The sequence below is a fragment of the Streptomyces sp. NPDC048419 genome, from assembly GCF_043200415.1.
Classification (GTDB): domain Bacteria; phylum Actinomycetota; class Actinomycetes; order Streptomycetales; family Streptomycetaceae; genus Streptomyces.
Genome location: NZ_JBICXT010000004.1, coordinates 111,554 through 167,316 on the forward strand (window position 1 = coordinate 111,554; position 55,763 = coordinate 167,316).

General features: G+C 71.1%; 49 protein-coding genes and 5 pseudogenes (2 of these 54 running past the window's edge). 19 read left to right on the plus strand and 35 right to left on the minus strand.

Annotation, left to right across the window (positions count from 1 at the left end):
• Positions 1-121 (plus strand): annotated as a pseudogene (locus tag ACGFYN_RS10760) (pyridoxamine 5'-phosphate oxidase family protein); it begins 340 nt to the left of the window's first position.
• A gap of 21 nt (positions 122-142) precedes the next feature.
• Here ACGFYN_RS10760 and ACGFYN_RS10765 read toward each other — a convergent pair.
• Entirely contained in the window at positions 143-1,168 is a 1,026-nt protein-coding gene (locus ACGFYN_RS10765) for an alcohol dehydrogenase (protein ID WP_393865435.1), read from the minus strand.
• A 144-nt stretch (positions 1,169-1,312) separates the two neighbouring features.
• On the opposite strand from ACGFYN_RS10765, the gene ACGFYN_RS10770 reads away from it, so the two are divergent.
• Positions 1,313-2,119, plus strand: coding sequence for an MBL fold metallo-hydrolase (locus tag ACGFYN_RS10770; RefSeq protein WP_393865436.1), 807 nt, complete (start codon positions 1,313-1,315; stop codon positions 2,117-2,119).
• Positions 2,120-2,140: 21 nt separating this feature from the next.
• Here ACGFYN_RS10770 and ACGFYN_RS10775 read toward each other — a convergent pair whose 3' ends face one another.
• The 8 genes from ACGFYN_RS10775 to ACGFYN_RS10810 form a co-directional block, all read right to left on the minus strand.
• Complete coding sequence (locus ACGFYN_RS10775; protein ID WP_393865437.1) at positions 2,141-3,046, minus strand: aldo/keto reductase; 906 nt, start codon at positions 3,044-3,046, stop codon at positions 2,141-2,143.
• Between the two features lie 43 nt (positions 3,047-3,089).
• Positions 3,090-4,454 carry an RICIN domain-containing protein gene (locus tag ACGFYN_RS10780; RefSeq protein ID WP_393865438.1) on the minus strand — a complete coding sequence of 455 codons (1,365 nt, stop codon included), beginning with the start codon at positions 4,452-4,454 and terminating at the stop codon, positions 3,090-3,092.
• 64 nt (positions 4,455-4,518) lie between these two features.
• Positions 4,519-5,229 carry a chitinase gene (locus tag ACGFYN_RS10785; protein ID WP_393865439.1) on the minus strand — a complete coding sequence of 237 codons (711 nt, stop codon included), beginning with the start codon at positions 5,227-5,229 and terminating at the stop codon, positions 4,519-4,521.
• Between the two features lie 182 nt (positions 5,230-5,411).
• On the minus strand, positions 5,412-6,053 hold the full coding sequence (locus ACGFYN_RS10790) for an SRPBCC family protein (protein WP_393865440.1): 642 nt from the start codon (positions 6,051-6,053) through the stop codon (positions 5,412-5,414).
• Positions 6,050-6,412 (minus strand): ArsR/SmtB family transcription factor, encoded by a 363-nt coding sequence (locus tag ACGFYN_RS10795; RefSeq protein ID WP_393865441.1) that lies wholly within the window; start codon positions 6,410-6,412, stop codon positions 6,050-6,052. Before ACGFYN_RS10795 ends, ACGFYN_RS10790 begins: the two co-directional genes overlap by 4 nt.
• Before the next feature lie 67 nt (positions 6,413-6,479).
• Positions 6,480-7,802 carry an aldehyde dehydrogenase family protein gene (locus ACGFYN_RS10800; RefSeq protein ID WP_393865442.1) on the minus strand — a complete coding sequence of 441 codons (1,323 nt, stop codon included), beginning with the start codon at positions 7,800-7,802 and terminating at the stop codon, positions 6,480-6,482.
• 99 nt (positions 7,803-7,901) lie between these two features.
• Positions 7,902-9,098 carry an RNA polymerase sigma factor gene (locus ACGFYN_RS10805; protein WP_393865443.1) on the minus strand — a complete coding sequence of 399 codons (1,197 nt, stop codon included), beginning with the start codon at positions 9,096-9,098 and terminating at the stop codon, positions 7,902-7,904.
• Positions 9,098-9,448 (minus strand): YciI family protein, encoded by a 351-nt coding sequence (locus tag ACGFYN_RS10810; protein WP_393865444.1) that lies wholly within the window; start codon positions 9,446-9,448, stop codon positions 9,098-9,100. The genes ACGFYN_RS10805 and ACGFYN_RS10810 overlap by 1 nt, the downstream gene beginning before the upstream one ends.
• A 121-nt stretch (positions 9,449-9,569) precedes the next feature.
• Between ACGFYN_RS10810 and ACGFYN_RS10815 the strand changes: the two genes are divergently transcribed.
• Together ACGFYN_RS10815 and ACGFYN_RS10820 are read left to right on the plus strand one after the other, a co-directional pair.
• Positions 9,570-10,616 carry an acyl-CoA dehydrogenase family protein gene (locus ACGFYN_RS10815; RefSeq protein ID WP_393865445.1) on the plus strand — a complete coding sequence of 349 codons (1,047 nt, stop codon included), beginning with the start codon at positions 9,570-9,572 and terminating at the stop codon, positions 10,614-10,616.
• A 67-nt stretch (positions 10,617-10,683) separates the two neighbouring features.
• Positions 10,684-11,040, plus strand: coding sequence for a nuclear transport factor 2 family protein (locus ACGFYN_RS10820; protein ID WP_393865446.1), 357 nt, complete (start codon positions 10,684-10,686; stop codon positions 11,038-11,040).
• Positions 11,041-11,047: 7 nt separating this feature from the next.
• Here ACGFYN_RS10820 and ACGFYN_RS10825 read toward each other — a convergent pair whose 3' ends face one another.
• From ACGFYN_RS10825 to ACGFYN_RS10855, 7 genes and pseudogenes are all read right to left on the minus strand, one after another.
• Positions 11,048-12,193, minus strand: coding sequence for an LLM class flavin-dependent oxidoreductase (locus tag ACGFYN_RS10825; protein ID WP_393865447.1), 1,146 nt, complete (start codon positions 12,191-12,193; stop codon positions 11,048-11,050).
• Between the two features lie 25 nt (positions 12,194-12,218).
• Positions 12,219-13,403, minus strand: a complete 1,185-nt coding sequence (locus tag ACGFYN_RS10830) for an SfnB family sulfur acquisition oxidoreductase (protein WP_393865448.1) — start codon at positions 13,401-13,403, stop codon at positions 12,219-12,221.
• A 5-nt stretch (positions 13,404-13,408) separates the two neighbouring features.
• Entirely contained in the window at positions 13,409-13,963 is a 555-nt protein-coding gene (gene ssuE / locus ACGFYN_RS10835) for an NADPH-dependent FMN reductase (RefSeq protein WP_393865449.1), read from the minus strand.
• A 178-nt stretch (positions 13,964-14,141) separates the two neighbouring features.
• Complete coding sequence (gene sfnG / locus ACGFYN_RS10840; RefSeq protein ID WP_393865450.1) at positions 14,142-15,263, minus strand: dimethylsulfone monooxygenase SfnG; 1,122 nt, start codon at positions 15,261-15,263, stop codon at positions 14,142-14,144.
• A gap of 135 nt (positions 15,264-15,398) precedes the next feature.
• Positions 15,399-15,482 carry a putative leader peptide gene (locus tag ACGFYN_RS10845; RefSeq protein ID WP_393865807.1) on the minus strand — a complete coding sequence of 28 codons (84 nt, stop codon included), beginning with the start codon at positions 15,480-15,482 and terminating at the stop codon, positions 15,399-15,401.
• Positions 15,483-15,840: 358 nt separating this feature from the next.
• Positions 15,841-16,304 (minus strand): annotated as a pseudogene (locus ACGFYN_RS10850) (MMPL family transporter); the annotation flags it as partial.
• A complete protein-coding gene (locus tag ACGFYN_RS10855; protein WP_393865808.1) occupies positions 16,187-16,663 on the minus strand; it encodes a MarR family winged helix-turn-helix transcriptional regulator in 477 nt (158 codons plus the stop codon). The gene ACGFYN_RS10855 and the pseudogene ACGFYN_RS10850, both read right to left, overlap by 118 nt.
• A 195-nt stretch (positions 16,664-16,858) precedes the next feature.
• On the opposite strand from ACGFYN_RS10855, the gene ACGFYN_RS10860 reads away from it, so the two are divergent.
• Both ACGFYN_RS10860 and ACGFYN_RS10865 read left to right on the plus strand, forming a co-directional pair.
• Positions 16,859-18,388, plus strand: coding sequence for an SDR family oxidoreductase (locus tag ACGFYN_RS10860; RefSeq protein ID WP_393865451.1), 1,530 nt, complete (start codon positions 16,859-16,861; stop codon positions 18,386-18,388).
• A 75-nt stretch (positions 18,389-18,463) separates the two neighbouring features.
• A complete protein-coding gene (locus tag ACGFYN_RS10865) occupies positions 18,464-19,837 on the plus strand; it encodes a cryptochrome/photolyase family protein (protein ID WP_393865452.1) in 1,374 nt (457 codons plus the stop codon).
• 305 nt (positions 19,838-20,142) lie between these two features.
• Here ACGFYN_RS10865 and ACGFYN_RS10870 read toward each other — a convergent pair.
• The 4 genes and pseudogenes from ACGFYN_RS10870 to ACGFYN_RS10885 all read right to left on the minus strand — a co-directional run.
• Positions 20,143-20,427, minus strand: a pseudogene (locus ACGFYN_RS10870) (FAD-dependent oxidoreductase); the annotation flags it as partial.
• A 19-nt stretch (positions 20,428-20,446) separates the two neighbouring features.
• Positions 20,447-21,214: an ArsR/SmtB family transcription factor gene (locus tag ACGFYN_RS10875; protein ID WP_393865453.1), complete on the minus strand. Its 768-nt coding sequence runs from the start codon at positions 21,212-21,214 to the stop codon at positions 20,447-20,449.
• 152 nt (positions 21,215-21,366) lie between these two features.
• Positions 21,367-21,857: pseudogene (locus tag ACGFYN_RS10880) on the minus strand (GNAT family N-acetyltransferase).
• Between the two features lie 143 nt (positions 21,858-22,000).
• On the minus strand, positions 22,001-23,455 hold the full coding sequence (locus ACGFYN_RS10885) for an APC family permease (RefSeq protein ID WP_393865454.1): 1,455 nt from the start codon (positions 23,453-23,455) through the stop codon (positions 22,001-22,003).
• 125 nt (positions 23,456-23,580) lie between these two features.
• Here ACGFYN_RS10885 and ACGFYN_RS10890 point away from each other — a divergent pair, with 125 nt between their 5' ends.
• Together ACGFYN_RS10890 and ACGFYN_RS10895 are read left to right on the plus strand one after the other, a co-directional pair.
• Complete coding sequence (locus tag ACGFYN_RS10890; RefSeq protein ID WP_393865455.1) at positions 23,581-24,765, plus strand: ROK family protein; 1,185 nt, start codon at positions 23,581-23,583, stop codon at positions 24,763-24,765.
• Between the two features lie 106 nt (positions 24,766-24,871).
• A complete protein-coding gene (locus tag ACGFYN_RS10895; RefSeq protein WP_393865456.1) occupies positions 24,872-27,577 on the plus strand; it encodes an exo-beta-D-glucosaminidase in 2,706 nt (901 codons plus the stop codon).
• A gap of 37 nt (positions 27,578-27,614) precedes the next feature.
• Here the strand turns inward: ACGFYN_RS10895 and ACGFYN_RS10900 are convergent, their stop codons facing one another.
• Positions 27,615-29,063 (minus strand): hydrolase, encoded by a 1,449-nt coding sequence (locus ACGFYN_RS10900; RefSeq protein ID WP_393865457.1) that lies wholly within the window; start codon positions 29,061-29,063, stop codon positions 27,615-27,617.
• A 299-nt stretch (positions 29,064-29,362) separates the two neighbouring features.
• On the opposite strand from ACGFYN_RS10900, the gene ACGFYN_RS10905 reads away from it, so the two are divergent.
• A complete protein-coding gene (locus ACGFYN_RS10905; RefSeq protein ID WP_393865458.1) occupies positions 29,363-29,626 on the plus strand; it encodes a GlsB/YeaQ/YmgE family stress response membrane protein in 264 nt (87 codons plus the stop codon).
• A gap of 166 nt (positions 29,627-29,792) precedes the next feature.
• Here ACGFYN_RS10905 and ACGFYN_RS10910 read toward each other — a convergent pair whose 3' ends face one another.
• The gene (locus ACGFYN_RS10910) at positions 29,793-30,713 is read right to left on the minus strand and encodes an NAD-dependent epimerase/dehydratase family protein (protein ID WP_393865459.1); all 921 of its coding nucleotides are present in this window, start codon (positions 30,711-30,713) and stop codon (positions 29,793-29,795) included.
• A 57-nt stretch (positions 30,714-30,770) separates the two neighbouring features.
• Positions 30,771-31,731: pseudogene (locus ACGFYN_RS10915) on the minus strand (NAD-dependent epimerase/dehydratase family protein).
• 132 nt (positions 31,732-31,863) lie between these two features.
• Here ACGFYN_RS10915 and ACGFYN_RS10920 point away from each other — a divergent pair.
• Positions 31,864-32,565 (plus strand): TetR/AcrR family transcriptional regulator, encoded by a 702-nt coding sequence (locus tag ACGFYN_RS10920; protein WP_393865460.1) that lies wholly within the window; start codon positions 31,864-31,866, stop codon positions 32,563-32,565.
• Between the two features lie 26 nt (positions 32,566-32,591).
• Here the strand turns inward: ACGFYN_RS10920 and ACGFYN_RS10925 are convergent, their stop codons facing one another.
• Entirely contained in the window at positions 32,592-33,368 is a 777-nt protein-coding gene (locus ACGFYN_RS10925) for a GNAT family N-acetyltransferase (RefSeq protein ID WP_393865461.1), read from the minus strand.
• 125 nt (positions 33,369-33,493) lie between these two features.
• Positions 33,494-34,165: a chaplin gene (locus ACGFYN_RS10930; RefSeq protein WP_393865462.1), complete on the minus strand. Its 672-nt coding sequence runs from the start codon at positions 34,163-34,165 to the stop codon at positions 33,494-33,496.
• Positions 34,166-34,463: 298 nt separating this feature from the next.
• On the opposite strand from ACGFYN_RS10930, the gene ACGFYN_RS10935 reads away from it, so the two are divergent.
• Positions 34,464-36,044 (plus strand): alpha/beta hydrolase, encoded by a 1,581-nt coding sequence (locus tag ACGFYN_RS10935; protein WP_393865463.1) that lies wholly within the window; start codon positions 34,464-34,466, stop codon positions 36,042-36,044.
• Between the two features lie 12 nt (positions 36,045-36,056).
• Here ACGFYN_RS10935 and ACGFYN_RS10940 read toward each other — a convergent pair whose 3' ends face one another.
• On the minus strand, positions 36,057-36,482 hold the full coding sequence (locus ACGFYN_RS10940) for a MarR family winged helix-turn-helix transcriptional regulator (protein ID WP_393865464.1): 426 nt from the start codon (positions 36,480-36,482) through the stop codon (positions 36,057-36,059).
• Between the two features lie 82 nt (positions 36,483-36,564).
• Between ACGFYN_RS10940 and ACGFYN_RS10945 the strand changes: the two genes are divergently transcribed.
• A complete protein-coding gene (locus tag ACGFYN_RS10945; RefSeq protein ID WP_393865809.1) occupies positions 36,565-36,987 on the plus strand; it encodes a PaaI family thioesterase in 423 nt (140 codons plus the stop codon).
• 50 nt (positions 36,988-37,037) lie between these two features.
• Here the strand turns inward: ACGFYN_RS10945 and ACGFYN_RS10950 are convergent, their stop codons facing one another.
• Positions 37,038-38,294 (minus strand): arginine deiminase, encoded by a 1,257-nt coding sequence (locus ACGFYN_RS10950; RefSeq protein ID WP_393865465.1) that lies wholly within the window; start codon positions 38,292-38,294, stop codon positions 37,038-37,040.
• Between the two features lie 26 nt (positions 38,295-38,320).
• Positions 38,321-39,748 (minus strand): basic amino acid/polyamine antiporter, encoded by a 1,428-nt coding sequence (locus ACGFYN_RS10955; protein WP_393865466.1) that lies wholly within the window; start codon positions 39,746-39,748, stop codon positions 38,321-38,323.
• Positions 39,749-39,898: 150 nt separating this feature from the next.
• Between ACGFYN_RS10955 and ACGFYN_RS10960 the strand changes: the two genes are divergently transcribed.
• Positions 39,899-40,996 (plus strand): chemotaxis protein, encoded by a 1,098-nt coding sequence (locus ACGFYN_RS10960; RefSeq protein WP_393865467.1) that lies wholly within the window; start codon positions 39,899-39,901, stop codon positions 40,994-40,996.
• A gap of 1 nt (position 40,997) precedes the next feature.
• Here ACGFYN_RS10960 and ACGFYN_RS10965 read toward each other — a convergent pair whose 3' ends face one another.
• Positions 40,998-41,411 (minus strand): SsgA family sporulation/cell division regulator, encoded by a 414-nt coding sequence (locus tag ACGFYN_RS10965; RefSeq protein WP_393865468.1) that lies wholly within the window; start codon positions 41,409-41,411, stop codon positions 40,998-41,000.
• A 326-nt stretch (positions 41,412-41,737) separates the two neighbouring features.
• Here ACGFYN_RS10965 and ACGFYN_RS10970 point away from each other — a divergent pair, with 326 nt between their 5' ends.
• Complete coding sequence (locus ACGFYN_RS10970) at positions 41,738-43,153, plus strand: PP2C family protein-serine/threonine phosphatase (RefSeq protein WP_393865469.1); 1,416 nt, start codon at positions 41,738-41,740, stop codon at positions 43,151-43,153.
• Between the two features lie 60 nt (positions 43,154-43,213).
• On the opposite strand, the gene ACGFYN_RS10975 is transcribed toward ACGFYN_RS10970, so the two are convergent.
• Positions 43,214-44,707 carry a hypothetical protein gene (locus ACGFYN_RS10975; protein ID WP_393865470.1) on the minus strand — a complete coding sequence of 498 codons (1,494 nt, stop codon included), beginning with the start codon at positions 44,705-44,707 and terminating at the stop codon, positions 43,214-43,216.
• Between the two features lie 232 nt (positions 44,708-44,939).
• Here ACGFYN_RS10975 and ACGFYN_RS10980 point away from each other — a divergent pair, with 232 nt between their 5' ends.
• The 3 genes from ACGFYN_RS10980 to ACGFYN_RS10990 all read left to right on the plus strand — a co-directional run bounded on the left by ACGFYN_RS10980 (position 44,940) and on the right by ACGFYN_RS10990 (position 49,727).
• Positions 44,940-46,082, plus strand: a complete 1,143-nt coding sequence (locus ACGFYN_RS10980; protein ID WP_393865471.1) for an aminoglycoside phosphotransferase family protein — start codon at positions 44,940-44,942, stop codon at positions 46,080-46,082.
• Positions 46,083-46,370: 288 nt separating this feature from the next.
• Positions 46,371-48,344, plus strand: a complete 1,974-nt coding sequence (locus ACGFYN_RS10985; protein ID WP_393865472.1) for an N-acetylmuramoyl-L-alanine amidase — start codon at positions 46,371-46,373, stop codon at positions 48,342-48,344.
• 114 nt (positions 48,345-48,458) lie between these two features.
• Positions 48,459-49,727 (plus strand): NAD(P)/FAD-dependent oxidoreductase, encoded by a 1,269-nt coding sequence (locus tag ACGFYN_RS10990; RefSeq protein ID WP_393865473.1) that lies wholly within the window; start codon positions 48,459-48,461, stop codon positions 49,725-49,727.
• 61 nt (positions 49,728-49,788) lie between these two features.
• Here ACGFYN_RS10990 and ACGFYN_RS10995 read toward each other — a convergent pair whose 3' ends face one another.
• From ACGFYN_RS10995 to ACGFYN_RS11010, 4 genes are read right to left on the minus strand one after another with little or no spacing between them, the layout of a single operon-like run.
• The gene (locus tag ACGFYN_RS10995; RefSeq protein ID WP_393865474.1) at positions 49,789-50,781 is read right to left on the minus strand and encodes an ABC transporter substrate-binding protein; all 993 of its coding nucleotides are present in this window, start codon (positions 50,779-50,781) and stop codon (positions 49,789-49,791) included.
• Between the two features lie 8 nt (positions 50,782-50,789).
• Positions 50,790-51,812 (minus strand): amidohydrolase family protein, encoded by a 1,023-nt coding sequence (locus tag ACGFYN_RS11000; protein WP_393865475.1) that lies wholly within the window; start codon positions 51,810-51,812, stop codon positions 50,790-50,792.
• The gene (locus ACGFYN_RS11005) at positions 51,802-52,497 is read right to left on the minus strand and encodes a 4-carboxy-4-hydroxy-2-oxoadipate aldolase/oxaloacetate decarboxylase (protein WP_393865476.1); all 696 of its coding nucleotides are present in this window, start codon (positions 52,495-52,497) and stop codon (positions 51,802-51,804) included. Before ACGFYN_RS11005 ends, ACGFYN_RS11000 begins: the two co-directional genes overlap by 11 nt.
• Positions 52,494-53,609, minus strand: a complete 1,116-nt coding sequence (locus ACGFYN_RS11010; protein WP_393865477.1) for a zinc-binding dehydrogenase — start codon at positions 53,607-53,609, stop codon at positions 52,494-52,496. The genes ACGFYN_RS11005 and ACGFYN_RS11010 overlap by 4 nt, the downstream gene beginning before the upstream one ends.
• Before the next feature lie 84 nt (positions 53,610-53,693).
• Between ACGFYN_RS11010 and ACGFYN_RS11015 the strand changes: the two genes are divergently transcribed.
• Together ACGFYN_RS11015 and rpiB are read left to right on the plus strand one after the other, a co-directional pair.
• Complete coding sequence (locus tag ACGFYN_RS11015; protein WP_393865478.1) at positions 53,694-54,644, plus strand: ABC transporter substrate-binding protein; 951 nt, start codon at positions 53,694-53,696, stop codon at positions 54,642-54,644.
• A gap of 66 nt (positions 54,645-54,710) precedes the next feature.
• Entirely contained in the window at positions 54,711-55,163 is a 453-nt protein-coding gene (gene rpiB / locus ACGFYN_RS11020; protein WP_393865479.1) for a ribose 5-phosphate isomerase B, read from the plus strand.
• Between the two features lie 52 nt (positions 55,164-55,215).
• Here the strand turns inward: rpiB and ACGFYN_RS11025 are convergent, their stop codons facing one another.
• Positions 55,216-55,763, minus strand: partial view of an alpha/beta fold hydrolase gene (locus ACGFYN_RS11025; RefSeq protein WP_393865480.1) — the 3' portion only. Its footprint extends 301 nt past the window's final position; only the last 548 of its 849 coding nucleotides appear in the window; the start codon falls outside the window, past its right edge; the stop codon is at positions 55,216-55,218.

Below are 55,763 nucleotides of genomic sequence, written 5' to 3' on the forward strand. Positions count from 1 at the left end.
GCGGCATGACAGCCCGTCGTACGCCTTCTTCCGGGTACGCCCGCGCGCGGTGCAGGCCTGGCACGAGCAGCGCGAACTGCCCCGGCGGCACCTGATGAAGGACGGCGCCTGGCTGGGGTGAGCGGCCGCGCGCGGGGGCCGGTCAGCGGTTGGTGAGCACCATCCGGAAGCGGGCTGCGCCGGAGAGCATCTTCCGGTAGGCGGCGTCGGCCTGGTCCAGCGGCACCGTCTCCGTCATGGGCCGGATGCCGTGCAGGGCGCTGAAGGCCATGGTGTCCTGCACGTCCTGCGCCGTGCCGGACGGGTGGCCGCGAAGGATCTTGCCGCTCATCAGGAGCTGGTTGGGGTTGACCCCCAGGGGCTGGGCGTCGGCCCCGATGACGACCAGCTCGCCGCGGGGTACCAGTCCGTCGACGGTGGCGGTGATGGCCTCGGAGTTGCTGGCGGTGGCGAGGACGACCTTGGCGCCGCCGAGGGACTGCAGCGCCTCCGCGACCGGGGTGCCGGAGGTGCTGTCGACGTAGTGATGGGCGCCGAGCTGCTTGGCGAAGTCCGCCTTGTCGGCTCCACGGGCGATCCCGACGGTCTCGAAGCCCATGGCGACCGCGTACTGCACGCCGAGGTGGCCGAGTCCGCCGAGGCCGAGGACGGCGACCAGGTCGCCGGGCCGGGCGGAGCTGCGCCGCATCCCGTTGAAGACGGTGACTCCCGCACAGGCCATGGGTCCCGCGTCGGTCGCCGAGAGGGCGTCGGGGATCCGGGCGAGTGCGTCGACCGGCGCGATCATCGACTCCGCGTAGCCGCCGTCGTACGCCCACCCGGGCACCTTCAGGTTGGCGCAGACGATGAAGTCGCCCTGCCGGCACTGCCTGCAGTGGCCGCAGCTGCCGCCGAACCAGCCGACGGCCACCCGGTCGCCCACCTGCCAGCCCATGTCGCCCGCGCCGTCGCCGAGTTCCTCGATCCGCCCGGCGTTCTCGTGCCCGGGCACGACCGGGAAGCGGACCCCCGGCACGACGGCGTTGACGAAGATGGTGTCGCTGTGGCAGATCCCGCACGCCTCCACGGCGATGCGCACATGGCGGGGACCGGGCCGGGGTACTTCACGTTCGGTGATCTGGAAGGGTTCGCCTGCTGCGGTGACCTGGGCGACTCGATAGGTACTCATCTGCCTTCTCCCGGAAAGATTGCGAGATGCTCCTCATCCAGCAGACCAGTTCCGGACCTGCCGCGCGCGCCGAACGGCAGAACCGGTGGCGCGGCCCGGCGGCGTACGGCTTCCACAGCCCCAACTCACCAGCGAGGTGCGGTCATGACCGACACGATCAGTCCTGAACGCCGGCCCTGCGCCGTCTCGGTGCTCGGCGGGCCCACCACCGTCCTCGACGTGGGCGGGCTCCGGCTGGTGTGCGATCCCACGTTCGACGACGCCGGGAACCACGGCTACCTGACGAAGACCGCGGGTCCCGCCGCGACGGAGGCCGACGTCGGGGGCGTCGACGCCGTACTGGTCAGCCATGATCTGCACCCCGACAACCTCGACACCCGCGGCCGGGTGTTCGCCCTGAACGCTCCGCTGCTGCTCACCGGGCCCGTCACGGCGCAGCGGCTGGGCGGGCCGGCCCGCGGGCTCCCGGCGTGGGAGACCACCCGGATCGACCGTCCCAACGGCGGGGTGCTGGAGGTGTGCGCCGTGCCGGCCCAGCACGGCCCGGACGACGGGGACCGCGACCAGGACGGCCACGTCAACTGCGAGGTGACCGGCTTCGTGCTGAGCGGCGACGGACTGCCGACCGTGTACGTCAGCGGCGACAACGCCTCCGTCGGCATCGTCGCCGAGATCTCCCGCCGGGTGCCGCGGATCGACGTCGCCGTCCTGTTCGTGGGAGCGGCGCGGGTGCAGGCCAAGGAGCGCGGGCGTCCGCTGACGCTGACGGCACAGCGGGCGAGTGCGGCCGCCTCGGTGCTGCGTACGCCCATCGTGGTGCCGGCCCACTGCGACAGCTGGGCGCATTTCAGCGAGGGCCTGAGCGACGTGGAAGAGGCCTTCGACGAGGCCGGGCTGGCCCCGTGCCTGCGGACGGCCGAGAACGGGCGGTGGATCGACCTGCCGTTCTGACCCCCGCCGCGTGAAGGGGCCTCAGTCCTCCGCCGGGTGCAGTGCGTCCAGGCGTCGCAGCTCCTCGTCCGTCAGCCGCAGCGCGCCCGCCGCGACGTTCTCGGCCAGGTGGACGGGGTTGCCGGTGCCGGGGATGGCGAGGACGTGCGGGCCCCGGTGGAGGGTCCAGGCGAGGCGGACCTGGGTGGGGCTCGCGCCGTGGGCGCGGGCGACCGCGCGCACCGCCTCATCGTCGTTGCCGGTGGCGGCCTGCGGCCCGCGCGCGCCCGCGACGGCGTAGAACGGGACGAAGGCGATGCCCTGTTCGCCGCAGAGGCGCATGAGCTCCTCGGTGGCGGGTGCGCGGGAGTCCAGGCCGTAGCGGTTCTCCACGGACACCACCGGCGCGATCGCCTGCGCCTCGGCCAAGTGCCGCGGTTCGACGTCGGAGAGGCCGAGGTGCCGGACCAGGCCGGCCTCGCGCAGTTCGGCCAGCGCGCCGAAGTGCTCGGCCACGGACTCCTGGCGCATACGGCGCAGATAGACCAGGTCCAAGTGGTCCCGGCCGAGCTGGCGCAGGTTCTCCTCGACGTGCCCGCGCAGCTGGTCGGGGCGGGCCGAGGTGCCCCACTCGCCGTGGTAGTCGCGGTAGGGGCCGACCTTGGTGGCGATGAGGAGGTCGTCCCGGTACGGGGCCAGGGCGCTGTTGATGAGTTCGTTGGCGGACCGTGTCTGCGAGAAGTAGAAGGCCGCGGTGTCGATGTGGTTCACGCCGAGCTCGATCGCCCTGCGCAGCACGGCGATCGAGCGTTCCCGGTCGCTCGGGGTCCCGAGGTGGAAGGCGGCGGTGCCCGTCAGCCGCATCGCTCCGAAGCCGATACGGCCGACGGTGAAGTCGCCGAGTTTCCAGGTTCCCGCGGCGTCCGCGGTGATCGTTTCGGTGGTCATCGGCGGAGTCTCGCACACGGGCCGGCCTCCGCCGTACGCACTTTTACGGATAGGTGTACGTGTTCAGGCTGTTCACGGCGGAGGCCGGGTCGCCGAGGTCGTAGCGGTCCACGGCGAGGAAGTTGGGCTTCTTGCGGGCGGCCGGCTGGCAGAACCGCCGGGCCCGGTCGGCGAGTTTGGTGTTGTCGGTCTGCGCCGTGCCGGGGATGGTGACGTCGCGGAAGTGGTTCATGACGAACAGCGGGCGGAAGCCGGATTCGGTGCGGGTGAGCGGGATGTCGGTGTTCGCGTCGTACCAGCGGCTGTAGCAGGACCAGTCGGAGGAGCCGATGCCCGAGCCCATGGACCAGTAGTTCTCCACGGTCCACTCGCGCTGGTACATGACGCCGAAGCTGTCCCGGGTCAGTCCCGCCGACTCGTCCGCGGAACGGCTGTGGTCGGTGAAGATCAGCAGGCGCTGGTTCGCCGCGATCAGGTCGGCCAGCTTCGGCCAGCCGTTCTGCCGTACGCCGGTCCGGTCGGGCCGGTAGAGGACGTCCGACAGGCCGCTCACGCGGGCGAGTTCGGACCGCAGGACGCCCGGGTCGACGTAGTCCTCGAGGAAGACGGTGACGAACTGGTCGGGGTGCGCCTTGAGGAAGTCGACCATGCGCTGGAGGTCGACCCACAGTGCCACCGGCCTGCTGACCAGCGTGCAGCTGTCGTGGCAGAGGATCGCGCCGTCCGGCGTCTGGTGGAGGTCCAGCATGAACCCCCGTACCCCGTCGGCGAGTTGCTGGTCGATGCCGCGCGTCTGGTTGGGGACGAGGTTGACGAACGGCGGGGCGAAGCCGCCGTCGACCCCGTTGGCGTAGGCGTTGTGCGCGGTGAGGAAGGTGACCTGGTCCAGGGTGCGCCGGTCCTGGGAGGGCATGGGGTTCGTCGTCGGGGTGACCGGCGTGAGGTACCAGGCGGCGAGCTCGCTCGATGCGCCCACCGTGAGCTGGGCGGGGTAGTTGGCGCCGGCCGACTTGTCGGCCACGGTCAGATAGCGCTCGGCGCCGGGGACCTTCAGCGTGTACCGGTCCGCGCCGGACGGGCTGATCTCCCACGTGGCGTCCGGGCCGGCGCAGTTGACGGTGCGGGCCTGGTCGCCGGAGCGGCCGAGACAGCTGCCCGTCGCGTCGGTGCTCTCAAGGACGTACGAGGAGCCGCTCGCCGTGAGTCTCCACTGCTGGTGGTCCTCGTCGCCCTCGGGTCTGTGCTGCTCGACGGCGCCCGCGTTGTCCGCCGCGTCGAGTCCGGTCGTGGCGCTCTGGAGGTAGTAGGCGCCCGGCGCCGGGACGGCCGCGGTCGCGTCGGCCGGGGGTATGACGACCGCGGCGGCGAGCGCCGCGGTCGTGGCGAGCAGGACGTGGGGGGTGCGCATGGTGATGCCCTTCCGAGTGCGTCGGAATGATCAGGTGCATGACACCATGACGCAGAAAGCGGCGTCAGCAGTAGAGGTTGTCGCCCGGAGAGACTCCCAGGACCCCGGCGAACCGCTGGTAGGCGTCCACCCGGCTCTGCACCTGCGCCGGGTTCTTGCCGTCACACTCCAGCGAGCCGTTGATGCTCCGGATCGTCTGCCCGAAGCCGGCGCTGTTGACCATGGCGTTGTGCGGAGTCATCGTGCCGGGGCCGGACTGGGTGTTCCAGTACCACAGGCCCGTCTTCCAGGCCACGGACGCGTTGTTCTCCACCTGGTAGGGGTTGTTGAGCAGGTCGATGCCCAACGCGTCGCCCGCCGCCTTGTAGTTGAAGTTCCACGACAGCTGGATCGGGCCCCGGCCGTAGTAGGCGGCCTGTCCCGCCGGGCAGCCGTAGGGCTGGCTCGCGTCGCAGTAGTGCGGGTAGTTGGAGGTGTTCTGCTCGACGACGTACACCAGGCCGCCGGTCTCGTGGTTGACGTTGGCGAGGAAGGCGGCTGCCTCCTGCTTCTTCACCGTGTCGCTCCCGGTGTTGGCGAAACCCGGGTACGCGCTCAGCGCGTCGGTCAGACCGCTGTAGGTGTAGAAGGAATTCCTGTTCGGGAACATCTGGTTGAACTGCGATTCGCTCACGACGAAGCCGGCGGCGGAGGCCGTGGGGGCCGGCTGGAGCGCCAGGACGGCGCCACCGAGGGCGAGCGTGGACAGGACTGCGGTGATACGACGCCTCAACACGGATCAACTCCTTTACGGAGCACGGCCGCACCCGGCAAGGGGTACGGCCGTGGTGGGGGGTGTGAAGCCACACTCAACCGTGTTGGTCTGTACCAGTCAAGGGTGTAGACCAGTCAATCACTGTTCCCGATCCGAAATGTGCACAGAGGCGCTCAAGTTCTGCTCGAAACGGCTCTGTTGTGTCATTCGGCGTCGCCGGACGCCGTGTAGGCGGCGATGGTCCGGTCGGCCGACTCGCGCGCCGTCTTCTCGTCCTCGCCGCCCGCGACGTTCGCCGCGTACCAGGCCTCGCTGCTGTCCGTCATGAACCGGCGGCCCTCGTCCGAGCCCACCCAGGCCATGAACTTCTTCGGGTCGACGGTGGCGCCGCCGCTCCCGAGGTGCAGGGACAGGCCCCTGATCATCAGGTCCCAGCCGACACCGACCGCGCCCGGGCCGAACTCCGCCCATTTGGTGTCGTCGACGTGGGCGATGTGGTCCAGCTCGAAGAGCGTGCCGCCCTCGTCGGCGGACAGCCGGAGCTCGATCCAGCTGACCTCGCCGCCGTACTCCCAGGTCGCGGTGAAGCCCCTGGGCGGCTCGCAGCGCTCGACGACACCCCCGGCGTTGCCCTCCAGCTGGTAGCGCCCGCCCAGCCGCAGCTCCCCCGACACCGGCAGCAGCCAGCGCGGGATGCGCTCGGGGTTGGTGCAGGCGTCCCACACGTCGTCGAGCGCGGCGTCGTAGGACCTGCTCACGGTCACGACGCGCGCCTCGCCCGCCTTGAAGGCGCGCCTGCCGACCTGCCGGCGTACGTCGTTGATGTCATGGGTCACGTCGGTCATGGGGTTCTCCTCGGGGGGTCGTCGGCGCCGCCGAGCCGGCGCGCCCGTTTGCCGCGGGCCAACTCGGTGGCCAGCGCGTCCAGATGCGGGGTCCAGAACTGGCGGAAGCGGTCGAGCCAGGCGTCTATGTCCCGCAGCGGATCGGCGTCGACCGCGTAGAGCCGCCGGGTTCCTTCGGGGCGTACGGTCGCGAATCCGTTCTCCCGCAGCACTTTGAGGTGCTGCGACACCCCGGGCTGCGAGATCCCGAACTCCTCGCCTATGACCTCGCAGACCGCACCGGAGGTCATCTCCCCGTCGGCCAGCAGCTCCAGGATCCGCCGGCGTACCGGATCACCGAGCACATCGAAAGCGTGCATGCGCCCAATGTATCAGCTCTCACTTATATAAGCCGCGACCGGTGATGCGATCGCGGAGGAGGCGGCTTCAGTGCAGCGGCTTCTCCAGCACCGCCTTGCGGTGGCTGAACGTCTCGATCGAGTAGCGGCCGTGGTAGCTGCCCATGCCGCTCTCCCCCACACCGCCGAACGGCAGGTCGGAGACGGTGAGATGGGCCAGCGGAAGGCCGTGGCCGAGGCCGCCCGAGGAGGTCTCGGCGGCGATCCGGGCGCGCGTCTCGGCGGACTCGGCGAAGACGTAAAGGGCGAGGGGCTTGTCGCGCTCGCCGATGAACTCGATCGCGGCGTCCAGGTCCGGCACGGTGATGATCGGCAGGATCGGACCGAAGATCTCCTCCCGCATGACGGGCGACCCGGGGTCGACGTCCGCGAGGACGGTCGGCGCGATGTACTTCGCCGTACGGTCGCTTCCGCCGCCGACGACGACGCGGCCCGAGCCGAGCAGGCCGGAGAGCCGGTCGAAGTGCCGCTCGTTGATGATCCGCCCGTACTCGCCGGAGGCCGACGGGTCGGTGCCGAACAGGGCCTCGACGGCGCGCGCGAGCGCGGGTTCGAGGGCGGCGGCCGTCTCCGGGTCGGTCAGGACGTAGTCGGGTGCGACACAGGTCTGGCCGGCGTTGAGGAACTTGCCGCGGGCCAGCCGGTCGGCGACGACGTCCAGGTCGGTGCCGCGGTCGACGAACGCCGGTGACTTGCCGCCGAGTTCGAGGGTCACCGGGGTGAGGTGCTCGGCGGCGGCGCGCATGACGATACGGCCGACGGCGCCGTTGCCGGTGTAGAAGATGTGGTCGAACCGCTCGGCCAGCAGGGCCGTGGTCTCCGGGATGCCGCCCTCGACGACGGCGACCGCGTCGGTGTCCAGGTACACCGGCAGCAGACGGGCGAGCGCGGCGGAGGTGGCGGGGGCCAGCTCGCTGGGCTTGGCGACGACCGCGTTGCCCGCGGCGAGCGCGCCGACCAGCGGGGCGAGCAGCAGCTGCGCCGGGTAGTTCCAGGGCGCGATGACGAGGACGACGCCGAGTGGGTCGTACTGGGTCCAGGCGGTGGCGTCGGCGCCGAGGTGCGCCGGTACGGGCGCGGCTTCGGGGCGCAGCCATGCGGCGAGGTGGTCGAGGGTGTGGTCGATCTCGCGGACCGTGAAGTCGATCTCGGTGCGGCGGGCCTCGGTGGCGCTCTTGCCCAGGTCGGCGTGGAGCGCCGCGGCCAACTCGGGGCCGTTCTCCGTGAGCATCTCGCGCAGTCGGCGCAGCTGGCCGGTGCGCCAGGCGACGGGCTTGGTGCGGCCGGTGCGGAAGGTGGCGCGCAGCCGTGCCACGACGTCGGCGGGCTGCTCGGGGGTGGGCTGGTTCACGGTGCCTCACGTTGGGGTCGAAGGGCTGGAATCGCTGTCAGGTGTATTTGCCAACCTTTCATACACCAAAATAAATTCCCGGCGCCCTCCACCCCGGCGTCATCGGCGGACGAGTTCCCGCTTCCGGCGTTCCAGGTAGCCGCGCTCCGCCGCGCTGTCGCTGTGCGCGATGGCCTCCTCGTACGCCTGTACCGCCTCGGTGCCGCGGCCAAGGCGGCGCAGCAGGTCCGCGCGGACGGCGTGGAAGACGTGGTAGCCGCCGAGGTCCAGCGCGTCGACGAGGGCCAGAGCCGCCCGGGGCCCCTCGGTCTCGGCCACGGCGACAGCCCGGTTCAGCGCCACGACCGGGCTCGGGGCGAGGGCCGTGAGCTGGTCGTACAGCTGCCGGATCTGAGCCCATTCGGTGGCGGCGGCGGTGGGCGAGTCGCTGTGGACGGCCTGGATGGCGGCCTGGATCTGGTAGGGGCCGGGCTGGTTGCGGCGCAGGCAGCGGCGGACCAGCGCCTGGCCCTCGGCGATCAGTTCGCCGTCCCAGCGGGCGCGGTCCTGTTCGGGCAGCGGCACCAGTGCGCCGTGCTCGTCCTCGCGGGCGTCCCTGCGCGAGTCGACGAGGAGCATGAGGGCGAGCAGTCCGACGGCCTCGGGTTCGTCCGGCATCAGTTCTGCGAGCAGGCGGCCGAGCCGTACGGCTTCCGCGCTCAGCTCGGGGGTGTCGGCGTACCCCTGGTTGAAGATCAGGTAGACGACCGCCAGGACGCCTCTCAGCCGGTCCGGGAGGTCGGCGTCGCGGGGCACGCGGTACGGGATCCGGGCGTCGCGGATCTTCGCCTTGGCGCGGACGATGCGCTGGGCCATCGTCGGCTCGGGCACCAGGAACGCGCGAGCGATCTGCGGGGTGGTGAGTCCGCCGAGCAGGCGCAGGGTGAGAGCGACCTGCGCCTGGGGGGCGAGCGCCGGGTGGCAGCAGGTGAAGATCAGGCGGAGCCGGTCGTCGCGCACGGGGCCCTCCTCGGCCGGTGCGTCGGGGCTGTGCAGCAGGGCGGCCTCGGCGTGCCGGGCCTCGCGGGAGGACTCGCGTCGCAGCCGGTCGATCGCACGGTTGCGGGCGGTGGTGATGATCCAGCCCGCCGGGCTCGGCGGCACACCGTTCTCCGGCCAGGTCCCGAGGGCCGTGGTGAAGGCGTCCTGCACCGCCTCCTCGGCGAGGTCGATGTCGCCGAGGAAGCGGACGAGCACCGAGACCGCGCGCCCGTACTCGGCGCGGAAGACGGCCTCGACGTCGGGGGCGCCTGGCATCAGTGCTGGTCCACGAAGGGCCGCACCTCGATGGGCAGAGTGGTGGCCCGCACGGCCTTCCTGCCCCACTCCAGCGCCGCGTCCAGGTCGGGGGCCTCGATCAGGCAGAGCCCGCCGAGGTACTCCTTGCCCTCGGCGTACGGCCCGTCGGTGATGAGCACGTCCGCTCCCGAGGGGCGCAGCATGGTCGCCGTCTCCGGGCCGTGCAGCCCGCCGGCGAACACCCAGACGCCGGCGTCGCGCAGTTCCTGGTTGAAGGCCTCCACGTTGCGCATGATCTCGCCGAGCTCCGCCTCGGCCGGGGGCTGTCCGTCGGCCGGCGTGACCACGCTGAGCAGGTAGTGCGTCATGACGTCCTCCAAGGTGTCTTGCTGTTGTCTCACCTCCTACACGAACGGCGCACCCCCCGATCGACAGCGCGCACGACCGGATCGGAGGAATCTTTCCCGTGGCATCGGGAGAATCTCTTCCATGACCGCCGCACCGCACCCGCTCGTCTCCGCCGCCCGCGCCCTCGCCGACGACCTCCTCGCTCCGCACGCGGCGCGTGTCGACCAGGAGGGCGTACCCACGAGCCACATCGAGGCGGTCAGGCGCTCGGGGCTGCTGGGGGTGGGCGCGCCCCGGCAGTACGGCGGCGCTGCCGCACCCGACGCGGTGGCGCGTGAGGTCGCCGAGATCCTGGCCGGGGCGTGCTGTTCGACATGGTTCGTGCAGACCCAGCACCACACGCCGGTGAAGCTGCTCGCTCAGGCCGAACTTCCCGTGCGCGAGCGGCTGTTGCGTCCGCTGGCCACGGGTGGGCTGATGGCCGGGATCGCGTTCGCGCACGTCCGCGCCTTCCCCCGGGTGCCGGTGCGGGCGAGCGCCGAGCGGGGCGGCTGGCGGTTCGACGGGACGGTGCCCTGGTACACGGGCTGGGGTCTGAACGACGTGCTGCTGCTGGCCGGCGTGACGGAGGCCGACGAGGTGGTGTTCGCCTTCGCCGAGGCCCGCGAGCAGACCGGCCTGCGGCCCTCGCCGCCGATGCGGCTGGCGGCGCTGACCGCCGCCCGCACGGTCTCGCTGGAGCTGGACGGTCTGTGGCTGCCGGACGAGTCTGTGGTGCTGCGCACCCCGCAGGACAAGTTCGCCCTCGTCGACCGCCCCCGCAACACCAACGCCTCCCCGGCCGTCTTCGGAGTGGCGGAGGCCGCGCTCCGCCTGCTGGACGACGCCGGGGAGGCGAAGACCGCAGGCGCGCTGCGCGACCGCCTCGACGAGGTCCGCCGGCAGTCCTACGCACTCGCCGGTCACCCCGTCCCGCACGAGCGCGTCGGGGAACGGCTGGCCCTCAAGAACCGGGCCTACGACCTCATGCGCGCCGCCACGACCGCGGCGATCGTGAGCGGGGGCGGCCGCGCCATGGGTCTCGACGGCACCGCGCAGCGACTGGCCCGGGAGGGGATGTTCCTGCTGGTGCAGGGCCAGACGCCGGAGGTGCGCGACGCGCATCTCGCCGCGCTCGCGCACATCTGATGCGAGGGACGTCCGCTGCGGCCTACGGTGGCGAAACAGGGCCAGTCGTCCGAACGAGGGAGCCCGAATGACCGACAGCCCGGCAGAGACCGCCGGCCCGGCAGAGATCGTCGAAGCGGCGTTCCGGCACTACCGGTCCCAGGACCGTGCCGCGGCCTTCCCGCTCTACGCCGACGACTTCACCTTCACCAGCCCGCGGGACGACCACATCGACAAGGCGGCCTTCTTCGAGCGGTGCTTCCCCACCGCGGACCGGTTCAGGGAACAACGGCTGCTGCACGTCGTCCCGGCCGACGATGAGCTCGTACTCGTGCACTACGAGTACGAGCTCACCACGGGCGACCGGTACCGCAACGTCGAGGCGATCACCGTGCGGGACGGCCGCATCCATGAGGTGCAGGTCTTCTTCGGCGGCACGGTGTGACGCCGGGCTAGCTCGCGAACGGCACCTGCAAGGACGGCACCGCCGCCTCGCCGTACGGATGCCGCCACAGCCCCTGTGCGGCGAGCCGGGGCAGGACGCCCTCGCCGAACCAGTACGCCTCCTCCAGGTGCGGGTAGCCGGAGAGTACGAACTCGTCGATGCCCAGGGCGTGGTACTCCTTGATCCGTTCCGCGACCTCGTCGTGGCTGCCGACCAGGGCGGTGCCCGCCCCGCCGCGCACCAGGCCGATGCCGGCCCAGAGGTTGGGGTGGATCTCGAGGCCGTCCCCCTTGCCGCCGCCGTGCAGGGCGAGCATCCGCTGCTGCCCCGCGGATTCACTGCGGGCGAGGCAGGCCTGCACGGACCGCACGGTCTGCGGGTCGAACCCGTCGAGCAGCCGGTTCGCCTCCGCCCATGCCTGTGCGGACGTGTCGCGGGTGATGACGTGCAGCCGGATGCCGAAGCGCAGGGTGCGGCCTTCCTTCGCCGCCAGGCCCCGAATCCAGGCGATCTTCTCGGCGACCTGTGCGGGCGGCTCGCCCCAGGTGAGGTAGGCGTCGACGTGCCGGGCGGCGATCTCTCCGGCGACGGGCGAGGATCCGCCGAAGTACACGTCGGGCACCGGATCGGGCACCCGGGCGAGCTTCGCGTCCTCGACGTGCAGGTGCTCGCCGTGCAGATCGACGGTCCTGCCCTCCCACAACTCCCTGACGATCTGCAGGAATTCGCCGGTACGCCGGTACCGGGCGTCCTTGTCGAGGAAGTCGCCGTAGGCCCGCTGCTCGTGGCTCTCACCGCCGGTGACCACGTTGAGCAGCAGCCGTCCGCCGCTCTGGCGCTGGAAGGTGGCGGCCATCTGGGCGGCCAGCGTGGGCGAGACGAAACCGGGCCGGAAGGCGACCAGGAACTTCAGGCGTTCCGTGTTCTGGCTGACCATGGCGGTGGTCAGCCATGCGTCCTCGCACCAGGCGCCGGTCGGGGTGAGCGCACCCACGAAGCCCAGGTCCTCGGCGGCGCGGGCGATCTGGCTCAGGTAGGCGACCGTCGGCGGCCGGTCCCGTCCGGAGGCCGTGGCGGGGGTGCCGTGACCGCCGCCGACGACGTGCCGGCTGTCGCCGTTGGTGGGCAGGAACCAGTGGAAGGTGAGGGACACGTGGGGTCTCCGATCAGGCGTGTTTCTAGAGGAGGCCGTGGCGGGGCGGCCGGGTGCCGTTCAGGACGTACCGGCCGATGTGCTGGAGCTTCCAGCGGGGCGGGTCGTGCAGGGTGTGGGTGCGTGCGTCGCGCCAATGCCGGTGCAGATTGAGGGAGTCGAGCGCCGAGCGGGTGCCGGACACCTCGAACAGGCCGCTCGCCACGTCGACCGCCGCCTGCGCGGCGTGCACCTTCGCCGCGGCGACCGCGATGGACGCCTCGGCCGCCCTTTCGTCGGTGAGGTCGGCGCCCGCCGTGTCGACGGCACGGGCCGCCTCGCGCAGCAGCGCCTCCGACGCCTTGGTCTGCAGGGCGAGTTCACCGATGCGCTGGATCAGCAGCGGGTCCTCGGCGGCCGTCCCGGCGCCGCTCTCGAACCAGGGGCGGCTCTTCGTGCGGACGAATGCCACCGCTTCGGCGAGCGCTCCCGCGGCGATGCCCGTGTCGATGGCGGCGTGCAGCAACTGGGCCACGGCGCCGTGCAGTTGCGGGCCCTCGAAGGTGAGGTGGTGCGGCAGGACGCGGTCGCTCGGCACCGGGACGCCGGCGAGCCGGACGGTGCCGCTTGCCGTGGTCCGCTGGCCCAGACCGTCCCAGTCGTCGATCACCTCGAGGCCGGGGGCGTCCGCGGGAACGTAGGCGACGTGGAGTTTGTCGTCCTCGGCGCGGGCCAGTACGGGGATCCAGTCGGCGAAGAGGGCGCCGGTGGAGTAGTGCTTGACGCCGCTGAGGACGTAGGAACCGTCCGGGCGGGGTTCCAGGCGGGTGCGGATGTCCTGGACGTGTCGGGTGCCCGCCTCGGACTGGGCGTTGCCGAGGCGGCGGCCCGCGAGCAGTTCGGCGAAGAAGAACTTCCTCTGCTCCTCGCTGCCTTGACGGCGGATGACGTTGACGTACACGAAGTGGCTCTGCGGGATCTGGGCGAGGCTGGCGTCGGCGGTGGCGAGCAGGCGGAAGATCTCGGCGAGGGTCGACGCGGTGACGTCCGCGCCGCCGTGCTCGGCGGAGACGGTGACCGCGAGCAGCCCGGAGGCCGACAACCGGTCCAACTCCTCGCGCGGGAGCCTGCGTTCGGCGTCCCGACCGGATGCACCCGCGCGGAAGTCGTCGGCCAGTGCGGCCGCGACGGCGAGGGCTTCGGCGTCGTCCGCGATGATGTGGGCGGACACGGCGCTCAGCTCGCGGCGGCCAGCAGCGGGGTGCGGGCCAGGGCCGCCGAGAACTGGTCCACCACCTGGCCGAGGGCCTCGGTGGCGGCCGGCGCGACGGTCAGGGAGCCGTCCTCGTGCACGGTGATGTCCTTGTCGAGGGTGAACCAGCCCTGCACGATGTGGCCCGCCCCCATGGAGCTGAGGCCCGGACGCAGTGCGTAGTCGATGGCCAGAACGTGGGCGGTGGAGCCGCCGGTGGCGAGCGGCAGCACGGTCTTGCCGGTCAGGGCGTACTGCGGGAGCAGGTCGAGCAGCGCCTTCAGGACTCCGGAGTACGAGGCCTTGTAGACGGGTGTGCCTACGACCACTCCGTCGGCCTGTGCGAAGAGTTCGGTGGCCGCGGCTATGGCGGGGTGCTGGAAGTCGGCGCCGAGCAGGGCTTCTGCGGGGATGGTGCGCACGTCGAGCGGGATCACCTCGTGGCCCTGGGCGACCAGTCGCTGGTCGAGGTGGCGCAGCAGGCGGTTGGTGCGGGAGGAGACGGAGGGGCTGCCGGAGACGGACAGGACGGTGGGCATGGGTCCTCTTTCTGGAAACGGTCGCAGGGAGCGAGCACGACCGCTGGAAGCAAGCACGGCCGCCGGGAGGGCAGACGGTGCCGCTGGAAGCGATCAAGGGTGGCGGTCGCTGGAGGCGACAGCTGGCACTCGCGGGACGCGGTCGTGGAGCGTGACGCGGTGGGCGGTGAGCGGTCGGTCAGGCGTGCGCCGGCACGGACTCCGGTCGGGCGGCGGGGAGTCGGGCCTCCAGTTCGCGCACCAGCGGCAGCACGCGCCGCCCGAAGTACTCGACCTCCTCGTGGTAGTGCAGGAAGCCGAGGAGGAAGAGATCGACGCCGAGCTGCTTGTAGGCGACGATGCGCTCCGCGATCTGCTCGGGGGTGCCGATGAGCCCCGTACGGAAACCGTCGTTGTACTGGACGAGGTCCTCGAAGGAGGAGTCCTGCCACATGCCCTTCTTGTCGGCGGTGGACTGCCCGGCCTGCCGCACCGCCGCGCCGAAGCCCTCGACGGCCTCGGCGTCGGCCCTGGCGACGATCTCGCGCAGCGTCTCGCGGGCCTCGGCCTCGGTGTCGCGGGCGATGAGGAAGCCGTTGAGGCCGAACTTCGGTGCGCTGCGGCCGGCTTGGGCGGCCGAGGCCCGTACGTCCTCGATCTGCTCGACGACTCCGCCGAAGTCCTTGCCGTTGGAGAAGTACCAGTCGGAGACCCGGCCGGCCATCGCGCGGGCGGCCGTGGAGTTGCCGCCCTGGAAGATCTCCGGGTGCGGGCGTTCGGGCGTGTTCAGCGGCTTGGGCTTGAGGGTGAAGTCACGCAACCGGTAGAAGTCCCCGGCGAGTTGGGTGTGGTCCTCGGTCCAGATCTGGCGCAGGGCACGGATGAACTCCTCGGAGCGGCGGTAGCGCTCGTCGTGTTCCAGCCAGGGCTCGCCGAGCGCGGTGAACTCGCCCTTGAACCAGCCGGAGACGACGTTGACCGCGAAGCGGCCGCCCGAGAGGTGGTCGGCGGTGGCGCCGAGTTTGGCGAGGACACCCGGGTGCCAGAGCCCCGGGTGGACGGCGGCGATGACCTTCAGGCGCTGGGTGGCGAGGAGGAGGGCGAGGCTGAAGCTGGTGGACTCGTGCTGGTACTCGGCGCCGTAGCTCGCCATGTAGCGGACCTGGCTGAGCGCGTAGTCGAAGCCGTTGTTCTCCGCCAGGACGGCGAGTTCGCGGTTGTAGTCGTAGCCCCAGTCGGTGCGCTGCTCGATGGCGCTGGTGACGAGTCCTCCGCTGACGTTGGGGACCCAGTAGGCGAATTTGGCGGGCTCTTGGGGCATGCGGAACTCCTGTTGCGGAATTTCGGGCACGCCGAATTCGAAGGGGCGCGGCAGCGCGGTGAATTCAGGCGGCGAGAGAAGAAACGCGGCACCAGAGGTGCGGCGTGCCAGGGATACGGCGGATCCGGGTGCGGATCAGGCCGCTCGGCAACAGGAGGCGCTGGAGACACGCGCGAGGTCGACGTGGCGTCGCCGCGTGAGGTCCAGTCGCATGGTCATGCACTCGATCGTGGCAGGCGGTGCCGAGCACCGTCAAGGAATTACCGACCGGTCTCGTATCGCGGAACACAGGATTTCACGAGCGGGCAACACGGCAGCCCTTGACCGCTCGAACCCCTCGAACTGCTCGAACCGCTCGTGGAATCAACCGCGTTCTCAGTCGTCCTCGGCCGTCGATACCACCACGAGGAACGCGTCCGACTTCAAATCCATGACAACGGTCGCGGACTGGCCCTCGGCGCGGCGCCTCGCGGCGTACTCCTCCGCCGGCCACGATCCGCGAGGAGCTCCGGCAGGGAACCGCTCCAACACCTTCGCGCCCATAGCGGCCGACACCTCCAGTTTCGTTCCTCGTGCTTCACCCGGCTGCTTTCCCACAGTTCGCCTGCCCGCGATCTGCGCCACCATGTGCGCCGACGCGAACGGGCCTGCGCCACAGCCGTCCGGGCCACCACGCCACCTCTCCCAGGTCCCGCACGAGAGCCGGACCAGCAGCGAACGCACCACCAGGGTGTCGAGGAGTACGCCGAAGGCGACGATGAAGGCGATCTGGGCCAGGAAGGCGGGCGGGATCACGCCGAGGGCGGCGAAGGTCGCGGCGAGCACCACGCCGGCCGAGGTGATCACCCCGCCGGTGCCGCCCGGGCCGCGCAGGACGCCTTGGCGCACCCCGTGCCGCAGGGACTCCTCCCGTACCCGGGACATCAGGAAGATGTTGTGGTCGACGCCCAGCGCCACCAGGAAGGCGAAGCCGTACAGCGGTACCGAGGGAGCGCTGCCGGTGAAACCGAGGACGTGCTGGAAGACCAGGGACGAAACACCGCCAGGAAGCGCAGCACGACCGACAGCTCCTCCTCGGTGAACTGCGCGCAGGCCGCGTCCGCCGCCTTCGCGAGCGGGCGGAAGTACGTGCGGGCCGCCGCCCTTGCGTCGGCCGCGTAGTACAGGTGCACCACCCTGCGATCGGCGTTCTCGCGGACCCGGCGGATGTGTCCGGCGCGCTCCAGCCGGTCGACGCAGGCGGTGACGGCGCCCGAGGTCAGCCCCAGATGCTCGCGCAGCCGCTTCGGGGTCATCGGCTGCTCGGCGTCCAGGATCGCCGCCAGGACCTGGACGTCCGTGGCGTGCAGCCCCTGATCACCGGCGAAACCGTGGACCAGTCGGTTGATCTCGCCGTTCATACGGCGCAGCCGCACGGCGAGGGAGTGCAGGTCGGCTCCCTCAGGGGGTACACGGTCAGGTCCCGAGGGGGCGGCTGCGGGCTGCTCCCGGTCGTCTGCCGTGGCACGCGATCACCCTATGGAGCCGCCGCATCCGATGCGGCGGCGTCCACGGAAGTGATCACAGGAGCACATCGACACGAAGGACCCGAGCTGATGAACGCTGACGACGACGGACCGGGCCTGCGCTGCCTGGTGACCGGGGCGACGGGATACATCGGCGGCAGGCTGGTGCCGGAGCTCCTCGACGCAGGACACCGCGTACGCTGCCTCGCCCGCTCACCCGGCAAGCTGCGCGACCATCCCTGGTCCGGGCACGCCGAGGTGGTGAAGGGCGACGTCACGGACGCCGGCTCGGTCGCCGAGGCGATGCGCGGCATCGACGTCGCCTACTACCTGGTGCACGCGCTGGGCACGGGCGACGACTTCGAGGAGACCGACCGCAGGGCGGCGCGGATCTTCGGCGAGGCGGCCCGGGCCGCCGGGGTGCGGCGCATCGTCTACCTCGGCGGCCTGACCCCCTCGGGCGTGCCGGAGCGGGAACTGTCGCCGCACCTGCGCTCACGCTCCGAGGTGGGCCGGATCCTGCTGGACTCGGGCGTGCCCACCACCGTGCTGCGCGCCGCGGTGGTCATCGGTTCGGGCTCGGCGTCCTTCGAGATGCTGCGCTATCTCACCGAACGCCTGCCCGTGATGGTCACCCCCAGCTGGGTGCGCACCCGTCTTCAGCCAGTGGCGGTGCGGGACGTACTGCGCTATCTCGTCGGCAGCGCCGAGATGCCGGCGGACGTCAGCCGCGCCTTCGACGTCGGCGGTCCCGACGTGCTGACGTACCGGGACATGATGCTGCGCTACGCGGCGGCCGCGGGCCTGCCCCGGCGGCTCATCGTCCCGGTGCCCGTGCTGACCCCGAGCCTGTCCAGTCACTGGGTCGGGCTGGTCACCCCGGTCCCCGCGTCCATCGCGCGGCCGCTGGCGGAGTCCCTGCGTCACGAGGTCGTCTGCAACGAGCACGACATCGCGCGGTACGTGCCCGACGCGGACCGCCGGCCGATCGCCTTCGACGAGGCGCTGCGGCTGGCCCTGCAGCGCATCCGCGACGCGAACGTCACCACCCGCTGGTCGTCCGCCTCGGTGCCCGGCGCGCCCAGCGATCCGCTGCCCACCGACCCCGACTGGGCCGGCGGCAGCCTCTACACCGACGAGCGGGAGCTGCCGGTCGACGCCTCGCGCGGGGCGCTGTGGCGGGTGATCGAGGGGATCGGCGGGGAGAACGGCTGGTACTCCTTTCCGCTGGCCTGGGCGGTGCGGGGCCGGCTGGACCGGCTGGTGGGCGGCGTGGGACTGCGCCGCGGCCGGCGGGACGCCGCGCATCTGCGGGCCGGCGACTCGCTCGACTTCTGGCGGGTCGAGGAGATCGAGCCCGGCAGGCTGCTGCGGCTGCGGGCCGAGATGCGGCTGCCGGGCCTCGCCTGGCTGGAGATGTACGCGGAGGACGACTACAGCGGCCGTACCCGCTACCGCCAGCGGGCCCTGTTCCACCCGCACGGGCTGCTGGGCCACGCCTACTGGTGGAGCGTCTCGCTCTTCCACGCCGTCGTGTTCGGCGGCATGGCCCGCAACATCGCGCTCGCCGCGATCCGGAATCCGGCCACGCCGGAAAGGCGGCACGCGGCCGGCGGCTGACCGCCGCATCCGCGGCGTACGCCGGACCGGAAGCACCTCAAGGCCGCCCCTCACCCGCTCCCCCGGAGAATCACCATGAAAGTCTCGGTCGTCCTGTTCACCGCCGACCTGCGTCTGCACGACCATCCCCCGCTGCTGGCCGCGAACGAGGCTGACGAGGTGGTGCCCTTGTTCGTGCGCGACCAGGGCGTCGCGGACGCCGGGTTCGCCGCGCCCAACCGCCTTGCCTTCCTCGCCGATTGCCTGCACGACCTCGACGGCGGGCTGCGCGAGCGGGGCGGCCGGCTGATCGTGCGCTCCGGCGACGTGGTCGACGAGGTGTGCAAGGTGGTCGCCGAGACGGATGCCGACGAGGTGCACATGGCGTCCGACGTCAGCGCCTACGCGCATCGGCGTGAGCAACGGCTGCGCCGGGCCCTGGAGTCGGAGGGACGGCGCCTCCACGTCCACGACACGGTGACCACGGCCGTGGCGCCCGGCGAGGTCACCCCTGCCTCCTCGGACCACTTCGCGGTCTTCACCCCCTACTTCCGGCAGTGGTCCAAGGTGCATCTGCGCGACACGCTCACCGCGCCGCGCACGCTGCACGTCCCCGAGGGTGCCGGCTCGGAGGAACTCCCTTCCCGCTCCGGCATGTCGGGGCTCTCCGAGGGCCTGGCGGCCGGCGGCGAGGCCGAGGGCCGTAAGCGTCTGTCCTCCTGGCTGCGGAGCGGGATCGTCGCGTACGAGGACCGTCACGACGACCTGGCCGGCGACGCCACCTCGCGCTTCTCGCCGCATCTGCACTTCGGCACGCTCTCCCCCGTCGAACTCGTCCACCGGGCGCGCGACGCGGGTGGTCCCGGTGCCGAGGCGTTCGTACGGCAGGTCGCCTGGCGCGACTTCCACCGCCAGGTCCTCGCCGCCCGGCCCGCGGCCTCGTCCTCCGACTACCGCACCCAGCACGACCGTTGGCGCTCCGGGCGCGAGGCCCACGAGGACGTCGAGGCATGGAAGGAGGGCCGCACCGGCTACCCCGTCGTCGACGCGGCGATGCGCCAGCTGAGCCACGAGGGCTGGATGCACAACCGGGGCCGCCTGCTGACCGCGAGCTTCCTGACCAAGACCCTGTACGTCGACTGGCGTGTGGGCGCCCGCCACTTCCTGGAGCTCCTGGTCGACGGCGACGTCGCCAACAACCAGATGAACTGGCAGTGGATGGCGGGCACCGGAACCGACAGCCGTCCCAACCGGGTCCTCAACCCCGTGACCCAGGCCAGGCGTTACGACCCGGACGGCGCGTACGTCCGCCGCTGGGTGCCCGAACTCGCCGGGATCGACGGCCCGTCGGTCCACGAGCCGTGGAAGCTGCAAGGGCTGGACCGCGCGGGACTCGGCGACTACCCCGACCCGGTCATCGAACTCTCCGAGGGCCTCGCCCGGTTCAAGCACGCCCGCGGCCGGGACTGAGGAGCCCCCACCTGGCCACCCCCCACTGGCTGTTCGGCGACCAGCTCGGCCCACACTTCCTGGCACCGGGCGACGGCGGTCCCGGCCGCGGCACACCGGTCGTGATGATCGAGGGCCGGTGTGTCTCTTGACGCCTGCGCTTCCACGCTGGCTACCGGTCCTTCCCGCACCGCGACCGCAGCCGCCTGGAGGGCAACCCCCGCATGACCCGGGCGGTCCGCGGCCTGGACCGTCTCACCGACGTCGACGAACTGCTCCGCGATGAGAAGGAGCGGCGCGACGGCCCGCCGCGCCCTGCCGGCCGGCTAGCGCCGCAGGTCCCGCAGCACCTCGCGCGCGGCCCGCGCCCCGGAGGCCAGCGCCCCCTGGACCGAGCCGGTGGCGCGGTGGTCGCCGCACACGTATCGGCCCGGGGTCACGCGGGTGGTGCGGGTGAGCATCTGTGGAGGCGGCATGGCGGGCAGTGCCTCCGGGATCGTACGGGTGGTCAGGAGGTCCCAGCCCGCCGTGTCGGTGTCGTACACCTCCGCCATCGCCTCGCGGACGGCCGCCTCCTGCTCCTCGGCGCCGGTGCCGAGGACCGAGGTCGCCGGGCGGGGTCCCGCCTGCTCAGCGGCCGGGCACCGACCATGGCTCCTGGGGCAGCGGGCTGCCGGTCTCCAGGAGCGACTTGAGGTTCGACAGGACCGCCGGCCAGCCGCCGGAGACGTCGGAGAGCTCGCCCTCGTCCTTGAGGTCCTCGTGGGTCACGGTGAGGCGGACGATGTCCTCGTGGGGCCGGATGTCGAAGGTGACGCGGGAGTACCGGTCCTCCTTCCCCTCGTCCTCCGGCGCGGCCCAGGTGGTGACGAGCCGGGTCGGGCGCTCGCTCTCGACGACCTTGCCGACCACGTCGGCGATGCCGGAGCCGTCCGTGCGGACGTGCTCCCAGCGGGACCCCGGCCGCCAGTCCGAGACGTTGCTGTGGCCCCAGTAGGCGGCGGTCAGGTCGGCGTCGGTGAGGGCGTCCCAGACCTTCTCGGGTGTGCTGTGGATGTAGGTGACGTAGACGAATGCGGGCTTGTCGGCCATGGCTTCCTCTGCTTGTCGTTTCACGGCGCTCAGCGCGCTCAGGCGCGGTCGCTCGAACTTGTCGATCCACCGCTCCTGCATCTCGTGGAGCGGGACCGGATTGAGGTAGTGCAGCTTCTCCCGCCCCCGCCGCACCGTGCTGACCAGGTTGGCGGCCTCCAGGACGGCGAGGTGCTGGGTCACGGACTGACGGGTCATGTCGATGCGTTCGCACAGCTCGCCCAAGGTCTGGCCGTTGCTCTCGTGCAGTCGGTCCAGCAGCCGTCTGCGCGTGTCGTCGGCCAGCGCCTTGAAGACCGTGTCCATCTCCGAGTCATTCTCTGATCGCACACTCAAAGTTATGCAGGCAATTACTTGCATGTCAAGGGACGACAGCTCCTGACCGACACGCCGGACAGCTCGGCTCCGTCGAGCGCGCCGCGACGGGCTGACTCCCGTACGGAAGCGACGGCGCGTGCTCAGCTCACGAACGAGATCCACGCGTCCGGCGGCAGGTCGGGCCGGTCCGGTACCGGCCGGGCCTCCTCCGACCAGGCATGCGGGGCGAGTTGGGCGGCGGCGTGGCGCCAGAAGCGCACGGCGGGCTCGTTGTCGTACTGGAAGGCGACCTCCCACGGACCGGGATGCCGGAGCACGACATTGCGCACCGCGCCGACGCCGATGCCCTCGCGACGTGCGCCGCGTACCACGAAGAAGCTGTTCAGTCCCGTGTCGGCCCGTGGAGACCGCGGACGAAGGCGAAGCCGACGGGCCGGTCCGCGCGGAGGAAGAGGTACGGCGCCCAACCGGGCTCCGTGAACGCCGAGTCGACCCGCTCGCTGCGGAACGTCCCGTCGGGGCCCGGCAGTACGCCTGCGAAACCGGAGAGATCGTGGCGGAACATCAGCCACAACCGCTCGACGGTGGGCCGGTCCTGGACGGTCGCGGGACGGACGGACTGGTCGGACATGGGGCTCCCCTGCGAGTGAATCGATCGGTTCCCGGCCGGCCCCCGGGCATGAGAGGAGCCCCTCCGGGCGGACGCGAGTCCGGCCGGAGAGGCTTCACGGATGACGGAACCCTGGCGCAGGTACGGCAGTTACGGCGGGTGGATCACGCCTCCGCAGGTGACGCGTCCGGCTCCGCCGGCACCAGATACTCCTCCGTGATCTCCTTCGGGCCGAACGGCCACACCTTCTCGAAGCGCGCCCAGAGCACGAAGGCCACGCAGCCCAGGGCCAGCCAGGCCAGCGACCACTCGATGGGATGGCGGCCCGGCGAATTCTTGTCCGCGTAGCCGTAGATCACGCACCAGCCGACGAAGGCGATGATGCTCGGTATCGGGTAGAGCCACATCTTGTACGGCCGCCGCAGCGTCGGCTGCCGCCTGCGCAGCACCGTCAGCGCGATGATCTGGGCCAGCGCCTGGACGATCACCATCACCGTCGTCAGCAGCTGGATGAGCGTCGCGAGGTCCGTGTGCCGGCCGATCAGGAAGCCCGCGGCCGTGATCACGCCCATGGTCGCGAGACCCAGCATCGGGAAGCGGTGCCGTGGATGCAGCTTGGCGTAGGGCCGGAAGAAGACCCGTTCCCGCGCCGCGTCGTAGGGCACGCGCGAACCGCCAAGCAGTCCGGTGAAGACCGAGGCGAACGCGGTGATCAGGATGAGGACGGTGACCGTGTCGGCGGCGCCCTTGCCCCAGGTCTCCTCCAGCACGGCGGAGGCCACCGACGTGGACGCGATGTCCTTCGCGTCGGTCATACGGTGCCAGTCGATCACGCCGAGCGTGCCGATCTGGAGCAGCAGGTAGATCGCCATGATGCCGAGGATGGAGAAGATGATCGACCGCGGCAGCACGCGGCCGGGGTCCTTGATCTCGGCGCCCATGTAGGCCGTCGTGTTGTAGCCGAGGTAGTCGTAGATGCCGATGGTCAGGCCGCCCGCGAAGCCGATCCAGAAGTGGTTGCTGCCCAGGTCGAAGGCGTGCGCGGGGTAGGTGAAGGCGAGGTGGGAGCTGAAGTCCGAGGCCGCGGCGATGATGACCAGCAGCACGGACGTGATCATGACCGCCCACAGCACGGCGGTGAGCCGGGCGATGTGCTCGATCCCCCGCCACAGCATGAGGATGACCAGCGCGATCATGCCGAGACCGATCAGGTCGCCGGAGGTCTGGCCCAGGTCGGGGGCGAGATAGCCGAGGTACTGGACGAAGCCCACCACGCCGGTCGACATGATCAGCGGGATGAACAGCATCGCCGTCCAGACGAACAGGAACGGCATCAGCCGGCCGGTGCGGTACTGGAAGGCCTGGCGCAGATAGACGTAACTGCCGCCGGAGCCGGGCATCGCCGCGCCCAGCTCGGCCCACACGAGTCCGTCGGCGAGAGCGAGGATCGCGCCGGCGACGAACCCGATCACCGCCTGCGGACCGCCGAACGCGGCCACCATCAGCGGGATCGTGACGAACGGGCCGATGCCGCACATCTGGCTCATGTTGATGGTGGTGGCCTGGAAGAGGCCGACGCGACGGACGAAGCCACCGTTGGGTGGCGGGCTACCGGACATGAGGTCTCCTGAGGCACCGGGCGCTGGGCTGCCGAAGGCTCGCCCGGCAAGGCTGTTGGCCGATAAAGTTAAGGAGCCTTACTAGACACGTCAAGAGGTCCCCGCCGATACGTGAGAATGGTGCGATGCCCGCCAGTGACGCAGTGGACCAGCAGGAACGGCCCTGGAACCGCCGACGGCTGCGCAGCACCAACGAGCGTCTGCTGCTCGACCGGCTGCGCACCGGCGGTGCGGCGTCGCGCGCCCAACTGGCCCGCGAGACCGGCCTGTCCAAGCCGACGGTCTCCAGCGCGCTCGCAGCCCTGGAGGCCGCGGGCCTGGTCCACGAGGTCGGCACGCTCGCGCCCGAGCGCGGCCGCACGGCGGTCCTGTACGCGCCGGACCCGGCGGCCGGACACGTCCTCGGCATCGACGTGGGCCGCAGCTGGCTGCGGGTGGCCGTCGCCGACCTGGACGGCGCCGTGGTCGCCCGCTCCGACGTGCGCAACCGGGCCCGCAGTTCGGCCGCGATGGCGGAGCTGGTGGTGGCCACGTCACGCCAGGTGGTCGCCGGCTCCGGTGTCGCCCCGGACGAGGTGGTGCACGCCGTGGTGGGCACGCCGGGCGTCTACGACGACAAGCAGCGCCGGGTGCGCTACGCGATGCATCTGCCGGGCTGGGGGCGGGCCGGGCTGTTCGACCGCATGCGCGAGGAGCTGGGCGTTCCGCTGGAGGTGCACAACGACGCCAATCTGGCGGCGCTCGGCGAGTACACCTACGGCATCGGCGCGGGCAGCCGGCTGTTCGCGTACATCCTGATCGGTACCGGTCTCGGCATGGGCGTGGTCAGCGAGGGGCGGGTGTTCACCGGCGCGCACGGGCTGGCCGGCGAGATCGGGTTCCTGCCGTGGCCGGGCCGGCAGAAGCCGGACCGGCTGGAGGACGCCGTGTCGGGGGTGGCCGTGGTGGAGGCGGCGCGCCGGTTCGGCATGAACGGACAGCTCACCGCGAAGGCCGTGTTCGACGCGGCCCGGCAGGGCAATGACGCCGCGGTCAAGGCGGTGCAGCTGGAGGGCGAGCGCATCGCGCACACCGTGGCGGCCGCCGCGGCCGTGCTCGACCCCGATCTCGTGGTGCTCGGCGGCGGGGTGGGCCACAGCGTGGATCTGCTGCTGCACCCGGTGCGCGAGAACCTGCGGGCGCTCACTCCCCTGCGGACCAAAGTGGTGCCCAGCCGGCTCGGCGAGGACGCGGTGCTGCTGGGCGCCGTGGCCACGGCGCTCGGGACCGCGCGGGACGTGGTGTTCGAGCGCCGGCCGGCCCCGTCCTGATCAATTCCCGCACGGGGCGCGGTGATTGACACCGCTCACGCGGGCGCCCTAGCGTGAACCCACCATTAGTAAAGTTTCCTAACTTTACGAAGGGGTTGGAGACTCCGTGAACGGACACCGTCTCGCCACGGCCGCCGCGCTCCTGGGACTGCTCGGTGCGCTGACGACCAGCGCCTGGGCCGACCCGCACGGCCGCCGGCCTCCCGCGCCGCCGGGCCGGCACACCACGGTCTCCTCCGTGCCGGGCAGCACGACCGCCCTGACCGGCTACGCCGTCCAGTCGACCGCCAAGGTCTCCGACCCGGCGGCCGACGTCTCCTCCCCCGGCTACCCGGCGACCGGCTGGTACCCGGCGGGCCCCCGCTCCACCGTCCTCGCGGCGCTGCTGGCGAACGGCGTGTACGCCGACCCCTTCCACTCGACCGACCAGCAGAAGATCCCCAAGGCCGACTTCCAGGTCCCCTGGTGGTACCGCTCCGACTTCACGGTCACCGACACCTCCGAGCGCACCTACCTCGACTTCAGCGGGGTGATCTCGGCGGCCGACGTCTACGTCGACGGCAAGCAGGTCGCCACCACGAAGGACATCACCGGCGCCTACACCCACCACGAGCTGGACGTGACCTCGCTGGTCCGCCCGGGCACGAACACGGTCGCCTTCCGTATCCGGCCCAACGACCCGGACAAGAACCTCACCATGGGCTGGATCGACTGGCTCCAGCCGCCGCCCGACGAGAACATGGGCATCGTCCGGGACGTCCTCGTCCGCCGCGGCGGCCCGGTCGCCCTTCGCGACGCGCACGTCGTGACCGAGCTGGACGTGCCCTCGCTCGCCTCGGCCGACCTGACGGTGAAGGCCGAGGCCCGCAACGACTCCGGTGCCCCGGCGACCACCGTCGTCTCGGGCAGCATCGGACCGACGACGTTCGAGAAGTCGGTCACGCTCGCCGCGCACGAGACCAAGGCCGTCACCTTCACCCCGTCCGACGTCTCCGGCCTCCATCTGGCCTCGCCGAAGGTCTGGTGGCCGGCCGGCATGGGCGGGCAGCCCCTCTACGACCTGAACCTGACCGCGTCCGTCTCCGGCATCGTGTCGGACACGGCGCACGAGAGCTTCGGCGTACGCGACGTGCGGGCGCCGCTGAACTCCGACGGTGCCCGGCAGTACCGCATCAACGGCCGCAAGCTGCTGATCAAGGGCGGCGGCTGGTCGCCGGACGAGTTCCTGCGCTGGGACAGGACGTATGTCGAGGACCGCCTGAAGTACGCCCTCGACCTCGGCCTGAACACCATCCGCCTGGAAGGGCATCTGGAACCGGACGAGTTCTTCGACCTGGCCGACCGCTACGGCATCCTCACGCTGCCCGGCTGGGAGTGCTGCGACAAGTGGGAGGGGCAGGTCAACGGCGGTGAGTCCGGCGACAAGTGGACGGACGCCGACTACCCGGTCGCGAAGGCGTCGATGGCTGCCGAGGCGGCCCGGCTGCGGGACCACCCGAGCGTGATCTCCTTCCTCATCGGCAGCGACTTCGCACCCGACGCGACCATCGAGAAGAACTACCTCGACGCCTTGAAGGCCGCCGACTGGCCGACCCCGGTCGTGGCCGCCGCGTCCGACAACTCCTCGCCGCAGTCCGGCAGTTCGGGCATGAAGATGACCGGTCCGTACGACTGGATCCCACCGGGCTACTGGTACTTCAAGCGCGAGGGCGGCGCCACGGGCTTCAACTCCGAGACCAGCGCGGGCCCCGACGTCCCCACCCTCGACACCCTGCGCCGCATGATGAGCCCGGCGGAACTCGACACCCTCTGGAAGGACCCGAACGCCAAGCAGTACCACCGCTCGCCGTCGTCGACCTTCGGCACGCTCAAGCTCTACGACGACGCCCTCACCGGCCGCTACGGCGCCCCGACCAGCCTGGCCGACTACGTGCGCAAGGCGCAGCTGGCCCAGTACGAGAACGTCCGCGCCCAGTTCGAGGCGTACGGGCGCAACGCCACCGACGCCTCGAAGCCCTCGACCGGGGTCGTCTACTGGATGTTCAACAGTGGCTGGACCTCGCTGCACTGGCAGCTGATGGACCGCTATCTCGACCAGGGCGGCGCCTACTTCGGGGCGAAGAAGGCCAACGAGCCGCTGCATGTGCAGTACTCGTACGACGACCGCTCCGTTGTCGTGACCGACAACCGGCACGAGCCCGCCTCCGGACTCACCGCCCGGGCCACGGTGTTCACCCCCGACGGCACCCAGAAGTACGACAGGACCGTGACGGGTGTGAGCGTGCGGGGCGACGGCGCGCACACCACCGCGCTGACGCTGCCCGCCTCGATCAGCGGCCTCCCGGCGACCTATCTGGTGCGCCTGACGCTGACGGACGCCGCCGGCAAGGAGATCGACCGGAACGTCTACTGGCTCTCCACGAAACCGGACACCCTCGACTGGGCGCACACCGACTGGTACTACACGCCGACGACGAGCTACGCCGATCTGAAGGGGCTGAGTTCCATGGCGCAGGTGCCGGTCTCGGCGACGGCGTCGACGTCGACGGTGGGCGATACGGCGACCACGACCGTGACGCTCCGCAACACCGGGAGCGGGAAGACTCCTTCGCTGCTCACGGACGTCCATCTCGTGGACACCCAGGGCCGGCCCGTGCTTCCGGTGCGCTGGTCGGACGACGAGGTGAGCCTGTGGCCGGGCGAGTCGGTGACGCTGACGGGCACCTACCGGACGGCGGACCTGCACGGCTCGGCGCCGCGGGTGCGGGTGTCCGGCTGGAACACGGCCGCGCGGACGGTGCCGGGGGAATGAGCCTGTGGGGCCCGGCGCGAACCGGGCCCCACAGGTGTCAACCGACGTTCAGAGCCGTGTCGTCGACGACGAACGACGTCTGGAGGGTGGAGCCCTCGGTGCCGGTGAACTTCAGGGTGACGGTCTGGCCGGCGTAACCGGCCAGGCTGAAGCTGCGCTGGGTGTAGCCGCCGGCGGCGTTGAGGTTGGAGTAGGTGGCCAGGGTGCTCAGCACGGTGCCGGAGCTGTTGACGACCTGCACCTTCAGGGTGTCGTAGGCCGTGCTGGTGGTGGTCTCCGCCGTGTCGATGTGGAGGTAGAAGCTCAATGCGGCGGTGGTGCAGGCGGACGGGATGGTCACCGGCTGGGAGAGGGTGTCGGTGGTGGCCTTCCCGTAGCCGTCGAGCCAGGCGTAGTGCGAGCCCGAACGGGCCGACTCACCGGTGGAGTTGGTGATGACGCCGCTGGAGGCGCTCCAGGTGGCGCTGCCCGACTCGAAGCCGCTGTTGCCGAGCAGCTGGGCGGCCGTGCAGGTGCCGCCGCCACCGCCGCCTCCCCCTCCGCTCGTGCCGTCGCCCGCGAGCCAGGCGGTGGCGTTGAGGGCGAGGGCGGCGTTGGTGGCGCCGGTGTCGTTCCAGCCGTCGTAGAGCGTGTTGCCGGACTGGCCCGTGCCGTCGTCGATGGGCGAGCTGTCGCCCCAGAAGGCGACGCGGCCGCTGCCGAAGGTGCTGGTGAGGAAGAACGCGCCGGTGTTCCCGGAGTAACCGCTGCGGTACACCAGGCCCTTGACGGAGGAGTTGTCGGACGGCTTGAGGGTGGCCGTCGTACCGTCGGCGATCAGGCTCTTGGTGACGGTGCCGAAGGAGCCGTGCAGGACGGGGTCGCCGCTGTCGCTGATCGCGGCCGGGTAGCCGGAGCTGACGTCCAGCGTGTCGATGGAGAAGCCGAACGGGTCGGTGGAGTCGACGCTGTTGTTGCTCATCAAGTCGTTGAGGATCTCGACCGCGTCCTCACCGTCGTTGTTGCGGTCGGCGCCGGTGTGGTCGGAGATCATGAACAGTCCGCCGCCGTTCTTGACGAAGTTCATGATCGCCGTCTTCTCGGCGGTGGTGAAGAGGGTGTTGGGCTCCGGGAGCACCAGCGTGTCGAAGTTCGACAGGTCGGTGGACGAGGAACCGCCGTAGGTCAGGGCGCTGGTGGCGGTCTTGAGGCTGTAGTCGCCCGTCTTCTGCAGGGCGACGCCCCAGGACGACAGCGCGCCGGTCCAGTCCGTCTCGGCGGACGGGGAGGAGTCCTGTCCGAGCGGGTCGGGCTTGCTGGTGGAGATGATCCAGTCGGCGTTGCCGGCCTCTTCGGCGTGGCCGTCGTCGAACAGGATCCGGTGGGGGGTGGCCGCGTGGGCCGGGGCGGCCGTGACCGCGGCCTGGGCGGCGACACCCGCGGCGACCAGGCCCAACGCGGCCAGGGCGGTGGTGAGTCTGTGGCGGGATCGGGCGAGTCCGAGCATCCGGCGTACCTCCGTGTGGGGTTGGGGAAGAGCGGGGGCCGTGCCGTGCGAAGCCGGACCTACGCGCGTAGAGACAGCATGTCTGCGCGCGTAGATGTTCAGCCGTACGGCTGCGGTGCGGCGGAACGGTTGAACCGTACATGGCATGAGTGGGCCTGAACAGGCGTCACCTGCCCCACCGGCCGGAGATTGACCGGGCGTTGACCCCTGGTTGAACCCCGAGGTTGAAACCGAACGGACTGTCCGCGCCCCCAGCGGGCATCTGCATAGTGCGGGGGCCTTGACAAAGAGGGGCGGAGATGGAGATCTCAGGCATCATCAGTGCGATCGTGATCGGCATCGTCATCGGTGTGCTGGGCCGGCTCGTCGTCCCGGGACGGCAGCACATCGGCATTCTGCTGACGATCCTCGTCGGTATCGTGGCCGCGCTGATCGGATCGGCGCTCGCCAACGCGTTCGGCGTGGCCGACACCAAGGGCATCGACTGGATCGAGTGGCTCATCCAGATCGGCCTCGCCGCGCTCGGCGTCGCCGCACTGGACCGCTCGAGGGCACATCGCTGACAACACGGCAACCCTCACGGCAACTCCGCTGCCTTACCAGCGGTTTCGGCCGGGCGGGGCGCGAGAGCGCCTGGTACGACCCCGTCGGGTGACGGCTGGCGGGAGAGCCCGGCAAATGGACCCGCCGACCCGGCTTCCCCCAGCGGTCGGCGGGTCCACTGTGCCGTCAACGCCGGGCCGCCAGGGCTGCGAGACCCTCGCGGCAGGAGCCGTAGCGCGGCGTCCAGCCCAGTTCCCGCTCGGCCTTCGCCGACGACACCCGCATGCGCGACGTCAGGATCGTGTGCACGTACGGCATCGGACGGGTGAGCCACAGGGGCACTGTCACGGGCTTCGGCACCCCGAACTCCTGGGCGACGCACAGGACATGGGCCCGGAATCCGTACGGGGTCCGGTCCGTGATGTTGTACGCCTGGCCGGGCCGGCCACGTTCCACCGCGGCGGCCGTAGCCCTCCCCGCGTCGGTGAGTTCGGTCCACGGGAGGACCCGGCCGTGGTCGCCGGGGAGGGGCAGCTGCCGCTTGCGCAGCATGGGCAGGATCGCGTCGGTGCCGCCGGGGCCGTAGAACAGGCCGAAGCGGAGTGCGATGCCCTCCAACCCGGCGGCCTCGAAGGTCAGTTGCTCCTTGGTGCGCATGCCCTCGATGTGCTTCTCCAGCTCGGCCGTGGTGCCGCGGGGGCCGTAGGCGTCCTCCTCGGTGAGCACGTGGTCGCCGAAGTCGCCGTAGCCGTAGCCGAAGACCATCGACTCCGACACGAAGCGACGGGCGCCGGTGGCGCGGGCGGCCTCGATCAGGTGGGCTGTGCCCTCGACACGCAGCGCATCGGTGCCGTGCATGTCGCGGTGGCGCATGGGTGGCTTGCGCAGGGCGGTCGCGGCGTGGATGACGGTGTCGAAGTGCTGTCCGTCGACTGCCCTCAGCAGGGCGTCGCGGTCCATGAGGTCGGCCCGGACGCCGTTGGCCGCGCCCCGGCCGAGGCCGGTGACCTTGTGGCCGGCTTCGGTCAGGGCGCGGGTGATGTGCCCCCCGAGGACGCCGCTCGCGCCGGCGAGGAGGATGCTCTGGTTGCTCTGGTTCGTCGTCATGACCCTGCGACGGATCGGGCGGCTTCGGATGTGACATCCGGGCGCGGGTGACGGCTGTCACCTCTGCGCGAGCCACTCCCCGTACCAGGCCAGGGTGTCGTCCAGGGTCCGGCCCAGCGGCGTCGGTGCCACGCCGAAGGTCCGCTCGAACGCCGAGGAGTCCATGGTCTGGGGTTCGGTGTGCTGATAGAACATCTCCGCGTACTCGGCCATGAACTGCTCGTCGAACGGGCCCACGGGCTTGGGCTCCGCCAGGACAGGCGACGTTCAGGGGCTTGCCGACCCGCTCCTCGATCATCCGGTGGATCTCTCGGGTGCTGACGGTCGCCGCCGTCGGCAGGTGCCAGACGCGGCCGTCACCCTCCGGGCGCTCGCCGAGCGTGGCCAGACCGGCGGCCACGTCCTCGATGTTGGTGTAGCTGTGCGGCAGGTCTATGTCGCCGAAGCCCAGCACCTCGCCGCCGGTGAGGGCACCGGGGAACACGGTCGCTCCGAGGGTGGAGTTGAGCACGCCGGGGCCGACGAAGTCGGCGGAGCGCCCGAGGGCGACCCGAGCGCGGCCCTCGCGGTGGGCCGCGAGGTACTTCTCGTCGAGGTCGGCGCGCATCCGGCCCTTGCGGCTGGTCGCCTTCCACGGGGAGTCCTCCGTCATGACCGCTCCCCCGGTCTCGCCGTACGGGTACAGGGTGTCGAGCACCACCAGGCGGGCACCGACGGCCTCGACCGCACCGAGAACCGCCTCCTGGATCCGGGGCATCACCTCGACCTGGAGGTGATAGCCGACGTTGACGCAGTGGTACACGACGTCGGCGCCCGCGACGGCGGCGCGGGCGCCTTCCGCCGTGCTGACGTCGGCGGCGAACCGCTCGATGCCGGCCAGATCCGGCCCGTCGGCCTTGCGGTCGACCAGGCGCACGGAGTGACCCCTGCGCACCAGCTCCTTGGCGAGGGCGGTGCCGGCGGGGCCCGAGCCGAGGACGGTGTGCCGGGCGGAGGTGTGTGCGGTGGTGCCGGTCATGATGGACTCCCCTGATTCGTTACGATGCCTCGCTTCTGTTAGAGACAGTAACTCTTTCGATGAGGGCTAGCAAGCGCTGGGTATCCGATCCATCGTTAAGGTGTGTCACCAGAACCGGAGAGGAGGCCGTCCGTGGCCGGCACCGCACAGAGCCCCAGGGCGCGCTACCGCGAGCAGACGCGCGCGGAGATCAAGGACATCGCGCTGCGGCAGCTCGCCGAGGGCGGTACGGCGGCCGTCGCGCTGACCCGGATCGCCAAGGAGGTCGGACTGTCCGGACCGGCGCTCTACCGCTACTTCGACAGCCGCGACGCCCTGCTCACGGACCTGATCCGCGACGCCTACGCCGACCTGGCGACAGCGGTTACGGCCGCCGCGGACGGACTCCCCCAGGACACGTCACCGAGGGCCAGGGCGCAGGCACTTGGGGGCGCCTGCCGGGAGTGGGCCGTCGCCCAGCCGCACCGCTACCTGCTCATCGAGGGCACACCGGTACCGGGGTACACCGCGCCCCCCGACACGCTGGACAGCGCGCGGGCGGTGCTCGGGCCGTTCCTCGCCGTGTTCGAGAGCGCCGAGCCGTCGGCGGCGCTGCGGCCCGTGGTCGGCCAGATGACGGCGTGGGCGAAGACGGACGCGGCCGTGGCGCAGTGGGCGCAGGGGTCCGGCGAATCGGCGGGAGCCGCACTGGCCGGCGCCGTGCTCGCCTGGTCCCAGATGCACGGGGCGATCGGCCTGGAGGTGTCGGGCCAGTTCGAGGGGATGGGCCACGACGGCGGCACGCTGCTCAGAGCGCAGATCGACATGCTGGCGGACGCGCTCGGCCTGGACTGAGCCGCCCCCGGGGCGAGGGCCGCCCGCTACGCCCCGTACACGTACGGCGTCGTCGTACTGAGCGCCTCGAAGCCCAGGCGCTCCAGGATCGGGCGGCTCCGGCCGGAGGCGTCGACCTGGAGGTAGCGGTAGCCGCGGTCGAGTGCGGCGCGGGCGCGGTGGGCGACCAGGGCTCGGTAGATGCCGCGGCCGCGCCAGGGCTCGTCGGTGCCGCCGCCCCAGAGGCCGGCGAAGCGGGTGCCCGGCACGAGTTCCATGCGGGCCGCGCTCACGGGCACGTCGCCGGCCAGGGCGACGGTGGCGACGATCGTGTCCGGCTCCCGGGTGAGGCGGGCGAGCAGCTGCTCGCGCATCCGGGAGCCGTCGGTGCCGAACGCCTTCTCGTGCGCCTCCGCCACCAGGTCCACGCCCGCCGCGTCGATGACCGGCGCGAAGCGGATGCCCTCGGGCGGCTCGGCGTCGAGGTCGAGGTCCGCGACCTCGGCGATCATCAGCGTCTCCTCGGGCTCGGGCACGAAACCGGCGGCCCGGAGGCGCTGCCCCAGGTCCACGGGGCGGTCGTGCCCGTACAGCTTCCACTCGAACTCGCGGCCCGGACCGGAGAAGTACGCGATCTGCTCGGCGATCGCCGCGTCCGCGTCCGTCTCGTCCAGGCCGGACCAGACGACGCCGTTCCAGCCGTGCGCGGAGGAGACCTGGCGGACCACGTTCCCGGTCCGTTCGACGCGCGCGCCGGGGCCGTCGGGCTGCGCGCCTTCGCGCATGTCCCGGTCGAAGAGGGCGAGCACCGCGGCATGATCCATGCCTCACTCCAGCATCCGGAGGAGAGAGGGGCAAAAGGTTTTACGTGCCGCGTTCCGAGACGGACGGAAGGTCCCGTCGGGTGGCCAGCGGGAGCTTCCATCCGCCTCGGGGGAGGCGACGCAGGTCAGCGCGTGGACCGCCGCCTGATGCCCCGGTGAAGGGCCGCCCCACCGAGGATCAGGGCGGCGCTCGCCGCGGCCGCGGGCAGCGTCTGGTCGCTGCCGGTGTGCGCGAGAGTGACCTCTGCCTCCGGAGGAGCGGCGTGCTGGGCGGTCACCGGCCGCGGATGCGCCTTGACCGGGGTGCTGGGCGTCGGCGCCGGCTCGGTGCAGTGGTGGTGGCCCGAGGTGTTGGTGGAGCGGTTGCCGGTGGCCGCGTTGCCCACGCCGACCACGTTCGCGGTGTTCCCGCTGACGTTCACCGGGACGTGCACCGGCAGCTGGACGGTGTTGCCGGAGAGCACACCCGGCGAATCCTTTCCGCCGCCCTCCGCCGTGCTGCCGCCCGCCGTGGAGCCGTCCGCCGCGTGCCTGCCGCCCGCACTCCTGTTGGTGCAGCTGTTGCCCGCGGCCGGGTTGAGGAGCCCCACCACGTTCACGGTGTTCCCGCACACGTTCACCGGGACGTGCACCGGCAGCTGGACGGTGTTGCCGGAGATCACCCCGGGCGAGTCGGCGGCGGCACCGTCCGCGGAGGCCCCGCCGGCCGCGTAGGCCGAACTCACCGAACCCGCCAGAGCCATCGCGCCCGAGGCGGCGGCGACGGCGATCACACCGTTTCGGGTAACCCTTCTCATAGGTTCCCTGCCTTCCAGACATGGTCGCGGGCACGTACCCCGCGCCGGAGAAGCGGGCGTTGCCCGCACGGGTTAAAACGCGGGCGAACCATCCGGGTTATGGCTTATCGGTCTTTCACCCCATCGAGCGGCACGGTTATCGAACTAGCAGCAAAACTGCCCTACGTGCACGGACGGGTGCACAGGGTAGGGCACCTCGTGCCCTCCCGCTGGCCCGGAGGCGGGCCCCGCGACGGCCGCTTATCGTGATCGAGGGCGCTGCTGACCCGGTCCCCGGCGGGCGTCCCTGGAGGCATTCATGCTGGCCAAGTCGTCTACGCGGCCCGCTGTCGTCCGGCGCTGCGCCGCCACCGGAGCCACGGCTCTGGCCCTGGTCGGCGCGGGCCTGCCCGCGGCCGCCTCGAACGGCACCGGCCCCGACCTGACGCGCTTCTACGGGCAGAAGGTCACCTGGTCGACATGCGAGGGCGAGGACATGCCCAAGGACCTTCAGTGCGGCAAGGTCACCGTCCCCCTCGACTACGACCGGCCCACGTCCGGCACGCTCGACCTGGCCCTCGACCGCTACCGTTCGACAGGCAGGAAGCGCGGCTCGGTGGTGCTGAACTTCGGCGGCCCCGGCGCGGCGGGCGTGAGCGAACTCGCCGCAGGCGGCGACGACTTCATGGGCCTCACCAACAACTACGACGTGGTGTCCTTCGACCCGCGCGGGGTGGGCAGGTCCTCGCCGGTCAGCTGCGGGGACGGCACGTCCGGCACGTCGTCCGCGACCGACGAGAGCACGGAGACCAGCGATCCCAGGGCCCTGCTCACGCAGTTGAAGAAGGCGGCCGACGAGTGCGCGAAGCACTCGGGGCCGGTGCTCCCCCACATCGGCACGGTGAACTCCGCGCGCGACATGGACGTGATCCGCGCGGCGCTGGGCGACAAGAAGCTCAACTACCTGGGTTTCTCGTACGGAACCCGGCTCGGCGCCGTCTACGCGGCCCAGTTCCCGAAGAAGGTGGGCCGGCTGGTCCTGGACGGGGTGGACACGCTGACCGAACCGATGTCCCAGCAGGGGGTCGCGGGCGCCGAGGGTCAGCAGACGGCGCTGGACGACTTCGTCGACTGGTGCGCCGAGGACATCGCCTGTCCGTTCGGGCAGGACGCGCGCGCCGCCCGGGAACAGGTCGTCCATCTCATCCACTCGCTCGACCAGGACCCGGTGCCGACGGACTTCGGCCAGGAGTTCACCGGGCAGGACCTCGTCGGCGCCATCAGCCAGGCGCTCTACAGCAAGCAGTTGTGGCCCTCGCTGGAGCGGGCGATCGCCGAACTCGTCGAGGACGGCGACACCCGCGGGGTCATGGGCTTCGAGACCGGCGGTGCCGGCCTGCCCGTCCGGCAGCACAGGAACGGCGGTCTGGTCGACGAGAACGACGTGCCGCTCGACAACCTGCCGGCGGCTCTGATGGCGATCAACTGCGCGGACGATCCCGACCGCCCCAGCGCCGGCCGGATCGTCGGCGAACTCGGCAAGCTGCGCGCCGAGTACGATCAGGCCTCACCGGTCTTCGGCCGCTACCGCCTCACCGAACTCCTGATGTGCTACGGCCGCCCCAAGGGCACCGACTACATCCGCAAGGACGTGCGGGACGTGCACACCCCGAAGATGCTGCTCGTCGGCACCCGCGGCGACCCGGCGACGCCGTACCGGTGGACCGTGGAGACCGCGAAGCGGCTCGGCTCCTCCGCCGTGGTGCTCGACAACAAGGGCGAAGGACACACCGGTTACGCCTCCTCCAAGTGCGTGCACGAGAAGGTCGACTCCTTCCTGCTCTACGGAACCCTGCCGCCGACCGGCAGTTCGTGCGGGCCGGAGGACGAGGATCAGTGACGCCGGGGCGTCTCACATCTCCCAGAAGGCGAGTTGGTGCAGCGCCCCCGCCGTCCGTACGAACCCGTCGTCCCCGAGCAGCTCCCGCAGCTCCGCGTTGAAGCGATCGACCTCCGGTTGCGCGGCACGCAGGGCGGCAGCTCCCACTTCGGTCAACTCCAGCACGACGGCCCGGTGTTCACGGGGATGGGGCTGCTTCAGCAGCAGGTCCGCCGCGGTGAGCCGGCCGACGAGGGCGGTGACGGCGGATTCCCTGAGGCCGAGGGTGCGGGCGAGCTCCTGCTGGGTGATCCCGGGCCGGTCCTGTACGGCGAACAGCGCGCCGAGCTGGGCGGTGGTCACCCCGGCGGCGGCCAGGCAGCGTCGGTCGACCGTGGTGCGCAGCCGGTGCGCCGCCCGCTGGAGCAGGAAGAAGAGACGCTGATCAGGCTCGGACATGGGCCGATGTTGACAGACGGCACCGGCTCGCGCCACCCTCACTTCACTGATGAAGTGAGGTGGAGGGAACGTGAGCGGGACGATGGATCTGGAGCTGGCACGAAAGGTCCTCGCGGAACAGCCCTTCAGCAGGCTGCTGGGCGCCCGGGTGACGGCGTTCGGCGACGGCGAGGCCACGCTCGAACTGGACATCCGTGAGGAGCTGCTCCAGCAGTACGGCTTCGTCCACGGCGGGGTCCTCTCCTACGCGGCCGACAACACGCTGACCCTGGCGGCGGGGACCGTCGTCGGGGCGGGGCTGATCACGTCCGGCTTCACCATCGACTACCTGCGCCCCGCGACGGGCGCGGTCCTGCGCGCGCACGGCCAGGTGGTACGGGCGGGCCGGACCCGTGTCGTCACACGCTGCGACGTGACCACCATCGGTGCCGACGGTGCGCAGACGCTGTGCGCCGTGGCGCAGGGCAACATCGCGGTGATCGAACCCGCCGGTGAGAAACGCTAGTTGAGCACGCCGGTTGAACATGTGCCGCCGGTTGAACATGTGCCGCCGGTTCAGAAGGTGACGGGGTCCCGCACGATCGGGCAGGTCATGCAGTGCCCACCACCACGGCCGCGACCCAGCTCCGCGCCGACGATGGTGATCACCTCGATGCCGGCCTTGCGCAGCAGTGTGTTGGTCTGGGTGTTGCGGTCGTAGGTGAACACGACGCCGGGCTCCAGGGCCACCGCGTTGTTGCCACTGTCCCACTGCTGGCGCTCGGAGGCGTACACGTCGCCGCCGGTCTCGACGATCCGCAGCCCGGACAGGCCGAGGGCCTTGGCGACCACGTCGACGAAGGGCCTCGACCCCTCGTCCGTGATGTCGAGGCCGGGTGCCTTGTCGCCGGGCCGCAGGGAGAAGGTGTGGACGCCGTCCATGATGGACGGGTACAGCGTCACCAGGTCGCGGTCGGCGAAGGTGAACACGGTGTCGAGGTGCATCGCGGAGCGCAGCTTCGGCATGCCGGCGACGATGACGTGCTCGGCGGCGCCGCCCGCGAACAGCGCCCTGGCGACCTGGGTGATGGCCTGGCGTGAGGTGCGCTCGCTCATGCCCATCAGGACGACGCCGTTGCCGACCGGCATGATGTCGCCGCCCTCGAACGTCGCCTGTCCCCAGTCGAGTTCGGGGTCGCCCCACCACACGGTGGAGCCCGTGTAGTCGGGGTGGAAGGAGTAGACGGCCTTCATCAGCAGGGTCTCGTGGTGGCGAGCCGGCCAGTACAGCGGGTTGAGGGTGAGGCCGCCGTAGAGCCAGCAGGTGGTGTCGCGGGTGTAGAGGGTGTTCGGCAGCGGTGGCATCAGGTATTCGCGTACGCCCGTCGACTCGCGGGCGAGCGCCACGTATCCGGTGCGGTACTCGTCCGGCAGGTCGCCGGTGGCCATGCCGCCGATCAGGTACCTGGCCAGCCGGTCGGGTTCGAGGGAGTCGAGGTAGGCGCGAGTGGCGTCGACGAGGCCGATGCCGACCTCGTTGGCGACGATCTTGCGGTCCAGCAGCCAGTCCCGGGCGCCCGGCACCGCCATGGTCTGGGCGAGCAGTTCGTGCAACTCGACGACCTCGACGTCGCGTTCACGCAGTTCGCCGACGAAGTCGGCGTGGTCGCGCTGGGCGTTCTCCACCCACATGACGTCGTCGAAGAGCAGGTCGTCGGAGTTGGTGGGGGTGAGCCTGCGGTGGGCGAGCCCGGGGGCGCAGACCAGCACCTTGCGCAGCCTGCCCACCTCGGAGTGGACGCCGTACCCGGGACGGGAATCTTGACTGGTCACGGTGGACCCTTCCGAAGAGCGGGCGGTCAGAGGTGGATCCAGCCCAGCGCCAGCGCGACGACGCCCAGCACGGCACCGGCGACCGAGACGGCGAGGACGACGAGTTCGCGCGGCGAGAACAGCCGCCGGCCCTGTTCCCTGCGGGCCATCACGAACAGGACGGTGGCGGGGGCGTAGACGATGAAGGAGACGAGGACGAACTTGAAGCCGGCCGCGTAGACGAGGAACGCGGTGTAGACCGTGGCGAGTGCGGCCACCACCAGCTCGCGGGTGCCCGCCCGGTCCCCGGCCAGCGCGATCCGTGCGGCGAAGGCGGCGGCGAGCAGGAACGGGATCAGGGTCAGTGCGCTGGTGAGGTCGAGCGCGAAGTTGAAGGCGTCGTCCGAGAACAGGGTGACGATCAGGAAGACCTGGCTGAGCAGCGTGGACATCACCAGTGCGGGCACGGGCACGTCGGCCGCCGTGGAGCGCCTGAGGAAGCGCGGCATGTCGTCGTCCTTGGCGGCGACGAACAGCACTTCGGCGGCCATCAGCGTCCAGGCGAGGTAGGCGCCGAGCACGGAGACGATCAGGCCGACGCTGACGAAGACCTCGCCCCAGGTGCCGACCGCGTGCTCCAGGACGCCCGCCATGGACGGCTGGCGCAGGTCGGCGATCTCGCCCATGGGCATCAGGCCGTAGCTGACGATCGTCACCGAGGCGAAGACGGCGAAGACGCTGAGGAAACCCAGGATGGTGGCCCGGCCGACGTCCTCGCGGCGTCTGGCGTGCCGGGAGTAGACGCTGGCCCCCTCGACGCCCAGGAACACGAAGACGGTGGCCAGCATCGTGCCCCGGACCTGCTGGAACAGCGAGCCCGCGTAGTCGGCGCCGCCGAAGTTCTCGGCGAAGACGTGGGGTTTGAGATAGAAGAGCGCGAGGATGACGAAGAAGACGATGGGGACGACCTTGGCCACCGTGACGATCCGGTTGATCGCCGCGGCCTCCTTGACCCCCCGGCTGATGAGCCAGAAGAACAGCCACAGGCCGGCCGAGGAGAGGACCACCGAGAGCACGGTGTCGCCGTCGCCGAGCGCGGGCGCGATCGCGCCGATCGTCGACATGATGAGCACCCAGTACGTCACATTGCCGACGCAGGCACTGGCCCAGTAGCCGAACGCCGAGAAGAAGCCGAGGTATTCGCCGAACCCCGCTTTGGCGTAGGCGTACACCCCCGCGTTGAGGTCGGGCTTGCGCACCGCGAGCGTCTGGAAGACGAAGGCCAGCATCAGCATGCCGGTGCCGGCCACCGCCCACGCGACGAGGGCGCCGGCGACGCCCGTCTCCTGGGCGAACCGGCTCGGCAGGGAGAAGACACCGGCACCGACCATCGACCCGACCACCATCATGGTGAGGGTCGGCAGGGAGAGTTTGGCGGCCGGTGCGGCCTGGGTTTCCTTCTCGACCTGCGTCATACGACGTCCTGCGAGGTTCGGGCATCGCGGCGACCGGCGATGCGGAGAGCGCCGTCCGAGGACGCGAGCGACGTTAGCAGCGAATTGACCCGGTTGCCCGGTGCGCCCGCTCCTGATGCCTGATCGGCGAAACGGTCCTATCGTGCTGATATGGAGCACGACCTGAGTCCCTCAACCCTGTCCGAGCTCCGGCGCCCGCGCGCCTATCCGGCCGTGTCCGTGCTGACGCCGACACACCGCCGGGAGCCCGAGAACACCCAGGATCCGGTCCGGCTGCGCAATGTGGTGGCCGAGGCCAAGAAGCAGCTGGAGGCCGATCCCGCCGTGAGCCGGGAGCGGCGTCTGGACGTGGTCCGCCAACTCGACCAGGCTCTGAGGGAGGTGGATCTGGCGCACGCCGAGGACGGTCTGGCCATCTTCGCCGCCCCTGGTGAGCACCAGGTGTGGTCGCTCGCGCGTACCGTCCCGGAGCGCGTGGTCCTCTCCGACACCTTCCTGACCCGCAACCTCGTCTCCGCGCACGCCGCGGAACGGCCGTTCTGGGTGCTGTCGGTCTCCGCCGACCGGGTCACGCTGTGGAGCGGCGGGCCGGATCGCGTCACGGAGGAGCACAGCGGCGGCTTCCCCCTCACCCGGCACCTGGAGAACTTCGACGTCGAGCGCAAGGAGCGGATCGGCGACGTGCCGAGCACCTTCCGCGACGAGGACACCCGCCACTTCCTGCGCGACGCCGACGCCGCGATGGGCATGGTCCTGCGCGAGACGCCCCGGCCGCTCTACGTCACCGGCGAGCCGGCCGCCCTGTCCCTGCTGGACGAGGTGGGCAGCATCACCAAGGAGGCGGTGCACGTGCCGCACGGCGGTCTCTCGCACGGCACTCCCGACGCCGTGTGGCAGGCGATGGGTCCGACCCTCGCCGCCGAGGCCCGCCGGAACACCGACGCCGTGGCGCGGGAGCTCGAATCGGCCCGCGGTCACAAGGCGTTCGCGGCCGGAGTCGACGAGGTCTGGCAGAGCGCCCGCGAGGGCCGCGTACGGCTGCTCGCGGTCGAGGAGAACTACCGCCTGACGGTGCGCGACGCCCTCGGCGACCACCTGGTGCCGGCCGAGCGGGGCGATCTCGACGCCCGCGAGGACATCGTGGACGAGATCGTCGAACAGTGTCTGGAGACGGGCGCCGACGTCCGCTTCGTACCGGACGGGATGCTGGGGGACGCCTCCGGCATCGCGGGCATCCTGCGGTACTAACTCACACGTTGCCGAACAGCGCGCTCAGGCCCTGCTCGACGGACGCGCCGATGTCCTCCTGCCCGGCCGGCACCGCCGCGTACGTGCGCAGCAGGAACCGGCGCAGGGCAGGGGTGTCGAAGCGGAGCAGGGCCATGCCGTAGGGCGAGTGGAGTTCCATCACCGTGCGGTCCGGGCCGCACGGCCACAGGTGCACGTCGCCGGCGCCGGCCGGGCCGCGCAGCCCCTCGTCCAGCAGCGTCCGGCCGAAGGTCCAGGTGACTTCCGTGCCGTCCAGGGAGACCTCGGGCGGGAAGTCGAGATGCACGGCCAGCGGATCCGTGGAGACGTACCGCAGCGTCACGGGAACGGGAAACTGCTGCTCGTCGGCGGTGATCAGACGGCCGCGGGCTGGCTGCTCGAGGGTGATGTCCATGATCGGTCTCCACTGCGGTCGTCAGGTCGGCAGGATTGCCGTGTTCTTGTACGAGCCCGCAGACGGCGTCTGCATTACATGGAAGCGCTTCCCACTTTGTGTGATCTGCGTCACTCATCAGAGCCCACTTGGCGCCGTAGAACACGCGGCCGACGAACGCGCGCACGAGCACGCGCCGGGTCCAGGAAGACGGTGGCATATGCCAAATGCACCACCGTATCGTGTGTTGCCAAATCCCTTACAGCGCGTCGCGGGCTGTGCAAGAGTCGTAACCGGTCCCCAGATCCGTCAGTCCCGGTCGCACCCTCCCCGCCTCGGAGTGCTTCATGCCGTCCCACCTCTCCGCGGATCGCTCAGCCGCCCAGCCCCCAGGACGCGGCTCGGTCGAAGCGTTGATATCGCAGGCGCGGCGGCTCAAGGGTGACGTGGACGCCGTACGGCGGGACGCACACCGCGACGGTTCGGACCCCCAGGAACGCTGGCAGCGCGCACTGTACGACCTGGCGCTGCACCAACTCGCCGACCTGGACGCCCACTTGGGGCAGCTGCGGGACGGCCCCGCGCCGCTGCCGCCGGCTGCGGAGACCAAGTCCGCGCCGGTCGCCCCGCGGCCCGGCTCCTTACTCAGCCGCGTCGGCAGCGCCGAGTGGAACCTGCTGACGGACGAGGCGAGTTGGTCGGGGGAGCTGTACCAGATCCTGGGCCGTGATCCCGCCACTCCCCCGCTCAGTCTCGACGAACTGCCGTCGGTGGTGGTCGACGAGGACCGCGCCATGCTGACGGCGATGGTCACGGACTGCCTCATCGACGCGCGGCACATCGACGGTGAGTTCCGCATCGTGCGCCCGGACGGCGAGGTGCGCGCGGTGCACATCATGGGCGAGCCCGTGCTCGACACCGACGGCAGCACCTCCTCGATGTGGGCCGTGCTGCGTGACGTCAGTGAACTGCGCCGCAGCCAGAAGGCGGTGAGCGAGACCCGTGACTCGCTCCAGCGCCACGAGCACCGCGCGCAGACCGAGCACCGGCTCGCGACCGAGCTGCAGGAGGCCGTGCTGCCGCCCTGGCGTGGCTTACTGCGGCTCCCGCACCAAGGACCCGAGACACTCGATCTGGCGGCGCACTGTCTTCCGTCGTCGACCAGCGCCCTGATCGGCGGCGACTGGTACGACGCACTCGAACTGCCCGACGGCCAGACCCTGTTGAGCGTCGGGGACCTCACCGGACACGGTGTCGCCGTCGCCTCGGGCATGGCGACGCTGCTGGGCGCGGTGCGGGGCATGGCGATGGCGGGCACCGAGCCCGGGCAGCTGATGTCCTGGCTGAACCAGTTACTCGACGCCACCGTCCAGCCGGCCCTCGGCAGCGCCGTCTGCTGCCGCTACCACCCCGGAACCCGCACCCTGACCTGGGCACAAGCCGGACACCCCGCCCCGCTGCTGTTCCGCGGAGGGACGGGGCGCAGGCTGCCCACACCGGGCGGCGTCCTCCTCGGAGCAACCTCCGGAGCCTCCTACGAGCAGGCCGAAGAGACCCTCGAGCCGGGCGATCTGCTTCTGCTGCACACCGACGGGCTGGTGCCCGCGCACAACGTCGCACAGACCGTGAACCGCCTCCTCGACCTGGCTCCCCACTTCGGCAGGGTCCGGACCGCGCAGGAGTGCGTAAGGATCGTCGTCAAGGAGTTCGGCGAGACCGAACGCGAGGACGACGCGTGCGTACTGGTCGCCAAGGTGGTGTGAACCGCCGCCGGGCGGCACGCCGACCGGGCGAGATGAATCGGCTACAGCTGCACGGACCCCCTATGCCCGTGCACTGTTGCCGCTCTTCGCCGCCGACCTGGGCAGCGACAGCTTGATCTCCTCCCGCAGCTCGTGGATCTTCGGGTAGCTGGAGAACTCCGCGGTGAGCCGGTACATCTGGCGCAGCCGGTCCCAGGTGCGATGGGAGGAGTTGGTCCCCATCGACATCAGGGCCAGGCGCGCGTACCGGTCCGCCTGTTCGGGGTCGTCTGCGATGAAGCAGGCGGAGGCCATGGACAGGAAGTCGAAGATCTTCGACCGCTGCCGTCCGTCGACCCGCAGGGCCAAGGCCTTCTCCGCGTAGTGCTGGGCGTGCGCGGCCGCTCCCGGCTCGTGCTCGGCCAGCGTGCGGTAGGCCAGGGCCTGCATGCCGTACAGGTCCTCCTCCTTGAACATCTGCATCCAGCTCGGCGGGGGCACATCACCCTTGTCGGAGACGAAGAGGTCCTCCGCCCGGCCGAGGGTGCGGCGCATCGCCTGCCCCTTGCCCATGGAGGCCTGCGCCCAGGCCTCGATGGTGTAGAGCATCGCCCTGGTGCGCGGCAGCACCTCTTCGCCGGAACCCGACTGGGCGAGCTTCATCAGGTCGAGCGCGTCGTCGGGCCGGCCGAGGTGCACCATCTGGCGAGCCGCTCTGGAGAGCGCCTCCCCGGCGCGCGGCCGGTCACCGCCCTCCCGGGCCGCGTGGGCGGCGATGACGAAGTACTTCTGGGCCGTGGGTTCCAGGCCGACGTCGTGCGACATCCAGCCCGCGAGGACGGCGAGGTTGGCGGCGACGCCCCACAGGCGCCGCTGGAGATGGTCGGGGTGCCGGTAGGCGAGCATGCCGCCCACCTCGTTGAGCTGGCCCACGACCGCCTTGCGCTGCAGCCCGCCGCCGCGGGCCGCGTCCCAGGCCCGGAACACCTCCACGGAGCGCTCCAGTTCCTCGATCTCCTGCGACCCGATGGGGGCGGCCTCGAAGCGGTCGAACCCAGCGGGGTCGGCGTGCAGGGGATTGTCGTAGTCGGGAGCGTCGGCGGAGAGTGTCGGATCGGTGTGCAGCCAGTCGTGCATGGCGCTGCTGAGTGCGGATCCTGCGGTGAGTGCGACACCCGCACCCACCAAGCCGCGTCGGTTGAGCATGAGGTCCATTCCCGTGAATTCGGTGAGGACCGCCGCAGTCCGCTCGGGCGCCCACGGCACACCGTCGGGATGTTCAGCACTCCCGGCGTCCTGCCGTTTCCCCACACGCCCGTGCCGGACCAGACCGAGGTCCTCGATGGTCACGACACGGCCGAGACGCTCGGTGAACAGCGCCGCCAGCACCCTCGGCACCGGATCGCGCGGGATCTCCCCCGTGTCGATCCACCGCCGTACCCGAGAGGTGTCGGTCGACAGCTGGGGGTGGCCCATGGCCGCCGCCTGCCGGTTGACCAGCCTCGCGAGTTCACCCTTGGACCAGCCGGCCAGGCCGAACAGGTCCGCAAGGCGGGTGTTGGGTTGTCCGCTCACGTCAAGCCCCCAGGTTCTCGGCTGAGTTGACAGTAGCCCGGTGCAAGTTGCCGGGCGACTATTCGCCAGGGTTCGCCAGGGTCCGCCAGATGGTGTGCCACTGGTCCACGGGTGTCAGGTAGGAACGCGCCACCCCGACCCGGTTGCCGAGGGGCATTCCCCAGGGTGCACCCGAGGGTCCGGGCCGGGCAGCGCAATGTCTCGCAGGCACACGAAGGGATCTGTTTCGCCCATGTACGCAGCATCGTCCTCCGTGTCCGCCCCGCCCCGGTCGCTGCGCCCCCGCCCGGCCGGCAGCGGCCCCTACCTCGACCCCGGAGCCCGTCCCGCGGCCCCCGCGCTCGGCACCGGCCGGCCGCGGCGCGCGGCAGGGACCGGCACCCAACCGCTCAGCGGGAGACTCGACTTGTCCGGCCCCCAGGGCGCCCAGCTGCGTACGGCGATCGCGTCGGTGCACCGGATCTGCCCGGAGTTCGCTCCGGTCCAGGTGCTGCGCCGCAGTGGCCGCTCCGTGCTCCTGGTCGGCACGACCGGGCGCAGCACGGCCGTCGCCAAGTGTTTACTGGACCAATCCCCCGCGTGGGCCGAGCGGATCCGCCACGAAATAGCTGCCTACCGCTCGTTCGTCCGGCACCGCCCGCCCGTGCGGGTGCCGAGGCTGATCGCGGCGGACCCGGACAACTGCACACTGGTCATCGAGCGGATGCCGGGACGGGTGGCGGCGCTGCAGCGGCACCCGGCCGAGGCCCCGCCCCGCGCCGACATCAGCATGGCGCTCGGTGCGATCTGCCGGCTGAACGCGTGGCGGCCGCCGGCCGGCACCTTCGACGCCCCGCTCGACTACGCGGCCCGTATCTCCCGCTACCACGAGCTGGGTCTGCTCACCGACCGCGACATGGGCGACCTGCAGAAGCTGGTGCACGGCATCGCGCATTCGGCGGGCCGGCAGGGCATGGGCCAGTTCTGCCACGGCGACGCCCTGCTCTCGAACATCCTGCTCTCACCGGCCGGTCCAGTGCTGGTGGACTGGGAGCACGCGGGCTGGTACCTGCCGGGCTACGACCTGGCCACGCTGTGGTCGGTGCTCGGGGACGCGCCGGTGGCCCGCCGTCAGATCAGCCAGATCGCGCAGTCGGCGGGCCCGGCCTCGCGGGACGCGTTCCTGGTGAACCTGATGCTGGTGCTCACGCGTGAGATCCGCACCTACGAGACGGCCGTGCAGCGTTCGATGCACGACACGACCGCGGCGGCACCGGGCACGGCCCACCCGGGTGCTGCGCCGTCCGGCGAGGAACAGCGGCTGCTGCTCAGGCGGCTGCACGACGACTGCCAGCTGGCCCGCCGGGCCGTGCGCGCGGCGGTCGGCACTCGCTGACGGGGGGCGAAGGTCCGCGGTGCGCCCGGAGGGAGCGCACCGCGGGCCTTTCGTATGCGCGGACCGCTCGGCAACCTCCGGCAAAAACTTTCGCAAGGGGCCATTGGTGTACGCCACTGACGCCCCGCAGGCCCACATGTCGCCGCCGCGAAACTCCTCCATCCTCGTGTTGACATGGGAAATCTTCTGTCTCTGGGCATGATTGACGGATCGTCGGCCAGCCGGTACCACTGACCCACCGCCCGGCCCTGCAAGCCCCGCCACGCTCGTTCGTCCCAGGAGGCTGCATTGCGAGGATCCGCCACCGACCCCACGTCCGCATCCGGCCACAGACGCGCCCGCAGAACCGTCGGCGCCCTCGCGACGGCGGCCCTGCTGCTGCCGCTGCTCGGCGCCGCCCCGTCCGACGCCCAGCCGTCCGCCGCGAACCGGCTCCAGTCGGCGTTCGACTCCGCCTCCGCCAAGTACCACGTGCCGCAGAGCGTGCTGCTGGGCGTCTCGTATCTGCAGTCCCGCTGGGACACGCACGCGGGCGCGCCGAGCGTGAGCGGCGGCTACGGCCCGATGCACCTCACCGACGCCCGCACCGCGCTCGCCGCCTCCTCGCACCACAGCGAGGGCACGGAGGACGCCCGCGGCGACTCGGCGCGCGCCGCCCTGCACCCGGACACGAAGGTGCCGAAGAACTCCCAACTCCCGGCCCGGCTCAAGACGTTGCCGAAGGCGGCGGGCCTGACCGGGTTGAGCGACGAGCAGCTGCGTACCGACCCCGCGGCGAACGTGGCGGGCGGTGCCGCGCTGCTGGCCGCCGCGCAGAAAGGTCTCGGCGAGCCGCTGAGCGCGAACCCAGCGGACTGGTACGGCGCGGTGGCCCGCTTCTCGGGCGCCGACGACACGGCCACGGCGGCGGCGTACGCCAACGACGTCTACGACGTGATCCGCACCGGCGAGGAGCGCGTCACGGACGCGGGCCAGCAGGTCGCCCTGGCCGCCCGGCCGGGTCTCACCCCCGACACCGCGCAGCTCAAGGAGACCGGCCTGCGCACGGTCTCGGACGCGGGCACCGAATGCCCGAAGTCGGTGTCCTGCGAGTGGATCCCGGCGCCGTACGCGCAGTTCGGGGACAACGACTACGGCAACCACGACCTGGGCGACCGCCCGGCGTCGCAGAGCATCAAGTACATCGTCATCCATGACACCGAGGGCGCCTGGGACGGCGTGCTCAATCTGATCCAGGACCCGACCTATGTGTCGTGGAACTACACCCTGCGCTCCACCGACGGGCTCATCGCCCAGCATGTGAAGGCCAAGGACGTGGCCTGGCACGCGGGCAACTGGTACGTCAACGCCAAGTCGATCGGCCTGGAGCACGAGGGCTTCCTCGTCTCGCCGGACGCCTGGTACACGGAGGCGATGTACCGCTCCTCGGCGCGGCTGGTGAGGTATCTCGCCGCGAAGTACGGCATCCCGCTGGACCGGCAGCACATCCTCGGCCACGAGAACGTGCCGGGACCGACGACCTCGACCATCCCCGGCATGCACACCGACCCCGGCCCGTACTGGGACTGGCGGCACTACTTCGACCTGCTGGGCCACCCCTTCAAGCGCACCGCAGGCAAGAGCGGCGGAGTGGTCACGATCCTGCCGGACTACGCGTCCAACCAGCCGGAGTACACCGGCTGCGTCACCAAGGACCAGCCCTGCGCGGCGCACGGCAGCAGTGAGGTGCGGCTCTACTCCGACCACGACGAGAGCTCGCCCCTGATCAAGGACGTCGGTCTGCACGGCACCGGCGCCTCGACGATCGACGTCAACGACGTGGCCTCGCGGGTCTCCACCGGCCAGCAGTACGCGGTCGCCGGTCGCCACGGCGGCTGGACGGCGATCTGGTACCTCGGCCAGAAGGCGTGGTTCAAGAACCCGAGGAAGGACCCGAACGCGGTGAACGCGTCCGGCTTCGTGGTGACACCCAAGCCCGGCGTGGACAGCGTCCCGGTGTACGGGCGCGCCTACCCGGAGGCGTCGGCCTATCCGGCGGGGGTGCCCGTCCAGTCGGTGTCCCCGCTGCCGTACACCCTGCCCAAGGGGCAGAAGTACGTGGTCGGTGACGTGATGCCGGGCGAGTACTACTACGCGGTCACCTTCACCACCGACTCGCACAAGGTGGTGCGGGGCAAGGACCTCTACTACGAGATCCAGTACGGCCACCGCGTCGAGTGGGTGCGCGCGGCGGACGTGACAGTGATGCCGTCGAAGGGCTAGCCGAAACAGTCGAGTGCGGGCCGGGAACCGAGGCGTTCGCGGCCCGCACTTCTGTTTACCCTCCCCCTTGGTATAATGGTATGACATTAGCCAGTGATCGAGAGGGGTCACGCAATGACGGGCGGAACGCTCATCGTCGGCGCCAGCCAGGCCGGACTCCAACTGGCCGTCTCCCTTCGGCAGTTGGGAGACACGGCGCCGATCACACTCGTGGGCGAGGAGAGCCATGCACCCTATCAGCGGCCGCCCCTGTCCAAGGAGTTCCTGGCCGGCCGGACGGACGTCGAGTCACTGGCGTTCCGGGCCCCCGCCTACTACGCCGACGCGGGCATCGACCTCGTCAGCGGGGAGCGCGTCACCGGGATCGCCCTCGACGCCTCGGGCCGGCCGGGCTCCGGAACAGCGCGGACGGCCGGCGGGCGCGCGCTGCCCTTCGACCGGCTGGCCCTCACCGTCGGCGCCGGGCCCCGGCGGCTCGACGTCCCCGGGTCCGGACTCGACGGCATCTGCTCGCTGCGCGACCGCGACGACGCCGCCGAACTGCGCACCCGGCTCGCCTCCGCCTCCCGGGTCGTGGTCGTCGGCGGCGGGTTCATCGGGCTGGAGGCGGCCGCCGTGGCCCGTGACCAGGGCAAGGACGTCACCGTGGTGGAGGCGGCGGACCGGTTGATCGCACGCGCGGTCGCGCCGGTGGTCTCCGAGTTCTATCTCCAGGCTCATCGGCGGCGCGGCAGCCGGGTGCTGCTGTCGACCGGTGTCACCGGCTTCGACGGCGTCGACGGGCGGGTGAGCGCGGTGCGGCTGGCCGACGGCAGGGCGCTGCCCGCCGACCTGGTGCTGGTCGGGGTCGGCGTCGTCCCCCGCACCGAACTCGCCGAGCAGCTGGGCCTTGAGTGCGAGGGCGGCATCGTCGTCGACGCCTGCGCCCGCACCAGCAATCCCCACGTCGTCGCCGCCGGGGACTGCACGGCCCAGCCGCATCCGCTCACCGGAGTGGGCCGCGTGCGGCTGGAGTCGGTGCAGAACGCCGTGGCGCAGGCGACGGCCGCCGCCGCCACAATGCTCGGCAGGCCCGTGCCGAACCCCCCGGTGCCCTGGTTCTGGTCGTACCAGGGCGATCTGAAGCTCCAGATCGCCGGGCTGTCGAGCGGGTACGACGAGTACGTGGTGCGGGGCGAGCCGGCCGACGAACGCTTCTCGGTCCTGTACTACCGCCGGGGTGAACTGCTGGCGGCCGACGCGGTGAACAACCCCGCCGACTACATGGCGGTCCGCAAGGCCCTCACCGACGGACGGACCGTCCCGGCCGCGCCGGCGGCCGACGCCGGGACGCCGCTCAAGACCCTGCTCACCGCCCGTGCCGACGCGGTGACCTCGGCCTGAACACGACTCCGGCCGGCGGGAGGGGCGCGATGCCCTCCCGCCGGCCTTTCGCGTCGGCGCGTCAGATCACGGCTGCTTCCAGCGACTCGGGGGCGAACAGCTCCTCGGGCTCCCACCGCCGCGCCGACAGCCCCTGCTCGTGGTGGTAGCGCAGGAACGTCGACAGGGTCTCGCGGTTTCCCTCGACCCCGTAGGACCAGTAGTCCCGGCCCATCAGGGACCGCGCCTCCTCCAGCTGGGGGGTCAGCCAGGGCAGCATGAAGCGCAGGGCCGAGGTGTCGTAGAGGCTCTCGTACGCGGCCTCCTTGGCCGCCAGGAGCGCCTTGTACAGGGACTGCGCGACCCAGCGGTGGCGGTCGTAGACGTCGCGGCGGATCACCACGACGTGCATGACCGGGAAGATGCCGGTCGCCGCGTAGTACTCCTTCTCTGCGGCGACGACGTCCGGGAACACCCGGCGCACGCGCGGGTCCCCGGCGACGAACGGGCTCGGTACGCGGGGCGTGCACAGCGCGTCGATCTCGCCCTCCGCGAGCATGTGCGCCAGGGTGCGGTCCTCGGGGATGCGGCTGATGCGCAGCGAGTCCGGCAGGTCGACGCCCGCCTTCTCGATGCGGCCCGGGGTCTCCTGGCCGCCGGTGAGGTAGCTGACCGAGTCGAAGGGCACGTCGTGCCGGTCGCCGAGGATGCCGCGCATCCACACGCAGGCGGTCAGCTGGTACTCGGGGGTGCCGATCCGCTTGCCGCGCAGGTCCTCGGGGGTGGCGATGCCGGAGTCGGCGTGGCAGTACAGGGCGCCGTGGCGGAACATGCGCGAGGTGAAGACCGGCAGGGCCACGAAGGGTGACGGATCGGCGCGCAGGGACACCACGTACGAGGACAGGGACATCTCCGCCACCTCGAACTCCTGGTGGCGCATCATCCGGAAGAAGGTCTCCTCCACGGGCAGCCGCAGATACGTCAGCTCGATGCCGTCGGGGCGGACCGTGCCCTCTTCGAGGGCGCGTGTGCGGTCGTAGTCGCCGCAGGCGAAGGTGAGGGGGAGCCGTGCCATGGGTGGAGTTACCTGCCTTCCGCCGTGAGTCGTGCGTCCAGGCGCGGGTACACGCGCCGTGCGTTGGCCTCGAAGACCTGGTGCCGCTGTGTGTCGGTGAGGCCGGCCCGGTCGACGTACTGCTTGGTGTCGTCCCAGGCGATCCCGGTGTCCGGGTCGACCCCGCGGACCGCGCCCAGCATCTCCGAGGCGAACAGGATGTTGTCCGCGCCGACTACCCGTTGCAGGAGATCGATACCCGGCTGGTGGTACACGCAGGTGTCGAAGAAGACGTTGTCCATGAGGTGCCTGGCCGGGTCGGGACGGCCCATCCGGACCGCCAGTCCGCGGTAGCGGCCCCAGTGGTACGGCACCGCGCCGCCGCCGTGCGGGATCACGAACTTGAGCGTGGGGAAGCGGGCGAACAGGTCGCCCTCGACGAACTGCATGAACGCGGAGGTGTCCGCGTTGAGGTAATGGGCGCCCAGTGTATGGAAGTTGGGGTTGCAGGACGTCGAGACATGGATCATCGCGGGCACGTCCAGCTCGGCCATCGTCTCGTACAGGGGGAACCAGTACGGGTCCGTCAGCGGCGGCGAGTTCCAGTGGCCGCCGGACGGGTCGGGGTTGAGGTTGCAGCCGACGAAGCCCAAGGTCTCCACGCAACGGCGCAGTTCGGCGACCGCGTCGCCGAGCGGGCCGCCGGCGGTCTGGGGCAACTGGCAGACGGCCGCGAAGTGCTCGGGGAACAGGCCGGTGACCCGGTGCACGAGGTCGTTGCTCGCGCGTGCCCAGTCGCGGGCGGTGGCCGCGTCCGGGACGTGGTGCTCCATGCCGGAGGCCTTGGGCGAGAAGAGCATGAGGTCGGCGCCGCGTTCCCGGAGCACCTTCAGCTGGTTGTTCCCGACGCTCTCCCGGAGCGCGTCGTCGCTGATGTCCGAGGGTTGCGGGGCCGGGAGCGAGGGGTCGGCGAGCCGGGCCAACTGGGCGTCGCGGAAAGCCTGGTGCTGTGGCGGGGCGGTCGTGTAGTGGCCGTGGATGTCAATGATCACCGGTCGGCTCCTGGTCGACGTAGGTCAGGCCCTTGCGGGCCAGTCGCTCGCGCATGTCGTTGATGTCCAGGCCCAGTTCGCCGCTCGCGTAGCGCTTGCGGACGCTCGCCTCCCGCTCCTCGCGGGCCCGGGACGCGGCGAGCACGGTGGCCGCCTCGAGCCGGGGCACCACCACCACGCCGTCGTCGTCGGCGACGATCACGTCACCGGGTGAGATCCATTGCCCGGCGCAGACGATCGGGGTGTTCACGTCGCCGAGGGTCTCCTTGACCGTGCCGAAGGCGCTGACGTGCCGCGCCCACACGGGGAAGCCCATCTCCCTGAGGCCGGCGACGTCGCGGCAGCCGGCGTCGATGACCAGGCCGCGCACACCGCGTGCGGCGACGGCCGTGGCGAGCAGATCGCCGAAGTAGCCCGCCTCGGAAGGGGAGGAGGGGGCCACGACGAGGACGTCGCCGTCGCGGCACTGCTCCACCGCGACATGGAGCATCCAGTTGTCGGCGGGCGGCACGCTGACGGTCACCGCGGTGCCGGCGATGCGCGCGCCCGGCCAGACGGGCCGTAGCGCGGGGTCGAGCAGGCCGGTGCGGGACCGGGCCTCGTGGACGGTGGCGACGCCGAACCCGGCGAGGGCGTCGACGGTGGCGCGGTCGGCACGCCGGGGGTTGCGGACGACGATGCTCATGCCGCCGCCCAGGGCAGCAGGGAGACGTGCACGGCGTCCTCGCCGCTCTCGCCGCCGACGGTGCGGATGGCACGGTCGGCCTCGGCGAGCGGGAAGCTGTGGGTGCTCAGCTTCTCCAGCGGGAATCGACCCGACGCGAGCTGTTCCAGGGCGAGTTCGCAGGCGCGGTAGCTGTGGCCGCGGGCGCTCTTGAGCGCGATGGACTTCTCGGTCAGCTTCTTCATGGGGAAGTCGGGGAAGGCGGCCAGCTCGCCCTGGGCGACCATGGTGCCCTCGCGCCGCTTGAGCGCGTCGATGCCGAGCAGGACGGGTGCGGTACCGGCGCCCGCGGTGCAGTCCAGGACCACGTCGACGCCACGGCCGCCGGTGATCTCCAGGATGCGGGCGAGCGCGTCCTGCTGCGTCACGTCGATGACGTGGTCGGCGCCCAGCTCCCGGGCCAGGGACAGACGGGCGGCGTCCTTGGTGGTGCCGGTGACGATGATGAGGGAGGCGCCCGCCTGCTTGCAGGCCACGACCTGGGACAGACCCTGCTGGCCGGGTCCCTGGATCAGGACGGTGGAGGCGTAGCCGACGCCCGCGGTGACCAGCGCCCACTCGATGCCGTTCGACAACGGCGTGACCAGGCCCGCGAGTTCGGCCGAGACGCCGTCCTGCACGCGGTGCGTCACCGAGTTCCACGGCAGGTAGAGGTACTGCGCGAAACCGCCCCACAGGTGGTACGGGTTGTCCGCCGAGGTGTAGCCGTAGCGGCGGGCGTCGGGATTGGTGCGCCAGTCGGTGGCCTCGCAGTGGCGGTACTCGCCCCGGTGGCACCACTCGCAGCGGAAGCAGCCGACGTAGTGCTCGACGAAGATGCGGTCGCCCTCGGCGAGGCCCTTGCGCTCGGTGAAGGTCCGGCCGGCCTTCGCGATCACGCCGACGTTCTCGTGGCCCATGATCACCGGGTCGGCGAAGGGCGGCTTGCCGTACATCTTCACGTCGGTGCCGCAGATCCCGGCGACCTCCACTTTCAGCAGGGCTCCGTCGTCGGGTATGTCCGGCATCGGGAACTCCCGCAGTTCGGTCCGGCCGGGTGCGGTTCGCACGGCCGCCAGTACCTGTTCCGCCATGACGTCGTCTCCTCACGTTCGGGGTGTGTCCCGCTGGAGCGACAGTCTATGGACGAATGGACTAACCATGCTACCTTTCGGCGCATGGTGATACCTCAGCTCAGGACAGTGACCCGCACCCAGGGCAACAACGAGGCGCTCAAGACCGGGGCGGTGACGCCCCACGGCTTCAGGTTCGAGTTCGAGGAAGTGCCGGTTCTGGTGCAGGCGTTCCGGCGGATGGTGCGCGGGAACGAGTTCGACGTCAGCGAGATGGCGCTGACCACGTATCTGGTGGCGAAGGCGCACGGCGCCCGCTTCACGGCCGTGCCCACGTTTCTGGTACGCGGCTTCCACCACGGCGCGATCTTCCACGACCCGGCGTCGGACGTAAGTGAGCCCAAGGACCTGGAGGGCCGGCGGGTCGGCGTCAGCCGGGGCTACACGGTCACCACGGGCGTCTGGGCGCGTGCGGTCCTCAGCGAGGAGTACGGCGTCGACCTCGGCAAGGTCACGTGGGTGCTCTCGGGCGACGAGCATGTGGCGGAGTTCCGGCCGCCGTCGAACGTCGTCCCGCTGGAGCCCGGGCGCACCCTGGAGGAGTCGCTGATCGACGGCGACCTGGCGGCGGTGATCGGACCGCGGCCCGAGTCACCGGCGCTCGCTCCGCTGATCCCCGATCCGGAGGAGGCCGGGTTCACGGCGCTGCGCGAGCAGGGGCTGTACCCGATCAATCACCTGGTGGTGATCAGGAACGAACTGCTCACCGAGCGCCCGGAGTTGGGGGCAGATGTCTTCGACGCGTTCGCCCGCGCCAAGAAGTTGTACGTGGATCGGCTGCGGCGGCAGGACACCGGGGGCGACTCCCCCACCGACCGTATGTACCGGCGGGTCATGGAGGTCACGGACGGTGCGGATCCACTGCCGTACGGGATCGAGCCCAACCTGGCCGTCCTGGAGGGGCTGATGCGGCACGCGGTCGATCAGCGGATTCTCGAACGGCCCCTGCCGCTGGACGGGTTGTTCGCGGAGACGACACGCACGCTAACCGCCTGACTCTCTCGCTCACCGCCTGATCCGGGCGCCGACCACCGGACCCGCTCGTCCGCCGAAGGGACACAGATGCGCATCGCCATCGCCGCCGACCACAACGGCTTCGCCCTCAAGACCCGGCTCACCGCCTGGCTCACGGCCGCCGGGCACACCGTCGACGACCGGGGCAGCCACTCCGACGAAACGGTCGACTACCCGCCGCTGTGCGCGGACGTCTGCCGGCAGGTGACCGAGGGCGCCGCCGACCGCGGCATCGTCCTCGGCGGCAGTGGCCTCGGCGAGACCATCGCCTGCAACAAGCTCCGCGGCATCCGGGCCGGCCTCTGCCACGACCTCTGGAGCACCCGCATCTCCCGCGGCAACAACGACTCCAACGTCCTGGTCCTCGCGGCGAAGGTGCTCACGCCGGACGTGGCCGAGGAGATCGTCCAGGTGTGGCTGACGACGCCGTTCAACGGGGGTGTGCATGCTCGGCGGCTGGAGCAGATCGCCGAGCTGGAAGCGCTCGCCTCCCGGGGCTGAACGGCACGGGCGCGACCGCGGCTCCCCGCCGCCGGTCGCGCCCTTCTCGCGTCTACGACCGGGCCAGGAACTCCAACACCCGTTCCGGCGCGGTCTCTTCCGTCTGTTCGGCCACCGGCACGTCCCAGTACTCGGTGTCCGGCAGGCATTCCTGCAGGTACCGCGCGGCCGACGGTGCGTGTGAGGTGTCCTGGCCCGGCACGATCAGGGCCGGCACGTCCAGGCGCAGCAGGTCCTCGGGTTCGGGGCCCGGCACCGTGTCGCGGTCGAACAGCAGTCTTGCCATGCCGGACACGGTCGTCCGGTAGCGGGCGGGGTCGGTCCGGGCGTACTCGGCCGCGAACTCCGCGTCGTGGCGGATCACTTGGGCCCAGGGGCCGACCCGGGGGTCCTTCGTGAAGCCCGCCTTCGTGCTCCGGGCCAGCGCCACCACCGCCTCAGGGCCGTGCTCGTCGACGTAGGCAAGGTGGCGTTCGAAGCGTTCGTGCTGCTTCATGCGGTACTTGACGCCGCCGGCGGGCGAGTACAGGACCATGCTCAGTACGCGCTCGGGGTGGGCCACCGCGACCGACGCCACGGTCGAGCAGCCGACGCAGCCGC

Bases quoted from the DNA above. Each gene is read 5' to 3' on its own strand.
- ACGFYN_RS10765 (WP_393865435.1), bottom strand. From the start codon at position 1,168: ATGAGTACCTATCGAGTCGCCCAGGTCACCGCAGCAGGCGAACCCTTC.
- ACGFYN_RS10770 (WP_393865436.1), top strand. From the start codon at position 1,313: ATGACCGACACGATCAGTCCTGAACGCCGGCCCTGCGCCGTCTCGGTG.
- ACGFYN_RS10775 (WP_393865437.1), bottom strand. From the start codon at position 3,046: ATGACCACCGAAACGATCACCGCGGACGCCGCGGGAACCTGGAAACTC.
- ACGFYN_RS10780 (WP_393865438.1), bottom strand. From the start codon at position 4,454: ATGCGCACCCCCCACGTCCTGCTCGCCACGACCGCGGCGCTCGCCGCC.
- ACGFYN_RS10790 (WP_393865440.1), bottom strand. From the start codon at position 6,053: ATGACCGACGTGACCCATGACATCAACGACGTACGCCGGCAGGTCGGC.
- ACGFYN_RS10795 (WP_393865441.1), bottom strand. From the start codon at position 6,412: ATGCACGCTTTCGATGTGCTCGGTGATCCGGTACGCCGGCGGATCCTG.
- ACGFYN_RS10805 (WP_393865443.1), bottom strand. From the start codon at position 9,098: ATGCCAGGCGCCCCCGACGTCGAGGCCGTCTTCCGCGCCGAGTACGGG.
- ACGFYN_RS10810 (WP_393865444.1), bottom strand. From the start codon at position 9,448: ATGACGCACTACCTGCTCAGCGTGGTCACGCCGGCCGACGGACAGCCC.
- ACGFYN_RS10815 (WP_393865445.1), top strand. From the start codon at position 9,570: ATGACCGCCGCACCGCACCCGCTCGTCTCCGCCGCCCGCGCCCTCGCC.
- ACGFYN_RS10820 (WP_393865446.1), top strand. From the start codon at position 10,684: ATGACCGACAGCCCGGCAGAGACCGCCGGCCCGGCAGAGATCGTCGAA.
- ssuE (WP_393865449.1), bottom strand. From the start codon at position 13,963: ATGCCCACCGTCCTGTCCGTCTCCGGCAGCCCCTCCGTCTCCTCCCGC.
- sfnG (WP_393865450.1), bottom strand. From the start codon at position 15,263: ATGCCCCAAGAGCCCGCCAAATTCGCCTACTGGGTCCCCAACGTCAGC.
- ACGFYN_RS10845 (WP_393865807.1), bottom strand. From the start codon at position 15,482: ATGACCATGCGACTGGACCTCACGCGGCGACGCCACGTCGACCTCGCG.
- ACGFYN_RS10855 (WP_393865808.1), bottom strand. From the start codon at position 16,663: ATGAACGGCGAGATCAACCGACTGGTCCACGGTTTCGCCGGTGATCAG.
- ACGFYN_RS10860 (WP_393865451.1), top strand. From the start codon at position 16,859: ATGAACGCTGACGACGACGGACCGGGCCTGCGCTGCCTGGTGACCGGG.
- ACGFYN_RS10865 (WP_393865452.1), top strand. From the start codon at position 18,464: ATGAAAGTCTCGGTCGTCCTGTTCACCGCCGACCTGCGTCTGCACGAC.
- ACGFYN_RS10875 (WP_393865453.1), bottom strand. From the start codon at position 21,214: ATGGACACGGTCTTCAAGGCGCTGGCCGACGACACGCGCAGACGGCTG.
- ACGFYN_RS10885 (WP_393865454.1), bottom strand. From the start codon at position 23,455: ATGTCCGGTAGCCCGCCACCCAACGGTGGCTTCGTCCGTCGCGTCGGC.
- ACGFYN_RS10890 (WP_393865455.1), top strand. From the start codon at position 23,581: ATGCCCGCCAGTGACGCAGTGGACCAGCAGGAACGGCCCTGGAACCGC.
- ACGFYN_RS10900 (WP_393865457.1), bottom strand. From the start codon at position 29,063: ATGCTCGGACTCGCCCGATCCCGCCACAGACTCACCACCGCCCTGGCC.
- ACGFYN_RS10905 (WP_393865458.1), top strand. From the start codon at position 29,363: ATGGAGATCTCAGGCATCATCAGTGCGATCGTGATCGGCATCGTCATC.
- ACGFYN_RS10910 (WP_393865459.1), bottom strand. From the start codon at position 30,713: ATGACGACGAACCAGAGCAACCAGAGCATCCTCCTCGCCGGCGCGAGC.
- ACGFYN_RS10925 (WP_393865461.1), bottom strand. From the start codon at position 33,368: ATGGATCATGCCGCGGTGCTCGCCCTCTTCGACCGGGACATGCGCGAA.
- ACGFYN_RS10930 (WP_393865462.1), bottom strand. From the start codon at position 34,165: ATGAGAAGGGTTACCCGAAACGGTGTGATCGCCGTCGCCGCCGCCTCG.
- ACGFYN_RS10935 (WP_393865463.1), top strand. From the start codon at position 34,464: ATGCTGGCCAAGTCGTCTACGCGGCCCGCTGTCGTCCGGCGCTGCGCC.
- ACGFYN_RS10940 (WP_393865464.1), bottom strand. From the start codon at position 36,482: ATGTCCGAGCCTGATCAGCGTCTCTTCTTCCTGCTCCAGCGGGCGGCG.
- ACGFYN_RS10945 (WP_393865809.1), top strand. From the start codon at position 36,565: ATGGATCTGGAGCTGGCACGAAAGGTCCTCGCGGAACAGCCCTTCAGC.
- ACGFYN_RS10955 (WP_393865466.1), bottom strand. From the start codon at position 39,748: ATGACGCAGGTCGAGAAGGAAACCCAGGCCGCACCGGCCGCCAAACTC.
- ACGFYN_RS10960 (WP_393865467.1), top strand. From the start codon at position 39,899: ATGGAGCACGACCTGAGTCCCTCAACCCTGTCCGAGCTCCGGCGCCCG.
- ACGFYN_RS10965 (WP_393865468.1), bottom strand. From the start codon at position 41,411: ATGGACATCACCCTCGAGCAGCCAGCCCGCGGCCGTCTGATCACCGCC.
- ACGFYN_RS10970 (WP_393865469.1), top strand. From the start codon at position 41,738: ATGCCGTCCCACCTCTCCGCGGATCGCTCAGCCGCCCAGCCCCCAGGA.
- ACGFYN_RS10980 (WP_393865471.1), top strand. From the start codon at position 44,940: ATGTACGCAGCATCGTCCTCCGTGTCCGCCCCGCCCCGGTCGCTGCGC.
- ACGFYN_RS10990 (WP_393865473.1), top strand. From the start codon at position 48,459: ATGACGGGCGGAACGCTCATCGTCGGCGCCAGCCAGGCCGGACTCCAA.
- ACGFYN_RS10995 (WP_393865474.1), bottom strand. From the start codon at position 50,781: ATGGCACGGCTCCCCCTCACCTTCGCCTGCGGCGACTACGACCGCACA.
- ACGFYN_RS11005 (WP_393865476.1), bottom strand. From the start codon at position 52,497: ATGAGCATCGTCGTCCGCAACCCCCGGCGTGCCGACCGCGCCACCGTC.
- ACGFYN_RS11010 (WP_393865477.1), bottom strand. From the start codon at position 53,609: ATGGCGGAACAGGTACTGGCGGCCGTGCGAACCGCACCCGGCCGGACC.
- ACGFYN_RS11015 (WP_393865478.1), top strand. From the start codon at position 53,694: ATGGTGATACCTCAGCTCAGGACAGTGACCCGCACCCAGGGCAACAAC.
- rpiB (WP_393865479.1), top strand. From the start codon at position 54,711: ATGCGCATCGCCATCGCCGCCGACCACAACGGCTTCGCCCTCAAGACC.